Raw genomic sequence first — 55,676 nt, forward strand, 5'->3', positions numbered from 1 at the left:
GTTCGACGTGGAGCACGCAACTCATGCCCGCGGGTTGTATAAATTCCGCCAGGAACGAAATTGCTGATGTCCAGGTATGGGGCCGGACAAACCCGGTTCGCTACCATTCAAAGGAACGACTTTAATATCGGTTTACCTGAATCTGCTAGCAGCAATGACGCCGGTTTTTCGTCGGTCAAGCAAAGGGTTCCACCTTGCCGCAGCAATTCAGCACTCCGTTCGGTCATCGGGGCGATCGCAACTGGCCGAGGTTGCACGGCTTCATGGGCGTCGAGTTGGAACTCGCGTCCGATGTTCTCGTGCCTCGTGTCGCCTTGGCCCGGAAGCTCGGTGGACGGGAAATTGGTGGCGGGAGCCGGGCTTGAGCGTCATTCGCGCCTTGCAAGGCGCCGACCTCCCGGCAGTTGCGAACATGTTTCAGCGCGTGCTGTTGAAGGAGAGGACCGAAGCGCCGGCCTCTCTCGTGGAATACATGAAACGGTTTTATCTGGATGCGCCCGGTTGCGGAGACAACCTCCGGTCGCTTGTCCATGTCAACGACGCCGGTCGCGTCTCCGGATTTGTCGGCGTCCACGTCCTGCCGATGACGTTCAACGGCCGACGACTACGCGCGGCAATCTGTAGCTCGCTCATGGTCGAGGACCATGAGCATGACCCGCTGGCCGGCGCCCGCTTGCTGAAAGCTTACCTGGATGGTCCGCAGGACATCTCCTTCAGCGAGACGGCCAACGATATTTCCGTGAAATTGTGGACCCGGCTGCGCGGTGTGGTCCTGCCGCAATACAGCCTTGACTGGGTCCGCGTGATGCGCCCCGCGGCCTTCATGCTTAGCCTTTCCGCCAATCGCTTGGCGCTTGCGCGAATGCTCAATCCGTTGGCGCGTACAGTCGACCGATTTTATTGCAGGAGGATGACGTCCAGCGAGCGACGTTGGTCGGGTGTGGCGGTGGACGGGGCAGGCCACGGAGCATTTCGTACATCCGAAATCGACAGCCACACATTTGCCAGGCTCATCGAACCGTTTACCGCTCAATTCGCCCTGCGCCCAGATTGGACGAAAGGCCAACTCGACCACATCCTGACCGATGCGGCACAAAAGCCGGATCTGGGCGAGCTTGTCTACGTTTGTGTGACGTCGCCAGTCGGCACCAATGTCGGCGCTTTCGCCTATTACGCACGGAAGTATGAAATTGGTCGCGTGCTGCAGATCTTCGCCCTTCCCGGCCAGGCGGGCCCGGTGATTGACTGCCTGATCGATCACGCCGCCGCGCGCGGCGTTAGCGGCCTGCGCGGACGTATTCAACCTGCACTTCTGGAGGCGATGCTTGGACGACGCATTGCTTTCCTGACCGTTGCCTCAACGGTGGTACATTCACGTGATCCAGAGCTTTTGGACGCCATGAAGAACTCGCAAGTCTTCCTGAACGGGCTTGCGGGCGAGCAGTGGAGTCGGCTGATCGGCAGCCGTTTCAGCTAAGGCCGGACGCATTCAAATCGAACCGAACGCACCGCTCTACCTGTTTGTCAGGTACCGATTTCTTCTACGTCATCAACGAGTTGCGGACGCTGATGCAGATAACGGGTCGCCTTGCGTTTGGCGATGATATCGGCCCAGACGCGTTCCACTTGTGTCGCGGCCAACCCCGCCGCCTGCCCCACTACCTCAGCCGCCACGCCGTTGTTGAGACCGTAAAGACAAAGATCCATACGGTCATAAGGAAGCGAGAAGTAGAACTCCTCCTGGGTCTGCGCCAGCGAGTAGGTATCGGTGGTCGGAGGCCGGTTCAGGATTTCCTCCGGAACACCGAGATGAGCCGCCAGCGCATAGACCTGCGTTTTATAGAGGTGGGCGATCGGCTTGACGTCCGCTGCGCCGTCACCGTTCTTCACGAAGAAACCCTGATCGTATTCCAGCCGGTTCGGCGTTCCAAGGACGGCGAAGTTCAAGCGATCGGCATGATAGTATTCAATCTGCTTGCGGGTGCGCTGTTTCATATTGGTAGCGGCGACGACGCCGAGATAGACAGGCAGCGGCATTCTCAGTTTCGTCTGCCTGCCTTCCGGATCCTGCACCACCAGGGACGAGATGTTGTAACCCCCGCCCTCGAGGGCGTTCGCGATCACGATCTTCGAGGCCCAGCCTTCGCCGTATTCCGGGACCAATTCGCGGATGAAGGCGTCGCGACGCTTGTAGCACCCCATTGTGCGCAGGATCGGCCCGATATCCTCCGTCACTGCCTCGACACCGAAAGTTTCGGCGACGAGGCGGCCGAGCCGCAGACTTTCAGGATCGGAATCGCTTTCCGGCATGAACAGGCAAAGCACATTCTTGGGGCCGACGGCTCGTGCCGCCAACGCGACCGACACGCTCGAATCGATCCCTCCCGAAAGACCGAGCACAAGGCCCCGCTTGCGAAGCCCGCGCAACTGCTGGCGTAAGGCCGTTACGATACGGTCCGTTTCGGTAGCCAGGTCGATCGCCAGAGCCTGCGCCAGAAAGGTCCGCGCGTCCTCGGTCGGGCGAACATTCATTGCGCGGCCTCCATGGTTTCTGCCGCAAGCCGACGGCTGACCTTGCCGGTATCGGTCTTCGGCAGATCGCTGCGGAACTCGATGACCTTGGGGACCATGAAGTCCTCAAGGTGGCGTGCACAGTGGCGTATGATATCCTTTTCGCTAAGCGCCGGGTCGGACCGTATGATAACTGCGCCGATCGCATGCCCGAGCACGGGATCCGGCACACCGACAACCACCGCTTCCGCGATGCCCGGATGAGCGTGAAGCACGGCTTCCACTTCCTTGGGCGCCACCTTCTCTCCTCGCGACTTTATGATGTCGTCCTTGCGGCCGACGAAATAGAGAAAGCCTTCCTCATCGGCCCTGAACAGATCGCCGGTGTAGAGAACCTTCTCCCAAGGGTTCGGACCCGGGCGCAGGGCTCGTGCCGTCGCAGCTTCGTTTCGCCAATAACCCTGCATGACGTGCGGCCCGCGAATAACCAGCTCACCTGCTACGCCCGGCGGCACCCGTTGCCCCTCGTCGTCGACGACAAAGGCTTCGGTGTTCGGAATGGCTATTCCGACCGAGCCCGGCCGGCGGTCGAGTTCCTCGGGCGGCAGATAGGTGCAGCGCTTGCATTCTGTAAGGCCATACATCGAATAGAGCCTGACACCGGGGAAAAGGAACCGAAGGCGTTCTATGTGAGGCGGCGGCAAGGCAGCCGCCGTGTTGGAAATATAGCGAAGGCTGGGCAGGAAGCCCGGTGCCAGATCCCTCATCTGCAGGATCATCGCTGCCATCGTGGGCACGAGCGGAAGCCCGGTGACGCCTTCCTGGCGGATGCGCTCAAAGACCGCCTGGGGAAAAGCGAAGGACTTCTCGAGCACGAGCGTGGCGCCGAGCCTGACTGCCATCAGCAATTGGTAGAGGCCGTAGTCGAAAGCGAGGGGCAGAACATTCAAGATGATGTCGTCGGGCGAGTTGCGCAGGTAGGTGGTGATGGAGTCGGCCGCCGCGTCGCAATTGCGGTGCGTCATCATCACGCCCTTGGGGCGGCCGGTCGAGCCCGAGGTGTAGATCAACATCGCAAGATCGACGTCAACGCCGCGATGGTCGATCTCCCTGGCTTGGAACGTCAAGCAATCCGCCAGCGATGTGGCTCCTGCCGGGCATTGGTTATCGGCGGCAACGGTGGAAGCCACGAAGATGCCGGTCTTGCCGGAGGACGTTTTGCCGGAGGATCCGGACGCCTCGGCGACCACGGGCATCAGTTTTGCCTGCGTGAGGATCGCAGCGGCATCGCAATCGGCGATGATGTAGGCCAGCTTTTCGGCCTTGGTGGATGCGTTGATCGGACTGAAAGTCGCGCCTGCTTTAAGAACCGCGAAAATCGAAACCGCAGCCTCCCAGCAATTGTCCATGAAGATCAGCACCCGGTCGTCGCGCCTGACGCCATTCATGAAAAGGGCGGCGGCCAGGCGGCTCGATAGATCGTCCAGCTCTTCGTAGCACAGCCTTTTGTGCTCGGTGATCAATGCCGTTTTGGTTGGATGGGCAGCGGCCTTCGCCGTCAGAAAATGTTCGATCCGCACGGACGCTCCTCGCCGATGGCGCCTAAGCTGCCAGCGCTTCTGCTTTTGCCTTGATGAAGGCTGAGATGCGGTCAATCGAATCCAGATTGGCCGGTACGATGTCGGCATCGACCATCGCTATGCCGAAATCATCCTCTATGAATGCCACTAGCTCCAACACGGCCGTCGAGTCGATGATGCCGTTCTCGATCAGTGATGCCGAGTCTGCAAGCTCGTAGGACGTGTCCCCGAACAGGAAGTTGTCGACGATAAAGGTTTTGACCTTGTCCTTGATTGCTACCATGATTTCTTCATTCCCTCGATTTCTCAGGCCGCTCGTGCTGCACCGACCTTTTCGCCGGTGAAAATCTTCTGCCACAGTTGCGTCGACAAAATGCCGACGAAAGCCGCATTGTCGCGGAATCCGGACGCTGGCTGCAAGCGGCATTTCTCGTGCAGGTTCGCCACCGCCTTGGCGTTGAATAGTCCTCCGGCGGCGATACTCGCTTCGTTCAGCGAGTCGCGTACGTAGTCCAGTTCTCCCGCTCCAACGAAGGAGCGGGCTTCCGGCGCCCGGTAAGGCTGTTTGGTGCGCTCGCGGATGGCCGTCGGAAGCAGGTGCTTGGCAGCTTTGCGCAATATATGTTTTTCCACCAGTCCCTTCAGCTTCATCTCCGGCGGAAGTCTTGCCGCAAACTCTACCATGCGATGGTCAAGGAAGGGGAACCGCCCCTCGATACCGTGCGCCATGGCCATGCGATCGCCCTGGCTGGAGAGGATGTAGCCCGGCAGGAGAAAGCGGGTTTCGAGATATTGCGCCTGGTGCAGCGGATGCCACCGGGAAAACGCCTCAGGCAACCGGCTGGCCAGGTCCTCGGCTGCATCATAGCCCTTCAATGTTGCGCGCAGGTCACCGGAAAAGAACATCTTCGCCGCTGATGTGGTCTTGAAACGCGGCCGATGCGAGAACAGCGGATCGTCCAGGGCGGCGCTGCCGGTGCCGAAGAACGCAGCCAGGTACTCCACGGACTGCTGTTGCAGGCCCGGCAGATAGGGATAAAGCTTGCGGAACAGCTGTGGCCTTATGCGCGATGCCGGCTGTCGTGCGCAGAAACGGCGAACGCGCGCTTCCTTGAAGACATCATAACCGGCAAAGACCTCGTCGGCGCCTTCGCCTGTCAGCACCACTTTCAAACCGGCCTGGCGAACGAGGCCGGACAGTTGATATAGGGGGGCCGGGGCGGTGCGGATGATCGGCCGCTCGGTAAAGCGGATGACTTCGGGAAACACACCGGCGATATCGCCGGCACGGCAGGCTATGGTTCGATGGCGCGTGCCAAGTGCTGACGCCATTTCGGTCTGGAAGGCGCTTTCGTCATGCTCAGCGCTGTCGAACGTCACGGAAAATGTCTGCAGCTTAAGAGGAGTCATACCGGCCGCGAGTGCCGAAACGAGGGATGAATCGAGCCCGCCCGAAAGGTAAGAACCGACCGGCACGTCGGCGCGCATGCGAAGCCTCACTGCGTCGGTCAAAAGGACCTGCAGTTCCTCGGCCGCGTCGTCCTCATTGGTGATCTTCGATGGCGTATCCGGATACGGGTAGTCCAGGTGCCAATATGGTTTGACCGTGACTTGCCCCTGTGTCGCGATCATCACGCTTGCCGGCTCCAGCTCGTGGATGTTGCGGAAAGCCGTGCGTGGAGCGATCGGCGCCCACAGGGTAAAGATCTGGTCGAGTGCAATCGGATCGATTTCGGCCGAGACGCCAGGTACCTTCAGCAGGGCCTTTATCTCCGACGCAAAGTAGAGCACCCCGTCCTTGCTGGTGTAGAACAGCGGCCGAACACCCATGCGGTCTCTTGCAAGCACCATCCGCCGCCGCCGATTGTCCCAAATCGCGAAGGCGAAATCACCGTTCAGGAGCGACAGGCAGTCTTCGCCGATCTCGTCATACAGCTGCAAGAGAACTTCGGTATCGCTCGACGTGCGGAAGCGTCGGCCCTTGGCCAGCAGCCCTTCCCGCAATTCCACGTAGTTGAAGATCTCGCCGTTGAAGGCAATCGTCAAATTGCCGGTTTCGTCGGACATCGGCTGCTGGCCATCACCAATCCCGATCACCGACAGCCGCGCATGCCCAAGTCCAGCCTCGGGCGCTACGAATTTCCCTTGTTCATCCGGCCCGCGATGGGCGATCGCAGACGTCATGCGCGCAAGCAAAGCTTCCGCATCCCGGACTGAACCGAAATAGCCCCCGAATCCGCACATCCACACAGCTCATACTGAACAGCAAGCCACGAAACATAGCGGTCATAAGCGCCTCAAAGGTTAATCGGATATGTTTCAGCAAGCATGTGGTTAACAGGATGTTAGGATAAAATGATGCTTTTGCGGACCGACTTGCGCGCCACTCCAGGTGTCACGCATGAAGGCGTCACGGCGAGCGGTGCAAATCACTGCTTCGAGTACGGCCGGTACCAGTCGACAAACTTCTTCAGCCCGTCCTCTATCGAAACGCTAGGCCTGAAGCCGAAATCCCGCTCCAGCGCGGTCATGTCGGCGTAAGTCTTCTCGACGTCGCTCGCCTGCATCGGCTCGTTGTGGCGGATTGCCTTGACCTCGAGCAGCCTTTCCAGAATGTCGATGAAGTCGCCCAGCCGCACCGGCCGGTTGTTGCCGACATTGTAGAGCCTGTTCGGCGGAACGTCAGCCGACGGCGGCTTGTCGAGCACGGCGACAACCGCCTTCACAACATCGTCTATGTAGGTGAAATCGCGCCACATTTCGCCATTGTTGAAGACCCGGATCGGCTTGCCCTCGAGCATCGCCTGGGTGAACATCCAATAGGCCATGTCGGGACGGCCCCAGGGACCGTAGACCGTGAAAAACCGCAGGCCGGTCTGCGGTATACCGAACAGATGGGCGTAGGTGTGGCTCATCAACTCATCGGTTTTCTTGGTGGCAGCGTAAAGCGAAACGGGCTTGTCGACCTGATCGGCTTCGCTGAACGGCACGCTGCGGTTGCCGCCATACACCGAGCTCGACGAGGCATAGACCAGATGCTCGAATGCCGGTTCGGCGCGACAGAATTCGAGCACTTCGAGGTGGCCCATGACATTGGAGCGGATATAGAGCCGCGGATTGTCGAGTGAGTGGCGCACGCCCGCCTGCGCGGCGAGATGGACGATCCTGACGATGCCTTGCCCGGCCAAAGCGGCCGCAAGCGCACCCTGTTCGGCAATATCGATCTGGTGGAACGAAAAATCCTTATGGGGCAGAAGCGCGGCAAGCCGCCCCTTTTTGAGCGCCAGGTCGTAATAGTCGTTCATGTTGTCGACGCCGACGACCGCTTCGCCCCGGTCGAGCAGATGGTGGCAAACGTGACTGCCAATGAACCCCGCGGCTCCGGTGACAAGTATAGGCAACAAGCTTCTCCACGCGCATAGCCGGGCCGGTATCTGGAGCGGCAGATCCGGACCATTTCGTCGTGCTATAGTCGAAAGCCGAGGTGGAGACCACCATTAAGCTGATGCGTCAGCTTGCCTCGCGCATGGCTTCGGCCGCCTGCAGGTCGACCGACACCAGCTGGCTGACGCCTTGCTCGGCCATGGTCACCCCGAACAGCCGGTCCATGCGCGCCATGGTGATCGGGTTGTGTGTGATGATGACGAAGCGTGTCTCGGTGGTTGCGGCCATTTCGTCCATCAGATTGCAGAAACGCTCGACATTGTGGTCGTCGAGCGGCGCGTCGACTTCGTCGAGCACGCAGATCGGTGCCGGGTTGGTCAGGAACACGGCGAAGATCAGTGACATCGCCGTCAATGCCTGCTCGCCGCCGGACAGCAGCGTCATCGTCTGCGGCTTCTTGCCGGGCGGTCGCGCCAGGATCTCGAGCCCCGCTTCGAGCGGATCGTCGGACTCGATCAGTTGCAGCTCGGCGGTGCCGCCGCCGAACAGGTGCGAAAACAGCCGTTGAAAATGGCCGTTGACCACCTCGAAGGCAGCGAGCAGCCGCTCGCGGCCTTCACGGTTCAGGCTGTGGATCGCCTGCCGCAGCTTGCGGATCGCCTCGATGATGTCGTCGCGCTCGGAAACGATGGCCTCCAGCCGGTCCGACAATTCCTTCTGCTCTTCCTCGGCGCGCAAATTGACGGCGCCCAACCGTTCGCGTTCGACCTTCAGTCGGTCGAGCTGACGCTCGACCTCGGCCATTTCGGGCATCGGGCTGTCGGGTTCGAGGCCGGTGTGGCGGATCACCAGGTGCGGCGGCGTGTTCAGCGTTTCCTGGATGCGCGCCTCGACTTCCAGCCGACGCTCGTCGGCGGCGGTCAGCCGCTCTTCGGCGCGAACACGCGTTTCCCGCGCTTCGGCCAGCGACTGGATGGCGGCGGTCGCAGCCTTGTCCAGCTCGGACTGCCGGTTCTCTGCTTCCTGCAAGCGGTCGCCCGCTGCCTTGCGCAGGCTTTCGGCCTCGGCGAGCTGCGATAGTAAGGCGCGCCGCTTGGCGTCGATCTCGTCGGGGGCGTCGGCCAGTTGCTCGCGCTCGGCCTCGGCCTCGGCCTTGCGTTCGCCGAGCGCCGCGATCTGTGTCGAGGCGTTTTCGGCGCGCGCCACCCAGTTGCGCCGTTCAGAGCCGATGGCATCGAGCCGGCGCGCACGTGCCTCGGCTTCCCGCCTCAGGCCCTCGTGAACGGCACGCGCATCGGCAAGGGCGGCGCGGTCGCCGGCGACGTTGGCCGCCGACTGCTCGAGCTGCAGTTGCAGATCGCCGAGATCGGGCGCGTCTTGCAGCAGCATTTCCGCCTCGACGAATGCCGCCGCCGTTTCCTCATGGCTGTCGACTATGCGTGCGCGCGCCTCGTCAAGGGCGGCACGCCGGCTCGACAGCTCGCCGCCGGCTTTTTCGGCCTCGGCCAGCGTATTGCGGGCAGCGTCCAGCCCGTGCCGGGCGTCGCGCCCGGCCTGCCGGGTGTTGCGTTCAGCCTCGCTCGCCTGGGCAAGCGCCTGTTCGGCCTGGGCAAGGGCTTGTTCAGCTTCGCGCAGGATGCGCGTGGCATGGACTGCTTCGGCATCGAGCTCGGCCAGCCGGTTTTTCTGCGCCAGCCGCTGTGCGGCGGCGGTCGGGGCATCGGCGCTGGCGGTGAAGCCGTCCCAACGCCACAACGCGCCTTCGCGGCTGACCAATCGTTGACCGGGAGCAAGCAGCGTCTGCAGCCGTCTTCCGTCGGCGGCTTCGACGATGCCGATCTGGGCCAGCCTGCGGGCCAGCTGTGCCGGCGCGCGCACAACGCTGGCGAGGCTCCTTATGCCTTCGGGCAATGCGGCGTCGGCGGACTGGATTTCGCTCTGGCCCCAATGCACCGGCGCACTGCGGTCGAGCGGCACGTCGAGATCTTCGCCAAGCGCGGCACCCAGCGCCGTCTCGTAGCCGCGCTCGACGCTGATCTGCTCCAGCACCGAGGGAAATAGATCGCCGCTGGCGGCGTTGAGTATCTTGGCCAGCGTGCGGGCCTCGGTTTCGATCCGCGCCAGCTCGGCCTTTGCGTCCTGAACCGGTGGGCGGGCAGCACCTTCGCCTGCACGCGCCTCGGCAACCGTCTGTTCAGCGGCAATGGCGGCTGCCTCGGCCTCTTCGAGCAGCGCCAGCGCCTGATCGACCAGCAGCCGCTTCTCGGCGGGATCGGGCAGGCCGGCGACCCTGGAGACGATCTCCGACAGTTCGCGGTCGACATCGGCAAGCTGGCGGGCAAAGCGGTCGCGGCGCTCAGCGGTGTCGCGCAGCGTCCGTTCGATCTGGTTGCGCGAGGCGGCAGCCTCCGCCCGTTCGGCGGTCAGCGCGGCGAGCCTGGCCTCGCTCGAGGCAAGCGTCGATGCCGCCTGCTCGAAAGCCGCGCGGGTGCTGGCCTCGCGCTCGGCGGCGCCGGCGTTTTCGGCGTTGAGCGCGGCTTCTTCGGCGGCGAGACGTTCGAGGATATCCGCATTGTCGCGGACCATGCGCTCCTCGCGGGCTAGGTCACCATCAAGCTGTTGCAGTCGGCGGTCGAGCTCTCCCTGGCGGGCGCGGATGCGGCCTGCCTCTTCCTCGATCTGCGCCTTGGCGATCGAAAGACGCTGGAAGGCGGCGGCGGCAGCGGCTTCCGCATCGCGCAGGTCCGGCAGCCGGTGGGCGTTGATGCCTTGTTCCCTGGCGGCAGCCATCTGGGCGGCGGCGCGGTCGCCGACCAGCGCGGTGGCAATCGCCAGCGCCGAACGCGCTTCGCCTTCCTGCGTCTTGGCCAGCGTCCAGCGCAGATGCAGCAGCGTCGCTTCGGCTTTGCGGATGTCGGCCGACAGGTTCTTGAAGCGCGAGGCCTGGCGGGCCTGGCGTTTCAGGCTTTCGATCTGGCTTTCCAGCTCGCCGACGACGTCGTCCAGCCTTTCGAGGTTCTGTTCCGCCGCCTTCAGCCGCAGCTCGGCTTCGTGGCGGCGCGTATGCAGGCCGGAAATGCCGGCCGCCTCCTCCAGCAGTGCGCGGCGCGCCTGCGGCTTTGCCTGGATCAGCTCGCCGATGCGGCCCTGGCCGACCATCGAGGGCGAGCGGGCGCCGGTCGACTGGTCGGCGAACAGCAGCTGCACATCCTTGGCGCGAGCCTCCTTGCCGTTGATGCGGTAGAGCGAGCCCGCCTCACGCTCGATGCGGCGCGAGACCTGCAACTCATCGGCGTCGTTGAAGGCGGACGGCGCAGTGCGGTCGCTATTGTCAAGGAAGAGCGTGACTTCGGCGGTGTTGCGGGCCGGACGCGTTCCCGAGCCGGAAAAGATGACGTCGTCCATGCCGGACGCGCGCATGTTCTTGTAGGAGCTTTCGCCCATGACCCAGCGCAGCGCCTCGACCAGGTTCGACTTGCCGCAGCCGTTCGGCCCGACGATGCCGGTCAGGCCGCGTTCGATGACGAACTCGCCGGGTTCGACGAAGGATTTGAAGCCGAGCAGGCGAAGGCGCGAGAACTTCATTCGCGCCGGCCCATAGCCAAGTTTCGCAAAACTGTGCCGCGATTTTGCAACGAGAACCCGCGGCAACACAAAGAAGTGCGCACGCCGAAGCTACGCCGCTTCGGCGCTGCCGAAACGTCAGAGCAGAGGGTCGATGATGGCCGACATTTCCGCAATCGACATCGCCCCTTTGTAGGTCTTTCCGTTGATGAAAAAGGTCGGTGTGGAATCGACCTTGAATTCGTCGGCGCCGCGCTTCTGGACGGATCTCACATCGTCCAGAAGTTTCTGGTCCGTCAAGCAGGCCTCGAAGGACTCCTGTGTAAAACCGGCAAGCTTGGCGATTTGCAGCAGTGCGTCCTTGGTATTGTTCACACCAACCCAGTTCGCCTGCTGCCTGAACAGTACGTCGACCATCGGGAAATAGTTGTCCTTGGAGCAGCGCGCCAGCATGAAACCGGCCTCGGCGCTGGGATCGAACGGAAACTCGCGCAGTATGTAACGGGCCTTGCCGGTGTCGATATATTTCGTCTTCAGCTCCGGAAAAGTGGTCTCGGCGAAATGCGCGCAATGCGGGCAGGTCATTGATGCATATTCGACGATGGTGACCTTTGCATCGTCCTTGCCGAGCTGCATGTCGGGCAGCGCACCGGGCTTCAACAAGGCTGCCATATCCACCGTGCCCTGAGCTTCAGGCGCTGTGGCAGCGGCCGGAGCGGCCGGCTTCGCAGGATCCGCGGGAGCCGCAGGCTTCACATCCTGCGCCTCGGCTTTCTCGCCCGAGTCGCTGCAGGCGGCAAGCAGCGCCGCCGCTGGTATTGCGGCCAGCGAAGTCAAAAGGTGTCTGCGGGACAAGGAACGGATCATACGAATCACCTGGCAATAGTTGGATTTTGCAATGCAAAGGCTACAAAAAGCGAGAGTTGGCGCGAATTAAGGCATTACCGCGCCTATTCCAATCGCCAAATCCGGGCATACCATCACGATAGCGCGAGATCACGGCTTCTTTTGCCCGAGAATGGTGGCGCCAAGCCGCTCCAGCGAGGCACGCAGCCCGCCGTCCTCGATCAAACCGACGGTGCCGGACAGCTTCGCTTTCTCGGCCGCAGTCAATGGCCGCAAACTGGGTTTCGGCTTTTCCTTGCCCGCCATTACCGGCTTCTGCACGATCCTGATCCGGCCGATCGCATTGAAACCGAGGAAGGCATTGACCCGGTTGATGATCTCGCCGGTCTCGTGCTGCAGGTGCAGTGCCGCTACACCCTCGCAGGCAATCACCAGCACGGCCGGCTCGAACGGATCGTCCTCGTGCATGCGGCGCGGCCACTGGATCTTTTCCGGGCGCGAGCGGCCGGCAAGCCGCGGCCCGGCAATTTCTTCCCATGACTGGACCAACCCGATCGACATGCCGGCCCGCTTGCGCAGCACCGGGTCGAGTATCTCGGTTGCGAGATCGCTCACCGGAACGGGATTGCCGAAGGGCCTTTTCCCTGCCATGTGCGTTCTCCAGCTTCAGCACCAATGGATTAGGGCCGACCCTCGATCAATGGCACTGCACGACCAGACCCGCAAGGCCGTATCCGGAGACAATGGCGAGATCGCATCCCGGCTGCTTGGCTGGTACGACGCGCATCACCGCGACCTGCCCTGGCGCGTTTCGCCGCGCGCGCTGGCGGGCGGGGCGCGGCCCGATCCCTATCTGGTCTGGCTTTCCGAGGTGATGCTGCAGCAAACCACGGTCGAGGCGGTAAAATCCTATTTCCGGGCGTTCGTGCAGAAATGGCCAACTGTCCAGGCGCTGGCGGCGGCACCGACCGAAGACGTCATGAAGGCCTGGGCCGGGCTCGGCTATTATTCCCGCGCCCGTAATCTCAAAGCCTGTGCCGATCTCGTCGCGCGGCAAGGCGGCCGCTTCCCGGACGGCGAGTCCGGCTTGAAGGAACTGCCCGGCATCGGCGCGTATACGGCGGCGGCGATCGCGGCGATCGCCTTCGACCGACCAGCCGCGGTCGTCGACGGCAATGTCGAACGAGTCGTCTCACGGCTGTTTTCGATCGCCACGCCGCTGGGCGAAGCCAAGGGCGAGATACGCGGCCAGGTCGAACGCATGGTTCCCTCGACAAGGCCCGGCGACTTCGCGCAGGCGATGATGGACCTGGGCGCGACGATCTGCACGCCGCGCCGGCCCCGCTGCATGCTCTGCCCCGTTCGCGAGGCCTGCGGCGCCACAATCTCGGGCGATCCCGAACGCTTTCCGGTCCGCCTGCCCAAGGCCGAAAGGCCCTTACGCCGCGGTGCCGCCTTCGTTGCCGTCAGGGGCGACGGCGCCGTGCTTTTGCGCAAGCGCGTCGAAAAGGGCCTCCTCGGCGGCATGACTGAGGTGCCGACGACCGGCTGGACGGCGCGCATCGACGGCGCCACCACGGAAGCGGCAGCCCCCTTCCCCGGCAACTGGCGGCAGGCCGGACGCATCGGCCATGTCTTCACCCATTTTGCGCTTGAACTCGACGTGTTCAAGGCGGACACCGACAGTGCCGCCCCGGCCGGGCATTTCTGGTCGCTGGCCCATGAAATTTCCGGGGAAGCGCTGCCGAGCGTCATGAAAAAGGTAATCGAAGCGGCGATACCGGGCGCGACGAAAAAGCAGCGGCCGCGTTGAAAGAGAGAAGAATGACTGAAATCCGCCACATCGTTTTCGACATCGGCAAAGTGCTGATCCACTATGATCCGAACCTGCCCTTCAGTCGCTTGATCCCCGATCCCGACGAACGGAAATGGTTCTTCGACAATGTCTGCACGCATGATTGGAACATCGAGCAGGACCGCGGCCGCAGTTGGGAAGAGGCTGAGACGCTCCTGATCGCCGAGCATCCGGATCACGAACAGAACATCCGCAATTTCCGCCGCCATTGGCACGAAATGGCACCGCATGCCTATGATGACAGCGTTGCCCTCATGGAGCGCCTGATCGACACGGGCCACGACGTGACGCTGCTGACCAACTGGGCTGACGATACGTTCCGCGAAGCGCGCGGCCGCTTTCCATTCCTAGAGCGCCCGCGCGGCATCACGGTGTCAGCCGAGATCGGGCTAATCAAGCCGGATCGCGCCATCTACGATCACCACATCGCCGCGTTCGGCCTCGAACCGTCAGCCACGCTGTTCATCGACGACAGCCAGAAGAACGTCGACGGCGCCAAGGCGGCCGGCTGGCAATCGGTGCTGTTCACCGACGCCCAGACGCTTAAGGCAGATCTTGAGCGGCTTGGGATCAAGGTGTGATTTGAATCACTTCGGAAGACTGATTGAGGCGTCGCTTTAACGCGATTTGCTGAAACTTGAGGAGCTTCAGGCCCCTGCCCGATCCATGCCCAGGCGAACAATGCGGCGAAGCTCGTCGATCGGGGTCAGGCCGCCGCTGCGCTCATAATGCCAGAAGGTCCATCCGTTGCAGGCGTCCAGCCCCTGCACTTGTGCGCCGATCTTGTGGATCGACCCGGCACTGTCGCCGATGGCCAGCGTGCCGTCGGCGCGCACTTTTGCCGCCCAGCGCTTCTTGGCGTCGTAGAGCGTGGCGCCCGGCGCCACTAGGCCATTGTCGAGAAGGGTGACGAAGGCGACGCGCGGCTCGGCGCGCTTGCCGGTCAGTACCGTCAAATTGGCGCCTTCCAGCGGCCGGACCGCATCGATACGTTCCATGGCGGCATCGATATAGGTTTGTTCGCGCTCGATGCCGACGAAGTGGCGGCCAAGCCGCTTGGCCACAGCCCCGGTGGTGCCTGAACCGAAGAACGGGTCGAGCACGATGTCGCCCGGCCTGGTCGATGCCGTCATGACGCGGGCAAGCAACGCTTCCGGCTTCTGGGTCGGATGCAATTTGTCACCATTGTCGTTCTTCAGGCGCTCGCCGCCGGTGCAGATCGGAAACAGCCAGTCGGAGCGCATCTGAATGTCGTCATTCGATGCCTTCAGCGCCTCGTAGTTGAAAGTGTAGCCCTTGCCCTTCTGGTCGCGAGAGGCCCAGATCATCGTCTCGTGGGCATTCTGGAAACGGCGGCCACGGAAATTCGGCATTGGATTGGTCTTGCGCCAGACGACGTCGTTGAGGATCCAGAAGCCCAGGTCCTGCATCTTGGCGCCGACCCTGAAAATATTGTGGTAGGAGCCGATGACCCAGATCGTGCCGTTCGGCTTCAACACGCGGCGCGCCGCCAGCAGCCAGGCGCGGGTGAAGGCGTCGTAGACCTCAAAACTGTCGAACTGGTCCCAATGGTCGTCGACGGCATCGACCTTGGATTGGTCGGGCCGGTGCAGATCGCCATCGAGCTGCAGATTGTAGGGCGGATCGGCGAAGATCACGTCGATCGACTTTTCCGGCAGCCGTTCGAGCGCGGCGACGCAGTCGCCCTTCAGGATCGTATCCAGCCACTCGGATTGCTGGGGAGCATCGGAAAGCTCGTCGAGAAGACGCACGGCAGACATTGTGACACCCAAAGCACGCGTTACTGTTTACTGTCCGTTATGGTTACCGATCAGCGTAAATATTCAGTGAAGCAGACCGCCGAATTTGCGAAGCCCGGCCTGTTGGTGTATGCCGCGCCGCCTGAGCCGTTTCGACCAAAGGCCTCTCGGCATTCCCCTCATCCCGCTTTCCGGATCACCATGCCCCAGCCAGACCTTGTCATCTTCGATTGCGACGGCGTGCTCGTCGATTCCGAAATCATCGCCGCGCGGATCGATGCCGAGCTGTTGACCTCGGCCGGCTACGAGATATCGGCCGAGGAGATTTCCGAGGTCTATGCCGGGCTGACTTTCAAGGACATCATGATGCGGGTCGAGGAAAAGTCCCGGATCCCGTTCCAGGCCTCGCTGATCGACAAGGAGGAACAGCTGGTCGATCGCCGGCTGCGCAGCGACGTGCGTGCCATCGACGGGGCGCACGAGGCTGTCGCCGCGGTAGCAGTGCCGCGCTGCGTCTGTTCGAATTCGCGTTCGGAGCGGATCGAATTCATGCTGGAGAAGGTGCAGCTTTTGCCATTCTTTGCCGGCCGTATCTTTTCCTCGTTGGAAACCCCGACCGGGAAAACCAAGCCGGCGCCGGACGTGTTTCGGTTCGCCGCGGAAAAGCTCAAGGCCGATCCTGCGAACACCTTTGTCATCGAGGATTCTGTGCACGGCGTCACCGGCGCCAAGACGGCGGGAATGCGCGTCATCGGCTTCACCGGCGCGGCGCACAGCTATCCCGGCCACGCCGATGCGCTGACCGAGGCCGGCGCGGAAACGGTCATCCGCCGCTGGGCGGAACTGAAAAGCGTGATCGCCGCGCTGTCGGAATGGTCGGCGGACGCCTGAGAGGCCGCCTTCAACCGCCGTGGCGCGAATGCAGCGGCTCAGTTGGTCGCGGCGGCTTTCTTCTTCTTCGGCTTGTCTGTCGCTACTTTCGGAGCGCCCTCATCATACCCGGCATATGCCTGGTAGTCCTTCGCCGTCGGCTCCGGAACGACGATGTTGGAATCGGTGAAGACGAACTGCGTGGCACTCGAAGGATCGGTAACCTGGACCTGATAAGAGTGAAGCTGCGAATAGAGAACTTCGGTGCCGTGCATCACCGCGATGCGGATCGGCATGGTGATGGTGCCGGGGGTGAACATCGGGCCAGGCACGACCTTGCCGGCGACGGCTATCTTCATCGACAAGGAGCCGTTGGCGCGGCTGCAGTCGCGGGTCACATCGGTGATCGAAGCCTGATAGATGATCTTGGCGGAATCGTCCGGCTGATCGACGCCTGCCGCGTCGGCTGCCGGCTGGACGGCTTCCTCGGCGGCAACATCGGTTTTTTTCTTCGGCTTCGGACCGCTCTTGGCGTAGGTATTGAAGAAGGCGGTGCCGTCACGCAACGTCACTTTCGGACAATAGGCCTGCAACTGGCTGGAAAGCACCTTGGGGTCGGGTGGCGGTGGCGGTGTCGTATCCTTCTTGCCGAAGCCGAGAATACCATTGTCGCTCGATTGGCAGCCTGCGGCGGCAAGCATAAAGCCGGCGAGCGCCAGACCCGCGACAAAACGACCGTTGAATGAATGAAACGCCATGAACTGCACTTCCCTCTCGCAAAGCCGGTGACGTATATCAACCGCGCGGCAAAAATGCGACTGAGCCTGCGCAGAAATCCACCACCTCGCGGCGGGCGAAAATTCCCGGCAGCAATGGAAACGTGACGATGCAATATGTGAGTACCCGCGGGGAAGCGCCCGCGCTTGGATTTTCCGACGCGGTGCTGGCCGGACTGGCGCGCGACGGAGGGCTCTACCTGCCGAGCGCTTGGCCGCATTTTTCCGCAGCCGAGATCCGCGCCATGCGCGGCCTTGCCTATCCCGATCTTGCCATCCGTGTGCTGTCGCCTTTCCTCGGCGGCGAGATCGCGGCGCCGGTATTCGAACGGCTGGTACGCGAAGCCTATGCGACGTTCCGCCATGAGGCCGTCTGCCCGCTGGTGCAGACTGGGCCGAACAGCTTCGTGCTCGAGCTCTTCCACGGCCCAACGCTCGCGTTCAAGGATGTGGCGATGCAGCTTCTTGCGCGGCTGATGGACCATGTGCTGGCCGAGCGCGACCAGCGCGCCACCATTGTCGGCGCCACCTCTGGCGACACCGGAGGGGCGGCCATCGACGCCTTTGCCGGGCGCAACCGCACCGACATCTTCGTGCTTTTCCCGCACGGCCGCGTCTCGCCGGTGCAGCAGCGGCAGATGACGACCTCGACCGCCGCAAATGTCCACGCCTTGGCGATCGAAGGCAATTTCGACGACTGCCAGGGCCTGGTGAAGGACATGTTCAACGACCACGGTTTTCGCGACCGGGTATCGCTGTCCGGCGTCAATTCGATCAACTGGGCCCGCATCATGGCCCAGATCGTCTATTATTTCTCTTCCGCGCTGTCGCTCGGCGCGCCCGACAGGTCGGTTTCCTTCACCGTGCCGACCGGCAATTTCGGCGACATCTTCGCCGGCTATGCCGCCAAGAAGATGGGGCTGCCGATCGAACGGCTGATCATCGCCACCAATGACAACGATATTCTGGCGCGCACGCTGGCGACCGGCGAATACCGCATGAAGGGGGTCTTTTCGACCACGTCGCCCTCGATGGACATCCAGGTGTCTTCGAACTTCGAACGCTTGCTGTTCGAGGCGGCCGGCCGCGATGCCTCGACCGTGCGGCGCTACATGGACGGGCTCAAGCAGTCCGGCGCCTTCACCATCGAGGCCGGCGAAATCGCCAAGATCCGCTCCGAATTCGACGCCGGCCGCGCCACCATGGACGAGGTCGCCGCCACCATCCTCACCACACTTGCGGCGAGCGGCTATCTGCTCGACCCGCATACGGCCGCAGCCGCGCATGTGGCCGCCGGCAAGGCTGCAGGTGAGGTGCCGATGGTGGTGCTGGGCACTGCGCACCCGGCAAAGTTTCCCGCCGCCGTTGAAGCCGCCAGTGGCGTGTCGCCTGCCCTGCCTGCATGGCTGGGCGGGTTGATGAGCGCCGAGGAAAAATACACGGTACTTCCATCCGACCTGAAAATGGTGGAAGATTATCTCGGCCGCCACACGCGGGCGGCGCGTTAGGGAGTAATTGCCATATGGGTGTTGAGGTAAGCCGTCTGTCGAACGGCCTGACAGTCGCCACCGAAACCCTTCCAAGCCTCGAATCTGTTGCCCTTGGCGCCTGGGTCAAGTCGGGCGCACGCAACGAGCGTGACGAAGAGCACGGAATGGCGCACTTGCTCGAGCACATGGCTTTCAAGGGCACCAGGCGGCGAAGCGCCTTCGAGATCGCCTCGGAGATCGAGGACGTCGGCGGCGAGATCAATGCCGCCACCAGCGTCGAGACGACCTCCTATTATGCAAGGGTTCTGAGCGACGACGTGCCGCTGGCCGTCGATATCCTTTCCGACATCCTGCAGGAATCCGAATTCGATCCGCAGGAGCTGGAGCGCGAGCAGCATGTGATTCTGCAGGAGATAGGCGCCGCGCACGATACACCCGACGATGTCGTTTTCGATCACTTTACCGAGACCGCCTTTCGCCACCAGACTATCGGCCGCTCGATTCTCGGCACGCCGGAAACCGTCAAATCCTTCACTTCGAAGCAGCTGCACGACTTCATCGAACGACAGTACGGCGCCGAGAACATGGTGATGGTGGCGGCCGGCGATATCAAGCACGACGATTTCGTGCGCGAGGTCGAAAAGCGTCTCGGCAGCTTCCGCGGCAAGGCCGATGGCACCATCCCGCAATATGCGCAGTATGTCGGCGGCGATTTTCGCGAGGACCGCGACCTGATGGACGCCCAGATCGTGCTGGGTTTCGAGGGCCGCGCCTATCACGTCCGCGATTTCTATGCCTCTCAGGTCCTGTCGATGATTCTCGGTGGCGGCATGTCGTCGCGGCTTTTCCAGGAAGTCCGTGAAAAACGCGGCCTGTGCTATTCGGTCTATGCCTTCCATTGGGGTTTTTCCGACACCGGCGTCTTCGGGGTCCATGCGGCAACCGGACAAAGCGATATTGCCGAGCTGGTGCCTGTGATCATCGACGAGCTGCAAAAGGCCGGTGAAAACATCCTGCAGGAGGAGCTCGACCGGGCGCGTGCCCAATACCGCGCCGGGCTGATCATGTCAGCCGAGAGTCCGGCCAGCCGCGCCTCGCAGATCGCCAGGCAGTTGCTTTTGTTCGGCAGGCCGATCGCCAAGGAAGAGCTGATGGAGCGGCTGGCCGCGTTGACTGTCGAGCGGCTGACGGATCTGTCTTCCCGCCTTTTTTCGACCAAGCCGACGCTTACAGCCGTCGGGCCGGTGGGTACGCTCGCGCCCTATGAGGCGATCCTCGATTCGCTTTCGGGCACGCAGACCACTGCTCGTAAGCTTGCCGTCTAAGCCTATTCGAGCGTCGTGTTCGCGCTCCCTTTCTTTCGCCGCGACCTGCCGGCACTGAAGGGCGAGCTTGTCACGCTGCGCGTACCGCTGACCAACGACTATCGCGAGTGGTCGGTGCTGCGCAGCGAAAGCCGCGCTTTTCTTGAGCCGTGGGAGCCGCGATGGACCTCTGACGAACTCGACCGCACGGCGTGGCGGCATCGTATCGGCCGCTACCGCGAGGACTACGCGCAGGGGACGGCAATCGCCTTCTTCATCTTCGAGAAAAGCAGCGGCAAGCTGGCCGGCGGTATCACCCTCGGCAATATCCGCCACGGGGTCGCCCAAAGCGGCCATATCGGCTACTGGATCGGTGAGCGCTTCAGCGGACGCGGCCTGATGACCGATGCCGTCAAGGTGGTGACGCGTTTCGCCTTCGAAACGCTGCGATTGCACCGGATCGAAGCTGCCTGTATCCCCGATAACGCCCGGTCGATCCGCGTGCTTGAAAAAGCCGGATTCCGGCGCGAAGGACTGCTACGATCCTATCTCAGGATCAACGGCATCTGGCAGGACCATTACCTATACGCCCGAATCGCGGACGATCCGCCGGGCGTTGGAACAAAGGGCTGATTTTGACGAATTTTCTGCGCAACGGGTCGCTGCTTGCCTTTATGCTGGCGGCAATCGTCACGCTCTGCGCGGCATCCTCGGCGTTTGCCGTCGAACCGATCAAGATCGCCCGCGACGACGTGGCGCTCGACCTTTCGGGCGCCGTCGAAATCTACCGCAACCAGGGCGAGAATTTCCAGGTCTCGACGGCACCCGGCCCGGACGGGATCGTGCGGCGCATCGAGGTCGAGGCCAATGACGCTCGCTCGACCGGCGACTGGGCGGTGTTCGCGCTCGCTAATACCACCGACCAGCAGCTCGACAGGCTGATTGTCGCACCGCATTTCCGGCTGGTGAATTCCGGCCTGTTCTGGCCGGATCTCGGCTCGACCCGTATCGCCGCGATCACGCCCAGCGAAGGCTTTGCGCTCGACCGCCAGACCAGCCCCGACGCCGACGTGTTCCGGGTCACGCTGAACCCCGGAACGGTGATTACCTTCATCGCCGAGCTCGCCTCGCCCAAGCTGCCGCAGGTCTATCTGTGGGACCCTGAATCCTACAAGGACTCGGTCAATTCCTACACGCTGTTTCGTGGCATCGTCATCGGCATCGCCGGCCTGCTGGCGCTGTTCCTGACCATTCTTTTCGTCGTCAAAGGGACCTCGATGTTCCCGGCAACGGCGGCCCTGGCCTGGGCGGTGCTTGCCTATATCTGCGTCGATTTCGGCTTTCTCAACAAGATCATAGAGATATCACCGGGCAATGAGCAGATGTGGCGCGCCGGAACGGAGGTGGCGCTCGCGGCGACCTTCGTGGTGTTTCTGTTTGCCTATCTCAACCTCAACCGGTGGCATGGCCATTTCAGCTACGGCGCGCTGGTCTGGATTCTCGGGCTGGTGCTGATCGCCGGTGTCGCCATCATCGATCCGGCGGTTGCCGCCGGCATTGCCAGGCTGTCCTTCGCCGCAACCGCGCTTACCGGGCTCGGCCTGATCATCTTCCTCGGTATCCGCGGTTACGACCGCGCCATCATGCTGGTGCCCAGTTGGGTGATGGTTCTGCTGTGGCTATGCGGATCGTGGATGGCGATCACCGGCATGCTGGACAACGATATCGCCCAGCCGGCGCTGGGCGGCGGGCTGATCCTCATCATCCTGCTGATCGGCTTCACCGTGATGCAGCACGCTTTTGCCGGCGGCGCCCTGCATCAGGGCCTGTTCTCCGATCTTGAGCGGCAGGCGCTGGCGGTTGCCGGATCGGGCGATACTGTGTGGGACTGGGACGTGCTGCGCGACCGCGTCGTCACTCGTCCCGACGTCAGCATCCAGCTCGGTCTTGCGCCCAACAGCCTCGGCGGGCCCGCCCGCAACTGGCTGCCGGTGCTGCATGCCGACGACCGCGACACGTTTCGCACGACGCTCGACGTGGTGCTCGAGCACCGGCGCGGCCGGGTGTCGCAAAACTTCCGCCTGCGCGGCGCCGACGGACACTATCACTGGTTTGCGCTGCGCGCCCGGCCGGTGATCGGCTCGGACGGCGAGGTCATCCGCTGCGTCGGCACCATGGTCGATGTGACGGAGCAGAAGAAGTCCGAGGAACGGCTGCTGCATGACGCCGTACATGACAATCTGACCGGCCTGCCTAACCGCGAGCTGTTCATGAACCGGCTGGAGGCGATCATTTCGATCGCCCGCACCGAAGAGAAGGTGCGCCCGACCGTCTTCGTCATCGACATCGACCGCTTCAAGCAGGTCAATGACGGGCTCGGCATCTCGGCCGGCGACACCATCCTTTTGACCATCGCGCGGCGGCTGCACCGGCTGCTCAAGCCGAAGGATTCGCTGTCGCGCTTTGCCGGCGACCAGTTCGCGCTGATGCTTTTGTCGGAGCAGGATCCGGCTCGCATCGCGGCCATTGCCGATGCCATCAAGCACGCCATCAACAACCCGATCACCTTCGCCAAGCGCGAGATCGTGCTGACCGCCTCGATCGGGCTGATCACCTGGACCTCCACGCAGACCTCGGCCGAGGACATGGTCAAGGATGCCGAGCTTGCCATGCATCAGGCCAAGCGCTTCGGCGGCGACAGGATCGAGCCGTTCCGGCCCGCCTTCCGCACGGTCGGCACCGACCGGCTGCAGTTCGAGTCCGACCTGCGCCGCGCCATCGAGCGACGCGAATTCACGCTTGCCTATCAGCCGATCGTGCGGCTGGAGGACGGCAGCGTTGCCGGCTTCGAAGCGTTGCTGCGCTGGGACCATCCCCGGCGCGGCATGATCCCGCCGGCGGATTTCATTCCGGTTGCCGAAAACTGCGGCCTGATCGTGCAGCTTGGGCTGTTTGCCATGCAACAGGCTGCCGAAGACCTGGCGGGATGGCAAAAGCAGATCGGCGATGCACCGCTGTCGGTCTCGGTCAATCTGTCCAGCCGCCAGCTCATCCGCCGCGACCTGGTCAGCGACGTCCGCTCGGTGATCGCGCGGGCCAATCTGAAACCGCGCTGCTTCCGGCTCGAACTCACCGAATCGCTGGTGATGGACAATCCCGAGCAGACCGCTCATGTGCTGACCAAGCTAAAACAACTTGGCATCGGCCTGTCGCTGGACGATTTCGGCACCGGCTATTCATCGCTGGCCTATCTGACGCGCTTTCCGTTCGACACCATCAAGATCGACAAGAGCTTCGTCGACGACGCGACGCCGAAACGCGCGGTGCTGCTCAAATCCATGGTCAACATGGCGCATGAGCTCGGCCTGTCGGTCGTTGCCGAAGGTATTTCGGACGAAAGCGATGCGCTGGAGCTGCGGCAGATGGGCTGCGAATACGTGCAAAGCTTTATGTTCGGCGCGCCGATGCCCGGCGACCAGGTGCTGAAGACGCTGAAGGAACAGTATCCGCTCACTCAAGCGTAACAAATTTCGGGCGTGATGAGGCTCAGGCGTGACCGGCAGCCAGGCTGAGATGCGCGAGATCGATGCCGATCGAGGCAAGGATCCGGTCGTATTTGCGGTCGATGTCGGCGTCGAACAGAAGCTCGGCACTTGCCGGGCAAGTCAGCCAGCCATTCTCGGCGATCTCGTTTTCAAGCTGGCCCGCACCCCAGCCGGCATAACCGAGCGCCATCAGCGCCCGCCGGGGTCCGCGGCCGGAGGAGATGGCGCGCAATATGTCGACGGTCGCGGTCAGGCAGACGTCGTCGGACACGGCGAGCGAGGATTCCACCCGGTAGTCGCCCGAATGCAGGACGAAGCCGCGGCTGCGATCCACCGGTCCGCCATTGCGCACGACGAAGTCGCGCGCTGGCGGCGGCAGTCGAATCGCCTCCATCTCATTCATGATGCCTAGCTGCACGAGCAGGTCCGGAAACAGCATCTGCTGGGTCTGGTTGATGATCAGCCCCATCGCGCCTTCGTCGCTGTGCGCGCAGATGTAGATGACAGAGCGCGTGAAGCGGTCGTCCTTCATGCCGGGCATGGCGATCAGGAACTGGTCGTCGAGAAAGCCAGGTCCTGCGGCCGTCCTTTTATGGCGCAACAAATCCATGGCCACAGCGTAACGCGTTTCCGGGGCGTCGAAAAGATGGGCGGCGCCCGATTTGATCAGGCTCGTAAATCGACGGTCACGCAAATATGATGCCGGCCGCGTCATGAAATCATTGTGCGGCCATCAACGGACGATCAAATCACCGTCATGCAAAGCTTGAAAATCCTGCTGCTTGGTGTGGCCATTGGATCGGCGACCGGCTTCCCCGCCTCAGCCTCCTCGTCGGCCTGGTACAACAGCGAAGGCGGCAGGGTGCGGCTGGTAACGAGCGGCAAAGCCGACGAGGCCGGACGTCTCCAGGGCGTCCTCGACATTGCGCTGAAGCCCGGCTGGAAAACCTATTGGCGTGACCCGGGCGATGCGGGCGTGCCGCCACAGATCGACGTCTCGGCCAGCACCAACATTGCCGACGCGACGCTTTCGTTTCCGCCGCCGCAGCGCCATGACGACGGCTATGGCAAATGGGCCGGCTACGACCACCCGGTTTCGTTGCCGGTGACGTTCACGCTTGCCGCGCCCGGCCAGCCGGCCGTCATCGATGCGGACATTTTCCTCGGCATCTGCGAAACCATCTGCATCCCGGTGCAGGCAAGGCTGACCGTCGATCCCGGCGCCGATCCGGACAACGCCGAGGATGCGGCGCTGGTCAAGGCAGGCCTTGCAACCCTGCCCGCTGCCGCGACTCCTGGTTTCGGCATAAACGTACTGCCAGGGGACCACGAGACGCTGATTGTCGAGGCGAGCTTTCCGGGCAGTCCCGAGGCCGCCGACTTCTTCGTTGCCGGCGAACGCGACTACATGTTCGGTGCCCCCGCGCGCAGTGAAAAGGATGGCAAGCTGATCTTCACAGTGCCGATCCTCGACAGGCCGTCGACGACGCCAACCGATGGCGGCCTGCACTACACACTGATAAGTGCCGCTGGCGCGGTCGAAGGCCTGCTGCCTTTTCCGTGATGCCAGCGTCTGGACGGTTGCCGGGCGCGCCTTAGTTCGCTATCGCAAGGACACTCCCTTTCCATTCTCAAGCGAGGACCATCATGACGATCTCCGTTGGCGACAAACTGCCCGATGCGACCTTCAAGACAATGACCGCCGACGGTGCAAAGCCGATCACGACGGGCGAGATATTCTCGGGAAAGACGGTCGTGCTGTTTGGCGTTCCAGGCGCTTTCACGCCGACCTGCAGCAACAATCATCTGCCCGGCTACCTGGATAATTACGACGCCATCCTGGCGCGCGGCGTCGACACTATCGCCGTTGTCTCGGTCAACGATGTTCACGTCATGGGGGCTTGGGCCCGCTTCAGCGGCGGTGAAGGCAAAATCCTTTATCTTGCCGATGGCAATGGCGATTTCGCCAAATCGGTCGGCCTCGACGCCGACCTCTCCAGCGGCGGCATGGGGCTGCGCTCGAAGCGTTTTTCGATGATCGTCGACGACGGCAAGGTCACCGCGCTCAATGTCGAGACAAAGCCCGGCGTCGACGAATCCGGTGCGGCTCACATTCTCGGACAGCTTTCCGTCTTGGCGACAGCCTAGGCCAGGGACGGCAAAGGGCGCCTTCGAGCGCTCAGCGTCCAAAGGACGCTGACTTTTGCATCCGCGCATGATCCTTCCGAAAGCCGACCCGGTTTTCGGGGCCATGCGTCGGCGCTTCGGAACTGCTTGCTTTTGGGGACCTCGATTATGACTGACATCGTCTGGCGCAGCGTCGCGATCGGTATCGGCGCAACCGCGCTTATGGATGTCTGGGCGATTTTCCTGAACAAGGCGTTTGCTCAACCGCGGCCGAACTGGGGGCTGGTCGGCCGCTGGGTCTGGCATCTCAGGGAAGGCAAGGTCTTCCATGACGACATTGGCGAGGCCTCGCCCTACGCGCATGAATCAGTACTTGGCTGGGCCTTTCATTATGCTGTCGGCATCGTCTACGGCATCATACTGGTCGTGCTGGCCGGAACGGCCTGGCTCACCGCGCCGACCTTTCTGCCAGCCTTTATCCTCGGCATCGTCACCGTCGGCGCCGGGTGGTTTTTGCTGGCGCCCGGCATGGGTGCGGGCTGGGCTGCTTCGAAGCGCCCCAATCCGATGCAGGTCCGCGCCCTCAATCTCGTGTCGCATACGGTGTTTGCAATCGGACTGTTCGGCACCGCCCTTCTGATCCGCTGACACGCCAGCTCAACCGGATCAATAACTCTGGGTCGAGCGCCGAACCTTCTTGGCCGCCGATTGCTTGGACTGGGTGCCTTGCTTCGGCGGCACGGAGGCGAGCACGGGTTTCGCCGACTTCGTCTTGAATGGCGCCATGCCGAGCCGGGCCAATTCATCGGCGCGCTCGTTCTCGGGATGGCCGGCATGGCCCTTGACCCAATGCCAGGTGACCTGGTGGCGGTTGCGCGCCGCGTCGAGCTGCTGCCACAGCTCGGCATTCTTCACCGGCTGCCGGGCGGCGGTCTTCCAGCCGTTGCGCTTCCAGCCATCGATCCAGCCGAAAATGCCGTCCTTGACGTAGTTGCTGTCGGTATAGAGGTCGACGACGCAAGGCTCCTTGAGCGCATTGAGCGCCGAGATGGCAGCCAACAACTCCATGCGGTTGTTGGTGGTCAGAGCCTCGCCACCATGGAGCTCCTTGATGGCGCCGTTGAAGCGCAGGATTGCGCCCCAGCCGCCAGGCCCGGGATTGCCCGAACAGGCACCATCGGTGAAGATTTCGACGCGCTTGGTCATGTCAGTCCATATTCGGAAGGAGAGTTGATCGCCCGGTGGAAGCGCATCCGGCGGATATACTCGGTCGGGTCGCGTTTCATCACCAGCCCGCCGTCCGGGACCGTCAGCCAATCGTAGAGCCGGGTCAGCATGAAACGCAGCGCCGAGCCGCGCGCCAGCATCGGCAGCGCGGCTTTCTCGTCACTGCTCAACGGCCGCACGCTCTGGTAGCCGGCAAGCAGCGCCGTGCCCTTGGTCAGATTGAAGGAAAAATCCTTCTCGAAGCACCAGGCGTTGAGGCACGCGGCAACGTCATAGGCGTAGAGGTCGTTGCAGGCGAAATAGAAGTCGATCAGCCCGGACAGTTTCTCGCCGAGGAAGAACACATTGTCCGGGAAAAGATCAGCATGGATGATGCCTTGCGGCAGACCGTTCGGCCAGTTCCGCTCGAAATCAGCGAAGTCGGCATCGACCTCGGCCGCCAGTCCAGGCTCGACCTCATCGGCGCGGGCGCGGGCGGCATTCCACAGCTTGCGCCAGCCATCGATGGCAAGGGCGTTGGGGCGGGTCATCGGAAAATCCGCGCCGGCGAGATGCAGTGCCGCCAGTGCCTTGCCGACCTCGCCGCAATGCGCAGCCGTCGGCCGCCGCAGCGACAGGCCTTCGAGAAAGGTGATGACGACCGCCGGCCGGCCGGCAAGTGTTCCGATCACACCGCCATCATGTGCGGTGACCGGGAGCGGGCACGAAATGCCCTTTCTGGCCAGGTGGGCCATGAGGCCGAGAAAGAACGGCAGGTCAGCCTTGTCGACGCGCTTCTCGTAAAGCGTCAGGATGTAGGATCCGCTGCTGGTGTGCAGTAGAAAATTCGAGTTTTCGGTGCCTTCGGCGATGCCCTTGTAGGACAAGAGATCGCCGACCGGATAGTTGCTGAGGAACGCGCCGAGTTCGCCCTCATTGACGTCGGTGTAGACCGCCATCGTTGCTACGCAGCCCCGTTGACGAAGGCCATGTCGGCTGCCGTCAGTTCGACATCGCGCAACACCCGCATCACCGGAAAGTCCTCCGTCTCCGTCGCCGTCACGGCCAGCTCGATGGTCACGTCGAAGCGCTGTCTGAAAGCATCGACGATCTCGTCGACGATGATCTCTGGCGCCGAGGCGCCCGCCGACAGGCCGAGCGTCGAAATGCCGGCAATGTCATCCCACGGAATTTCGGAGGCGCGCTGCACGAGAAGCGACATCGAAGCGCCGGCGCGCTCGGCCACTTCGACCAGGCGTCGCGAGTTGGAGGAGTTAGGTGCGCCGACAACCAGGAAGAGATCGGCGCCGGCCGCTGTTTCCTTGACCGCTTCCTGGCGATTGGTGGTGGCATAGCAGATCGATTCCGCCGCCGGCGCATGCAGCTCGGGAAAACGCTGCTGCAGGGCGCGAATGATACCGGCGGTGTCCTCGACCGACAGCGTCGTCTGGGTGACGAAGCCGAGCGCTTGCGGGTCTGCAGGCACGAAGCTTGCGGCGTCGGCTTCGGTCTCGATCAGGGTGACCGCGCCGTCCGGCAACTGGCCCATTGTGCCGATCACCTCCGGGTGCCCGGCATGGCCGATCAAGAGCACGTGGCGGCCAAGCCGCTGATGGCGCATTGCCTGCTTGTGGACTTTCGAGACCAGCGGGCAAGTCGCGTCGAGATAGAACAGGTTGCGGGACTGGGCGTCTGCCGGCACCGATTTCGGCACGCCATGCGCCGAAAAGACGACCGGGCTCTGGCGATGCTCGGGCGGGATCTCGGAGAGCTCCTCGATGAACACTGCGCCGAGGCTTTGCAGCCCTTCGACGACGTAGCGGTTGTGCACGATCTCGTGGCGGACATAGACCGGCGCGCCGTATTTCTTCAGCGCTAGCACGACGATCTGGATGGCACGATCGACGCCCGCACAGAAACCGCGCGGCTGGCAGAGCCGGATGGTCAGCGGTGGCTTTGTGTGAAGCATGATTGCATCTTACGCTGATTGTAGGCCGGTTGATCCGGCTATGACTTCTGAGCTCAAGGCGCGAAATGAGGTGTGCGGCCCTGCCCTGTCAAGGGTTGTGGCGGCGATCATTGGTCTTTCGCCGGGCGGCGGAGCCAGGAGATAAGGACACCGGCAAGGGCGGCGGCAAGGCCGTACCAGGTTATCGCATATTGCAGATGGCTGTTCGGCAGGTCGATGACGGTGACACCGCCAACCGGCAGCCCGCCGGGGTTGGCCGCGGCGTTCGCATCGATGAAGATCGGCACCAGCGCCGCACCTGCCGGCAGGCCGGCGCTCGAGGCCATCGCGTCACGATCTTTCCAGTAGAAGATGTTCTTCTGCGGATCATTGTTGGGAAGCATCATCGAGGGCTTGGCCGACAGCGGGTTGCGGGCGAGCCCCATCACCGTCATTTTGCCCGTCACCTGCCCCTGCGGCCGCTTGGCTGGGTCCTTGAAATCGTAAGGCACGAAGCCGCGGTTGATCAGTACGAAACGGCCATCGTCGAGCTGCAGCGGCGTGAAGACATCGAAGCCGGACTGGCCTTCCCAGGTGGCGAGAAAATGCCGCTCGCCTTGATGCAGGAAAGTGCCGGTCAGCGTTACCGGCGTGTAGTCGACGTCGCCGGTGGCAGCAAACCGCTTTTCGACCTCGGCCAATGGCACAGGCGCCGAATGCGTGCGCTGGTCTATCGTCTGGAGAAGGCCCTCTTTCCAGTGCAGGCGCTGAACCTGCCAAGTGCCGAGCGCCAGCAGGATCAAAAACACGACGATACCCAGGCCGAGCGCCAATGCGCGCTTCGGCCGCGACCGGCCGGCCACCGAACCTGATGCCTCGCTCATTCGCCGCGGTCCAGCCGGCCCTCGGCCGCCTTGTGGCGGTATTGCAGCGTCAGCAGCACGCCCTTGATCAGCCTGAGCGCTGCCAGGCAGAGCACCAGCGTCAGCGGAATCCACAGCAGCAGATGCAGCCAGAGCGGCGGATTGAGCGTCACCTCCATCCACAGCGCCAGGCCGACGACGATGAAGCCGATGATCAGGATAACGAACACCGCCGGCCCGTCGCCGGCATCGGCGAAGGAATAATCGAGGCCGCAATTGGTGCAGCGATTGCCGACCGTGAGGAACCCGGAGAACAGCTTGCCCTCGCCACAGCGGGGGCAGCGGCCATGCAGGCCGGCCGAGATCGCATCGATTGGTGGCCAGATCGCCTTGTCGTCGCTCATGAGGTCATCCTAGGAGCATTTGCCGCAAAAGATAAGGCGGCCACGTCGCCGCAGCCGCCTTGTCGATTTCCTCAGCTCGATCTCAGTGCGGTTCGATCATCGCGCCGTTCGATGCCCAGACGTAGATCGAGGCAAACAGGAACAGCCACACCACGTCGACGAAGTGCCAGTACCAGGCGGCGGCCTCGAAGCCGAAATGCTGCTTGGGCGTGAAGTCGCCCTTCATGGCGCGGATCAGGCAGACCAGCAGGAAGATCGTTCCGATGATGACGTGGAAACCATGGAAGCCGGTCGCCATGAAGAAGGTGGCGCCGTAGATTGAATCCCTGAAGCCGAACGGCGCGTGCATGTACTCGTAGGCCTGCACCATGGTGAACAGCATGCCGAGGCCGACGGTCAGCACCAAGCCATTGATCAGGCCTTTGCGGTCGCCGTGGATGAGCGAGTGGTGCGCCCAGGTCACCGTGGTACCCGACAGAAGCAGGATGACGGTGTTGTAGAGCGGCAGATGGAAGGGGTCGAGAACTTCGAGGCCCTTGGGTGGCCAAACGCCGCCGGTGAAGGCGGTACGGGCGTATTGATGGACCTCGCCCGGAAACAGGCTGGCGTCGAAGAAGGCCCAGAACCAGGCGACGAAGAACATCACCTCGGAGGCGATGAACATGATCATGCCGTAGCGCAGGTGCAGCGACACGACACGGGTGTGGTGTCCCTCATGCGCTTCCTTGATCGTATCCGACCACCACGCGAACATCGTGTAGATGACGATCAACAGGCCGATGAAGAACAGCCATGGATTGGCGACATTGAAACCGAAGATCGGGAAATCGCCGCCCTTGAGGTATTGCATGTAACAGACGCCGCCGAACGCGGTCACCAGCGCCCCGACGGAGCCCAGGAAAGGCCACGGGCTCGGGTCGACGAGGTGGTAGTCATGTTGTGGTTTTGCGTGTGCGTCTGCCATATCAACCCCCGAGGCTTGCTTCGGTATCTGAAATCTTGTTGCGGCGGCCGTCGGCCGGCACCGATGATGCGACCGGCTTGGTCTTGTCGACCGGGAACATCGTGTAGGACAGGGTAATCGTCTTCAAATCCTTCAGTTCCGGCGCGTTGACGATGTCGGGATCGACATAGAACACGACCGGCATGTCCAGTGTCTCGCCGGGCTTCAGCGTCGTGTCGGTGAAGCAGAAACACTCGACCTTGTTGAAGTAAGGTCCGGCCAGTTCAGGCTGCACGTTGAAGGTGGCGCGTCCGGTGATGGGCCGGCTGAATTTGTTGGTCGCGCTGAAATGCGCCTCGGCGGTCTCGCCGATCTTGATGGTGATCGAGCGGGCGACCGGCTGGAATTGCCAGGGAACGCCGACGGTGTTGGCATCGAAGCGGATGGTGATGTCGCGGTCGAGCACCCGATCGGCATATTGCTGGGTCGCCCGTTTGACGGTGCCGCCGTAGCCTGTCGCCTGGCAGAACATCGCATAGAGCGGCACCGCGGCGTAGGCCATGCCGATCATGCCGCCGAAGAACGCGATGCAGACGCCAGCGACGACGCGGTTCGTATTTTTCTTCGTAGGATCGGTGACTGTTTGCCTGGTCATCGTCAGCTCACATCGAGCCGGGGAAACTGTGACCAAATTTCACGATGGTCGCGACGTAGAATATGACGACCAGCGCCGCCAGCGCGAAACCGATTGCGGCCGAGCGATTGCGGCGGGCCTTCTGCTGACGCTCGGTCAGCGTGACCAGTTCAAGCTTCTTTTCGGCCATGCTCATGCTCCACCGATGGTCAGCGCGCGCGCGACGACGCAATCGCCAAGGTAGGCGGCGAAGATGGCGAAGAGATAAAGCAGCGAATAGCCGAACAAGGCCTTGGCCGGCTTCATCGCCCTGTCGTCATCGGCCATTTGCAGCACCTTCCACGCATACCAGACGAAGCCGGCGCCGAGCAGCAATGCAACGATGCCATAGGCCGGCGTGGTGAAGCCGAGAACCCATGGCAGCACGCCAACCGGCGCGAGGACCAGCGCATAGGCAAAGATCTGGCGTCTGGTCGCGGGATGGCCGGCGACATTCGGCATCATCGGAATACCTGCCTTGGCGTAGTCCTCCGACTTGAACAGCGCGAGCGCCCAGAAATGCGGTGGCGTCCACAGGAAGATGATCAGGAACAGCACCAAGCTTTCGAGGCTGACCGATCCGGTTACCGCCGCCCAGCCGATGACCGGCGGAATGGCACCGGCGGCCCCGCCAATGACAATGTTCTGCGGCGTCCAGCGCTTCAGCCACATCGTATAGATGACGGCATAGAAAAAGATGGTGAAGGCCAGAAGCGACGCTGCCAACCAGTTGACCAGCACGCCGAGCGTCATCACCGACAGAACCGACAGCACCAATCCGAAGCTCAACGCCTCGCCTGGCCGGATGCGGCCGGCCGGCACGGGACGGCCGGCGGTGCGCGTCATCACCGCATCGATGTCTGCGTCGTACCACATGTTGAGCGCACCGGATGCGCCAGCACCAATGGCAATAGCCAGGATCGCGATCACCGCCAGCAGCGGATTGATGGTCACCGGGGCGGCGACCATGCCGACAAACGCGGTGAACACCACCAGCGACATGACGCGCGGCTTCAGCAGGGCGAAGAAATCGCCCGCCGTCGCTTCCGACATGCGGAAGCCCGGCTCGTCAATCAGTCTGTCTTCGGCAAGGGCCATGCGTACTTAAAGTCCATCATTCCGTTGGCCAAAACCGCCGGCCGGCCGGCGGTTCCGTATTAAAGGAGGCAACCGCCTACTTGATCTTCGGCAACTGTTCCCACTGGTGGAACGGCGGCGGCGAAGGCAGCTGCCATTCCAGCGTGGTCGCACCCTCGCCCCAAGGATTGGCGCCGGCGACGCGCTTCTTCTGGAACGCCTCGAAGACGCCGAACAGGAAGATGACGACGCCGACAGCCGAGATGTACGAGCCGTAGGACGACACCATATTCCAGCCGGCGAAGGCATCGGGATAGTCGATATAACGGCGCGGCATACCCGAAAGGCCGAGGAAGTGCTGCGGGAAAAAGACCAGGTTGACGCCGACGAAAGTGACCCAGAAGTGGGTGTTCGCGATCACCGGCGAATACATGTAGCCGGTCATCTTCGGGAACCAGTAGTACCAGCCTGCGAAGATGGCGAAGACCGCGCCCAGCGACAGCACGTAGTGGAAGTGCGCGACCACGAAATAGGTGTCGTGCAGCGGGCGGTCGAGGCCGGCATTGGCCAGCTGCACGCCGGTGACGCCGCCAACGGTGAACAGGAAGATGAAGCCGATCGCCCACAGCATCGGGGTCTTGAGCGAAATCGACCCGCCCCACATAGTGGCGATCCACGAGAAGATCTTCACACCCGTCGGCACCGCGATGACCATGGTGGCAAAGACGAAATAGCGCTGGGTGTCGAGCGACAGGCCCGTCGTGTACATGTGGTGGGCCCAGACGATGAAGCCCACCGCGCCGATGGCAACCATCGCATAGGCCATGCCGAGATAGCCGAACACCGGCTTCCTCGAAAAGGTCGAGATGATGTGGCTGATGATGCCGAAACCCGGCAGGATCAGAATGTAGACCTCCGGATGGCCGAAGAACCAGAACAGGTGCTGGAACAGGATCGGATCGCCGCCGCCGTCCGGGGCGAAGAAGGTGGTGCCGAAATTGCGGTCGGTCAAAAGCATGGTGATGCCGCCGGCCAGCACCGGCAACGACAGCAGCAGCAGGAAGGCCGTGATCAGCACCGACCAGGCGAACAGCGGCATCTTGTGCATGGTCATGCCGGGCGCGCGCATGTTGAAGATGGTGGTGATGAAGTTGATGGCACCAAGAATCGAGGAGGCGCCGGCGATGTGGATTGAAAGAATCGCCAGATCCATGGCCGGCCCAGGCTGGCCCGATGTCGACAGCGGCGGATAAAGCGTCCAGCCGCCGCCGACGCCATAGGCGCCGGGCGCACTCGGGACGAAGGCCGAGAAAATCAGCAGGATGAAAGCCGGCGGCAGCAGCCAGAACGACACGTTATTCATGCGCGGGAAGGCCATATCCGGCGCGCCGATCATGATCGGTACCATCCAGTTGGCAAAGCCGCCGATCAGCGCCGGCATCACCATGAAGAAGATCATGATCAGCGCATGCGCGGTGGTGAAAGCATTGTACATACTCTTGCCGCCGTCGATGGCGGCGTCGCCGTTCATGCCGTAGACCATCTGCGCCAGGCCAGTGAATATCTGGATGCCCGGCTCCTGCAATTCCATGCGCATGACGACCGACAAGGCGCCACCGATGCAGCCCGCCATGATTGCGAAGATCAGATAAAGCGTACCGATGTCCTTGTGGTTGGTCGAATACACCCACCGGACCCAGCCATGATATGGCTTGTGGTCGTGGTCGTCGTGAGCTGCAGCGTCTGCCATGGTCGGCTCCGTTCCCTGAATCTTTTCTGGTCGCGGCATCAGTTGCCGGCGGCCGCTACCTTGTTCGTGCCATCGACCTCGGCCATCAGCGCCTTGTTGGCGCCGGGAAGGTCGGTCTTGGCTGCCGCCAGCCAGGTCTTGTATTGCGCATCGGAGACGACGCGAATGGCGATCGGCATGAAGGCGTGGTCCTTGCCGCAGAGTTCCGAGCACTGGCCGTAATAGAGGCCTTCCTTGTCGGCCTTGAACCACACCTCGTTGATGCGACCCGGCACCGCATCGGTCTTGATGCCGAAGGACGGCATGGCAAAGGCGTGAATGACATCGGTCGCCGTCACCAGCACGCGGGTCATGGTGTTGACCGGCACCACCATCTCATTGTCGACGGCGAGCAGGCGCGGATACGCGGCGCGATCTTCCTTGCCGGCAGCAGCCCTGTCGGCATCCTGAAGGATCGCGGAATTGAAGGAAAGCGTGTTGTCGACCTGGTATTCGTAGTCCCAGTTCCACTGATTGCCGGTCGCCTTGACGGTCAGCTTGGCTTCTTCCGGCGGCGTGTACTGCGCGGTCAGCAGCTGGAACGAGGGAATGGCGAGACAGAGCAGGATGACGACGGGACCGACAGTCCAGATGACCTCGATCAGCGTGTTGTGGCTGGTGCGCGACGGGGTCGGGTTGACGCTCGCCCGGAACCGCAAAATGCAGTAGGCGATCAGAAAAAGCACCAAGGCGGTGATCACAATAATGAACGCGAACGAGTAGTTCCCGAACCATTCGATCTGCCGCATGATGTCGGTTGCCGGAGGCTGAAAACTGGTTTCCCAAGGTTGGGGCTGGGCTGCATGAGCGGATGCAGCGGCAAACAACGTGGCAGCGGCACTAGCTACGATTTTGGCGGTTGCCAGGAATTTTCTCATCGCCCTCGTCATCTCCCAGTTCCTCGCGATCGAACCGCAAGAATGTCGAACAATGCCGGGACGGGAATCCCGGACAATTCAAGGCTGGTTCAAACCATACTCTATTTGCCTCCGCAAGAAAGGAGCGCCGGAACCCGTGCGGCATTTTTGCGCGCAAGCGCGGCGCTGGCTTCGTGCGGTGACAGCTCGCCGCGAATCACCAGAGCGGCATCCGGGTAGAATGAGCCGCGCGGCGCGCGGAACCGTCGCAATTAGGGCGAAATTGGCACAGAAAAGCGCATTGTCGCCTGTGTCGGGGCAGATCGCCGGGGTCTCGTCCTTTACTTGGGTTTAGTGCGGCTTAAAGTGCCGTGATTCGCAATGGAGCCGTCATGAACCCTTGGCTTTCGAGAACCTTGGCGAAGGTCATCCTTGTTGCCGCCGCAATAGCCTTGCCCGGCGCCGGCCTGGCCAATGCCGCGCAGCCAAGCGGCACGGTGAAGTCGACGCATGGAGCGTGGTCGATCATCTGCGATACGCCGGCCGGTTCTACATCCGAACAATGCGTGATGATGCAGAACGTCGTCGCCGAGGACCGCCCGGAAATGGGGCTTTCCGTCGTCGTGCTGCGCACAGCCGACAACAAGGCCGAAATCCTGCGTGTGCTGGCGCCGCTCGGTGTGCTGTTGCCCAACGGCCTCGGCCTCAATGTCGACGGCAAGGATATCGGCCGCGCCTACTTCGTGCGCTGTTTCCAGGACGGCTGTTATGCCGAGGTCATCCTCGAAAAGCCGCTGCTCGACACGCTGAAGACCGGTACGTCCGCGACCTTCATCGTCTTCCAGACACCGGAAGAGGGCATCGGCATTCCCGTCGACCTCAAGGGTTTCGCCGACGGCTTCGCCGCCCTGCCCTGAACGCGGTGCTGTAGCACGATCCAGTGATGTTGACCGGCCGCGGTCACGGCAAGCCTCATTTCAGATTGTCTGCGCGGGCCTTCGCGCCTACATCGTGGGAAACAATCCTCCTGCGAACGGATACGCCATGAACAGCCTGATCGGCCAATTCGACATTTCCGACGATCGCATCAAGCAGATCGTCGCCGAGACTATCAACGGCGCCGATGACGGCGAACTGTTTCTCGAATACAGCGAAAGCGAAGCGCTGATGTTCGACAATGGCAAGCTGAAGACAGCGAATTTCAACACCGACCAGGGTTTCGGCCTGCGCGCCGTCGCCGGCGAAGCCAGCGGCTACGCCCATTCCAGCGATCTCTCCGAAGCCTCGCTGCTGCGCGCCGCCGATGCCGTTTCGACGGTGAAGAGCGGCTATTCCGGCACGCTTGCCGCAGCGCCCGCCCGCACCAACCGCCATCTCTACGGCGACGTAAACCCTATCCCCTCGCCTTCCTTCGAGGCCAAGGCCAAGCTGCTTCAGGAAATCGACGCGTGGCTGCGGTCCGAGGATCCGCGCGTCAGGCAGGTGACGGCGTCGCTCGCCGCCTCGTGGCAGCATGTCGAGATCGTGCGCGCCGACGGCCAGATGGTGCGCGACATCCGTCCGCTGGTCAGGATCAACGTGTCGGTGGTGGTCGGCGACGGCGACCGCCAGGAGAGCGGCTCCTACGGCATGGGAGGCCGCAAGGATTTTGGCGAATTCCTGGTCGAGGACAGCTGGCGGCACGCTGCCAAGGAGGCATTGCGGCAAGCGCTCGTCAATCTCGAAGCGGTTCCAGCACCTGCCGGCACTTTCGACATCGTGCTGTCGAGCGGCTGGCCGGGCGTCATGTTGCACGAAGCCGTCGGCCACGGGCTGGAAGGCGATTTCAACCGCAAGAAGACGTCGGCCTTCGCCGGCCTGCTTGGCCAGCAGGTGGCGGCGAAAGGCGTCACCGTCGTTGATGACGGCACCATGCCCGAGCGGCGAGGTTCGCTGACCGTCGACGACGAAGGCACGCCTTCGGCCCATAACGTGCTGATCGACGATGGCAAGCTGGTCGGCTACATGCAGGACCGCCAGAATGCCCGGCTGATGGGCATGAAAGCCACCGGCAACGGGCGGCGCCAAGGATACGCGCACGAGCCGATGCCACGCATGACCAACACCTACATGACAGCAGGCGGCATGGAGCCGGAGGAAATCATCGCCTCGGTCAAGAACGGCATCTATGCCGTGTCGTTCGGCGGCGGCCAGGTCGACATCACTTCAGGCAAGTTCGTGTTCGGCTGCACCGAGGCCTACATGATTGAGAACGGCAAGGTGACGCAACCGATCAAGGGCGCCATGCTGATCGGCAATGGGCCGGATGCCATGCATCGGGTTACGATGATCGGCAACGACATGAAGCTCGACACCGGCATCGGCATGTGCGGCAAGGCCGGACAGGGTGTGCCGGTCGGCGTCGGCCAGCCGCATCTCAGGATGAACCAGATGACGGTGGGTGGGACAAGAGTGTGAATCCTACTCATGTCGTTATACGCTTTGGCAGTTCATTCGTCGCTTGGGTTCAAGAAGGAAGATTATTTCTTCCGATATAAAGGGCGTGAATTTCGATACATTCCCAGATGGAAAGAAAATGAGACTGACAAGGTCGCTACGATTTTGCGTCGCGGCAACCACGTTGAAGCCAACGAAGCCTACCGGCTTCTAGCTGAATTGTTAAGTGTAATATCCTTTGAAAGAGATTGTAGGATCATTCTTTCATCGGGAGTGATCGCACATGGACATGGCTTCGACTTAGAGAAATTTTCGGGTGGCTACACGGAACGCAGATCCATTCCTGTAAGCGAGTTGAGTGACGAAATTTACTTCATACCTCCCGTTCGCAATGAAGCGCAGTCCGATGTTGTCCGCTTATATAGGGAAGCACGGTCATCCAATAGCATATACTTAGAAATTCTATTTTACTGGCACATTTTGAGCTATCCGGAAACTGATAACCAAAAGGCGATCCAATACGTAGATAGCTATCTGAACCACCAACACTATGTGGGAGGCGAGCTAGCTCGGATTGCTAGCGACCCAATGATGCTAAAGGACAAGAAAGACTTTATGTCTTTTGGATTTTATGTTGATAAAGCCATACAAAATTCGATAGCGCATTTTATTAGAAATCCGACGCGCAATGAAAAGGGAATTGACCTAGATAATTTCAATCAAATCAAACATTTCAATGATGTCTGCCGCGTATTGAAAATGGCGTCCAGATATAGAATAGAAAAAGAATTTGGGTTAGACGAACCTCACGATATAAGCGTGTTCATCTATACGAGACATTCCGACGCTCGCAATAGAACTTCATAGTATTTTTGACGCTGGTAACCATAAAGCGGGCCTCACCTTCACCGGAAGGTGGCAGATTCGCCCAGCGCGGCACGAAGGCACGCCACAGGGGCAGCCTGGCTTCAGGCATAGATGCCGGAGCGGACTCCCTCCAGATAGGCAAGCACCTTGTCCGTCTTGCCTTCGCGAACCAGATCGTAGGCGGTCTTTCCGGCCCAACCGGGGATCGGCTGATGCTTGAACCAGATCGCTGCACGTTGTTCATCACCGGCCATCTCGCCGGCCATCGCCAGGATACGGACAATGGGACTCAACGCGGTGTCGACCCTGCGCGCACCGGACTTGGCGGCAAGCGTGTTGCGGGCGATGCCGGTCAGGCCCGCCAGTTCGGTCATAGTGATCCCGAGCAGTTCAGCGACCCGCTTCGGCGAGAGAAACGGCGTCCGCTCCTCGCCGAAGCGCGATGCCGAAATCTCAAAGGCTTTGGTGCTCATTACAATTCCTAGCACATTTTGAACAACGCACGTTCAAATGCGCGTTGTTGGTGCGCATTTCGACGCCCCATAAATGCTGCTAGCGCCTTCGTCTCGGCTTCTCCAACAGCGCGACGGCCTCGACATGTGGCGACCACAGGAACTGGTCGATCGGGGTTACGCTCTTCAAGGCGTAACCGCCATCGAGGAGGATGCGAAGATCCCGCGCCAGCGTTACCGGATTGCAGGACACCGCGGCGACGAGCGGCACGTCGGAGCGCGCGATCTGCTTCGACTGGTCCTCGGCGCCGGCGCGAGGCGGGTCGAAAACTAGGCCGTCAAAGGCATTCAACTCCTTGAATGTGAGCGGCCTCCGGAACAGGTCGCGACGTTCGCCGGTCACCCGCTTCAGGCCGCTGCCGAAACGGAATGCCCGGTCGAGCGCCGCGAGTGCTGCCGCATCGCCTTCCACCGCATGAACCTCCGATCTTGCGGCCAGGCGCAGCGCGAAGCTGCCGCAGCCGGCGAAGAGATCGGCGACCTTTTTGGCACGCGCGAGATGCTGGCCGACAATGTTGGCCATCGCTTGTTCGGCAGCCTCGGTCGCCTGCAGGAAAGCGCCCGGAGGCACTGCGACGGCGACGCCACCAAACAGGACGACCGGTTTCTTTGGTTCGATAATGATCTCGCCGTCGACCGACAGCCTGGCCAGCCCCTCCGCGATGACGAAGTTGGAGGCGACGCGGCGCTGGTTCTCGCCGAGCTTGCCGGAATCGTGAACCGCGACATCGAGGCCGGAACCGGTCACCGTCACCGCCATGTGGAACGATTTGGTCGTGGTGCAGATCAGTCCGGCAAGCATCCTCAAACGGTCGAGCTCAGCGACTATCTGCGGCGCCGAGATCGGGCATTCCTCGATCGAGATGATCTCGGATGATAGCGCGCGGACGAAGCCGAACTGCATTCCCGCCTCGCTCCGCCGGGCGGTGAAGACGACGCGGCGGCGCGTGTGCGGCGCGCACGGCACCAGCGCGCCGACTTCGCAAACGATGCCCTTGCTTTTCAGCGCATGCACGACCTTTTCGCGCTTCCACTGGTGATAGGCTTCAGTCTCGAGATGCTGGACGGCGCAGCCGCCGCACGCGCCGAAATGCCGGCACGGCGGATCGACCCGCAGCGACGAAGCCTCAAGCACCGACATCAAGGTAGCGCGATCTTTCTCCCGCGCGGCGGTGACGACCTCTCCCGGCAGCGCGAACGGAATGAAAACCTCGCCGGTTTCCGTCTCGGCGATGCCGTCGCCCTGCGAGCCCAATTTTGCGATCGTGAAACGGGTGCTCATCGCTTCTGGGTCTCGACGTCCTTGATGCCGCCGAGCAGGAACTCGCGGTTGCCGTCGCCGCCCTCTATCGGCGACAGATGCAGCCCCAGTGAGCGCCAGCCGGGAATGGTGTCGAGCCAGTCCTGCATCAGGCCGGCAATGCGCGCCGCATCATAGGGGTCCTTCAGCAGGCCGCCCTTGCTGATCGCCTCGCGGCCGGCCTCGAATTGCGGCTTGACCAGAAACACGGCTTTTGCGCCGTTCCTGGCCAAGGCAAGCGCCGGCGGCAGCGCCAGTTTCAGCGAGATGAAGCTGACATCCGAGACGATGAAATCCGGCACACGGCCGCCGAGATCGGCGGTAGTCAGTTCGCGCGCATTCAGGCCTTCAATTACCGTCACGCGCGGATCGCCGGCAATGTCGGAGTGCATCTGGCCGTGCCCGACATCGATCGCCATGACATGCGCCGCGCCGCGTTCGAGCAGCACCTGCGTGAAGCCGCCGGTCGAGGCGCCGACATCGAGCGCTTCGCAGCCAGTTGGGTCGAGCGCGAAATGGTCGAGACCAGCCTTCAGCTTCAGCGCGGCGCGCGACACGTAACCTTGCGCCGGATCGTCAACGACGATGTTGCACTCAGGCAGAACGGCCTGGCCCGGCTTGATGGCGACGATGCCGTCGACCGTCACGGTGCCGCGCTCGACCGCGTCGCGGGCACGCGAGCGGCTGGCAAACAGGCCGCGCTGGACGAGCAATTCGTCGAGCCGCTGGCGTATGCTGGCTGGCGGAAGGGAAGTCATCGGCCTTCATGGCGAAAGCCAACGATGATGGCAAGGATATTGGCGATGAGAGAAGGCATAGTTGGAAAAGCGAGTGAACTCATCAGCCGCTGTGCTGTTTGTCAAATCTCGCACGAGACCCGACGCAATGCTAAGAAAGAGATGCCGTTTAGCCGTCGAAACGTGGAGGAGGAACATGCTGACGGGAACCTGCCACTGCGGCGCAGCCCACTGGACCCTGGAGGGCGACCCCGGTTCGATCACTGCCTGCAATTGCACACTTTGCCGTCGTTACGGCACGCTCTGGGCTTACGACTATGTCGACGAACGAATCCGCCTTGCCGGGCCCGTAAGCGCCTATCGGCGCGTCGGAAAGGCTCATCCTTCGCTTGAGATTCTCTTCTGTCCAACGTGCGCTTGCGTCCTGGCATGGCGCGGTGTGCATCCCGATGCGGCTGGGCGCTACCGCATCGCCGTCAATGTGAGGCTTGCGCCGCCCGAGGCTGTCGCCGATCTCCCGATCGACCATTTCGATGGTCTCGATACATTCGAGGATTTGCCGAGAGATGGTCGCTGTGTGCGGGATATGTGGTTCTAGTTTCTAGAGTCTCTTCGGGATCATGCTTTAGAATATGGTCCGCGAAACCCGCCGTTCGACGGCCGGCGTCAGACCGTCGCCGCTGTCGCCGGACACCTGTGTGCGCGGCCGGTCAATGGAACTGGACGCCTTCGGCAAGGTATCGGGCACGACGACCAATTGCGGCGCCTGCTTGTAGGAGAAGCCGCCACGGATTTCGCCGATCTTGCCGGCGACGATCCCCATCACCGCCTCTTCGAGTTTGCGGTCGTAGCGCGTTTCGGCCGCGGCCGACGCGGCGAAGGTGGCCGTTAGCGCGATGCCGCCCAAAAGCGATCTCATTGGTCTTCTTTCCCCTGCCGGTCGCTTTCTAGCAGGGCAGCGTTGAAGAACGGCCAAAGTACACGGTAAGCAAATCGCCAAACGGCTGCGTAAACAGCATCTTACGGCAGTTCGCCGGCGATTTGATTCAAGCAGTTGAGATTTTGATTCAGACTAGCATCTTGCAGCAAAGTCGATCGCTTCGGCGTCGCTGGAATGCGTCCAAGTTAGGCGCGCTGGGCCTGCGCTGTATGCCCCAGCGCCACGAACACGGTGCGCACGATGCCGGCGCTGTCCAGCCCGGCGTCGGCATACATCTTTTCCGGCTTGGCATGGTCGACGAAAGCATCGGGCAGCACGAGTGGGCGCACCTTCAGGCCGCTCTCCAGCAGCCCTTCATGGGCCAGGAACTGCAGCACATGGCTGGCGAAGCCGCCGACCGCGCCCTCTTCCACCGTCACCAGTATCTCGTGCGAACGGGCCAGCCGCCGGATCAGGTCCTCGTCGAGCGGCTTGGCAAAACGGGCATCGGCCACCGTGGTCGAAAGGCCGGCCGCGCCGAGCTCCTCGGCCGCGGCCAGGCAATCCTGCAGCCTGGTGCCGAAGGAAAGCAGCGCAACCTTGGTGCCTTCCCTGACGATCCGGCCCTTGCCGATCTCCAATACCGAGCCGCGTTGCGGCATCTCGACACCAACGCCGTTACCGCGCGGGTAGCGGAAGGCGATCGGGCCGTCATCGTAGCTTGCAGCGGTGCGTACCATGTGGCGCAGTTCGGCCTCATCGGCCGCGGCCATGACGACGAAGCCGGGCAGCGTCGCCAGGAAGGTCGTGTCGAAGGCGCCGCAATGGGTGGCACCATCGGCGCCGACGAAGCCGGCGCGATCGATCGGAAAGCGCACCGGCAATTTCTGGATCGCCACGTCGTGAACGACCTGGTCGTAGGCGCGCTGGAGGAAGGTCGAGTAGATCGCCGCGAAAGGCTTGAAGCCTTCTGTGGCTAGGCCGGCGGCGAAGGTCACCGCATGCTGCTCGGCGATGCCGACATCGAAGGTCCTCGCCGGAAACACTTCGCCGAAGAGGTCAAGCCCGGTGCCGGTCGGCATGGCGGCGGTGATGGCGACGATGCGGTCGTCCTCTCGGGCCTCCTGGATCAGGCTTTCGGCAAACACCTTGGTATAGCTCGGCGCATTGGCGGGCGCTTTGGCCTGGGCGCCGGTGATGACGTCGAATTTGTTGACGCCATGATATTTGTCGGCCGCCGCCTCGGCCGGGGCGTAGCCCTTGCCCTTCTGGGTCACGACATGGATCAGCACCGGGCCGTCGGCATTGTCGCGGACGTTCTTCAGCACCGGGATCAAGTGCTCGAGGTTGTGGCCGTCGATCGGGCCGATGTGGTAGAAACCCATTTCCTCGAACAGCGTGCCGCCAGTGACGTAGCCGCGCGCGTGCTCGACCGCTCGCTTGATGGCGCGATCGGCGCGCTCGCCGAGATAGGACGTCAGCTTCTTGCCGAAATCGCGCAACCCAAGATAGGTCTTGCCTGAGGCGAGCCGCGCCAGATAGGCGCTCATTGCGCCGGTCGGCGGAGCGATCGACATGTCGTTGTCGTTCAAGATGACGATCAGCCGGGCATCGAGTGCGCCGGCATTGTTCATCGCCTCATAGGCCATGCCGGCCGACATGGCGCCGTCGCCGATGACGGCAATGACATTGTTGCGGCCATCGGACAGATCGCGCGCCATCGCCATGCCGAGGCCGGCTGAAATCGAGGTCGAGGAGTGGGCTGCGCCGAAAGGATCGTATTCGCTCTCGACGCGACGCGTGAAGCCGGACAGGCCGCCCTCCTGCCGCAGCGTGCGGATGCGGTCGCGGCGGCCGGTCAGAATCTTGTGCGGATAGGCCTGGTGGCCGACGTCCCAGATCAGCCGGTCGTCCGGCGTGTTAAAGACGTAGTGCAGCGCGACGGTCAGTTCAACGACGCCAAGGCCGGCGCCGAGATGCCCGCCGGTGTGCGAGACGACGTCGATCAGTTCGGCGCGAAGCTCTGACGCCAGCTGCGGCAGGTCGCCTTCAGCAAGCGTGCGCAAATCGGCTGGGACGCGGACCTTGTCGAGAAGCGGCGTATCGGGCTTTGCGTTCACTGTTTGCGAGCCTGGTCAGATTTTCTGTTCATCGTGAAATATGCCGCTGGCCGGCGAATGTAAATGTGGCGGTAACGCGCATCAGCTTTCGGGCAGCGGGATGAACTCTTGCTCGTCTCCAGGAACGATATCGAAGCGGCCTGTCTTCCATTCTTCTTTCGCCTGCTCGATGCGTTCTTTTGAGGACGATACGAAATTCCACCAGATATAACGTTTCGAACCGAGTGAAGCGCCGCCAAACAGCATGAGATGGGCGCCGCCCTCCGATGAAACAACGATCTCATCGCCGGGCCGGAAAACCAGCAGCCGCTCGGCTGGGAAGCGGTCACCGGATATCGAAACCTCGCCTTCCAGCGTATAGATGGCGCGCTCCTCGGCATCTGCCGGGATCTTCACGCTGGCACCCGGCGCCAGCCTGAGATCGGCATAAAGCGTGTCCGAAGCGGTGGCGACCGGGGAGCGCAGTCCGGAAAACGCACCGATGACGATACGGCCGCTGACCCCCTCGGCATCGATTTCGGGCAGGCGCAGAGCCGCGGTGTTTTCGAAGACCGGCGCGACCTCCTCCTTGCCATCCGGCAGCGCCAGCCATGTCTGCAGGCCGGAAACCGACATCGGCGCGCCGCGCAGTTCTTCCGGCGTGCGCTCCGAATGGACGATGCCACGGCCGGCGGTCATCAAATTCACATCGCCGGGCTGGATCACCATCTCGGTGCCGAGCGAATCGCGGTGCCTGATCTTGCCGTCGAACAGGTAAGTCACCGTCGACAGGCCGATATGTGGATGCGGGCGCACGTCGAGCGCCTGGCCGGCCCGCAGAACGGCTGGACCCATGCGGTCGAAGAAGATGAAGGGTCCGACCAGCCGGCGCCTGGCCGTCGGCAAGGCGCGGCGAACCTGGAATCCGCCGATGTCCTTGGCGTTCGGAATGACCATCAGTTCGATCTGATCGCTAGCGAAGGCATCGCCCATCTGCGGATCGTTTCCGGGAAAGAAGCTCACGCGGTCCCCTCAGGCGAAGCGAAGTGCAGATTTGGCCTTCGCCTTGGCCGCCACTTCTTCGCGATTGCGCGGATGCTGCGTCGTCTCGAGGCTGTCGAGCAATTCGCGCGCCGAGGCGGCAATGGCCTCGACGGCATGGTCGAACGCATGCTGGTTCTGTTTCGACGGCCGCGTCGTTCCGCTCAGCTTGCGGACAAACTGAAGTGCGGCATCGCGGACCTCGTCATTGGTTGCCGGCGGATCGAAATTGAACAGGGTTTTGATGTTTCTGCACATCGTTCGCAATCTCCTCTCGTCCTGGAGCCGTTTCAAACGGGATGAGTTTTATCCTCAATCATTATGTCCAAAGCCGGTAAGCACAATGTCGTTCGAGGCCGCGCCTCAATCCGCATCCAGCGGCTCCGTCCCCACCGGCTTGCCGTCGCGTGACAGCCTGATTTTCTCGACCTTGTCCTCGGCCGCTTTCAGCAGCCGATCGCAATGCGCCTTCAGCGCCTCGCCGCGCTCATAAATGCGGATCGACTGGTCGAGCGGCACGTCGCCGCGCTCCAGATCGTCGACGATCCTCTCCAGCGCCTCGAGCGCCTGCTCGAAGCTCATCGCCTTGACGTCCTCGTTGGTCTCACCAGCCATCGTCTATCCCTTCATCAGCCGCCCGACATGCGCGGCGACTGAAAATGCCAATCCCTGCAGATCGTAGCCGCCCTCGAGCAGGCTGACGAGCCGGTTGCCGCTATGGCGTCCGGCGCGTTCGAGCAACTGGCCGGTCGCCCAGTCGAAATCATCCTCGGTCAGGTTGATCTCGGCCAGCGGATCGCGGTGGTGGGCGTCGAAACCGGCTGAGATGATGATGAGGTCGGGCGCAAAATTGTCGAGCGCCGGCAGGACGCGTGACAGAAAGGCGTCGCGGAAGCTGTCGCTGCCGCTCTGCGGCGCCAGCGGCGCGTTGACGATGTTGCCAGCGCCGGTTTCGCTCACGGCCCCGGTTCCCGGGTAAAGCGGCATCTGGTGTGTCGAGCAATAGAGCACCGACGGATCGTCCCAGAAAATGTCCTGCGTGCCGTTGCCGTGGTGCACATCCCAGTCGACGACGGCGACGCGGTCGGCGCCATGCTTCTTCTGCGCGTAGCGTGCCGCGATCGCCGCGGTGTTGAACAGGCAAAAACCCATCGAGGTGGTCTTTTCGGCATGATGGCCGGGCGGCCGCGCGGCGACGAAGACGTTGTCGGCACGGCCGGTGAAGACGTCGTCGACAGCGGCGTTGGCAGCCCCGATCGCGGTCACGGCCGCCTGCCAGCTCTTCGGGCTGGCGGTGGTGTCGGCGTCGATACGAGCGATGCCGGTGTCCGGTATCGCTGCGCGGACACGTTCGACGAATTCGGGCGGATGCGCGTAGAGGACGGTTGCCTCGTCGCCTTCAGGCGCCTGGACGCGATCGAACGCCGTGAAGGCCTCGTCGTCAAGCACACGCTCTATGGCGCGCAGACGGTCCGGCCGCTCAGGATGACCGGGCGGGGTTATGTGCTCGAGGAAAATCGGATGGGTGTAAAGTCTCGTGACCATGCCCCCGATATAGGCGCGCCTTACCGCTTTGGCCATGTTTTCGCGTCTCGCTGGTGCGATGTTCAACAGGGTTTACGCGGCCGGCCTCGGCTGGATCGAGCTGTCTGACATTGGCGAAAAGATGACCTCAGGCCGGTGATCGGTCAACCTCGGGCTGCATCGCCAACGGTCGATCAGGTTGATGCAGCCTGGCGGTGCGATTGAGCAGCCCTTCCAGAAGAACCTTGAACGCCTTCACTGCCTTCTTCGATGTCGCTTCGGGATCGTTCGAATTTGCGATCCACTGCGCCGCATGCAGCGAGGCGCCGCTGACCAGCCTTGCCGCGGCTTCGGGATCGACGGCGAGAATTGTCCCCTCGTCGCTCAGTCTTTGCAGGCTCTCTGTCATCGAACGGATGCATGTGCTCTGGCTTGGCCATTGCGATGGATCGCCGAGCACTGCCGGCCCATCACGAAGCACGATACGCTGGATCTCGGGCTCCAGCGCCATCTCGATATAGGCGGTGCATTCGTCGACAAAGCCCTGCCAGAGATCGTCCGGCTTGGCCGAAACGACCTTCAGCCGGGCCGACATTTCGGCGTCGATCTCGGCGATGACCGCCTGGAGAAGGCCCTTCTTGTCGCCGAAATGGTGATAGAGCGCACCGCGCGTCAGCCCGGCCGATGCCGTGAAGTCATCCATCGAGGCTTCGGCATAGCCGAGCGTGCCGAAGGCCTGGCGCGCCGCGGCAATCAGTTTGGCGCGGGTCTCGGCAATCATCTCCTTGCGCGGTCTGTGCATGCTCTGGCCCTATTAACATACGCTTCGTATGCCAATTGACATACGCAGCGTATGATCTATTTAAACTCATACGCTACGTATGTAATCGCCGAACCGGCCGTTGTCGAGGAGCCAGACCATGCAAAATCCCTATTCGCAGATCTTTCGCGCGTCCGGCGCCAAGGGCTTTGCCGCCGCCGGCTTCGTTGCCCGGCTGCCGATCGCCATGGCTCCGATCGGGATCGTCGCGATGCTGTCGCAGACCGATGGCGAATACTGGCTGGCCGGCGCCGTTTCCGCGACATATGCGCTGGCCAACGCTTTCGTCGCCCCGCAGGTATCGCGACTGGTGGACCGCCTCGGCCAGACGCGGATCGTGGTGCCGACCACCGTGATTTCCACGCTCGCTTTCGCGATCCTGATTGCGGCGGCCAATCAGCATTGGCCGATATGGACGCTATTCGTCTCGGCGCTGCTCGCCGCGGTCATGCCCAGTATCCCGGCAATGGTACGCGCGCGCTGGACCGAGATTTTTCGCAACCGCCCCGAGCTGAACACGGCGTTCGCCTTCGAGTCGGCGGCGGACGAGCTGGTCTACATCGCCGGCGCATCGCTGTCGGTAGGGCTGAGCGTCGCGCTTTTCCCGGAAGCGGGAGTGCTCGCGAGCACATTGTTCCTCGCCTTCGGTTCGACGGCCTTCATCCTGCAGCGCTCGACCGAACCGCGAGCCCGACCGGTGGAACATGGTTCAGGCGGCTCGGCAATCCGCCTGCGGCCGGTCCAGGTCATCACCTTGGCCCTGATCTTCATAGGCGCGACCTTCGCCACCACGGAGGTGAGCACGGTGGCGATCACCAAGGAGCTTGGCCAGCCGGGCGCCGCCAGCTTCGTCATTGGCGTCTACGCGCTCGGATCGTTCGTCGTCGGCATCATCATCGGCGCCCTGAACCTGAAAGTGCCGCTGCAAATTCAGCTTGCCATCGCAATCGCCATCATTGCGCTTACCACGCTGCCGCTGCTCGTAGCCGACACCGTGCCGCTGCTGGCACTGGCCGTCTTCGTCAGCGGCGTGGCGATCTCGCCGACCTTCATCACGGCATTCGGCCTGATCGAGCGGCGCGTGCCCGAGGCGGTGCTGACTGAGGGCGTGACCTGGGTGATGACCGGCATCGGCATTGGCATGGCGCTCGGCTCCTTCGCCGCCGGCTGGGTGGTGGACGCTTTCGGCGCGCAGAACGGGTTCTGGGTATCGGTGGCATCAGGCACAATCGCGCTGGTCATCGTGCTCGCCGGCCAGCGCAGCCTTGCCGCGCCGGATTGCGACATGGCTGCATGCGACGCAGCCGCGGTCGCTGCGGAATAGTTTCCGGTGCGTCCGGTCCCGAGGCGGGGCCGGACGCATACCAGCAGCGTGAGAATGGCCTAAAGAATCTCGGTCTTGGCGATGTGGATACCAAAACCTTCGAGGCCGACATAATGGCGCTCGCGCGAGGCGATCAGATTGATCGAGGAAATGCCGAGATCCTTGAGGATTTGCGCGCCGAGGCCGATCTCACGCCATTCGTTCTCGCGCCGGCGCGCCTCTTCATGATCCTCTCGGTCACCGGCAGCCGGCCGCTTGCGTTCCTGATGGGCGACGCCGACCGAGCCTTCGCGCAGATAGACGATGACGCCGCGCTTGCGCTCGCCCATCGCCTTCATGATGGCGTCCAGCCTGTGGCTGGTCCCGAAGACGTCGCTGACCACGTCTTCGGAATGAAGGCGCACCGGCACCTCGACGCCGTCACGGATGTCGCCGAAGACGACCGCCACGTGATGCATGGAATCCCAGGGCAGCGTATAGGTGAAGACCTGCGCCTTGCCGCCGGGCGTCTCGATGTCGGAACAGGCGACGCGTTCGACCAGCGTTTCCTTGCGTTGCCGGTAGGCGATGAGGTCGGCAACCGAGATCTGCTTCAACCCGTGCTTTTCGGCGAAGGCCTGCACCTGCGGCCCCCGCATGACGGTGCCGTCATCATTGACCAGCTCGGAAATGACGCCGACCGGCGGCAGGCCGGCGAGTTTGCAGAGATCGACCGCGGCTTCGGTATGGCCCGAACGCATGAGCACGCCGCCTTCGCGCGCGATCAGCGGAAAGATGTGGCCGGGGCGCACGAAATCGGACGCGCCGACATTGCCATTGGCGAGATTGCGCACTGTCAGCGTGCGATCGTCCGCCGAAATGCCGGTCGTGGTGCCGTGCTTGAAGTCGACGCTGACGGTAAAGGCGGTGGTGTGGGCAGAATCATTGTCCGCCACCATCGGCGACAGGTTGAGCCGCTTGGCTTCCTCGCGCGGCATCGGCGTGCAGACGATGCCTGACGTATTGCGGACGATGAACGCCATCTTTTCCGGCGTGCAATGGACGGCGGCGACGATCAGGTCGCCTTCGTTCTCGCGCCCGTCATCATCCATGACGACGACGATCTCGCCGCGCTCGAAGGCGCGCAGGGCTTCAACGATCTTCTTCTGGTCGTAAGGCATAAGCGCTCGTTTCACTCGCAGGGGAGTAGGGGAATAGGGCACTACGGCAGTAGGGGAAAGGAAAAAATTGGCTGCATGGCGTGCACCAAACATACTGCCCTACTGCCCTACTCCCCTACTCCCCTACCCGTCTGTCCCCGATGACGCAGATAATGATCGGCAATGGCGCAGGCAACCATCGCCTCGCCGATCGGCACGGCGCGGATGCCGACGCATGGATCGTGCCGGCCCTTGGTCATGATCTCGACGTCGTTACCGTCCTTGTCGATCGACTTTCGCGGCGTCAGGATCGACGAGGTCGGCTTGACGGCAAAGCGTGCGACGATCGCCTGGCCGGTCGAGATGCCGCCGAGGATGCCGCCGGCATTGTTGGACAGGAAGACCGGCTTGCCGTCATTGCCCATGCGCATCTCGTCGGCATTCTCCTCGCCGGTGATACGGGCGGCCTCGAAACCGTTGCCGATCTCGACACCCTTTACGGCGTTGATCGACATCAGGCCGGCCGCGATGTCCTGGTCGAGCTTGGCATAGATCGGCGCGCCAAGCCCCGCCGGCACGCCGTCGGCGACGATCTCGATGACCGCACCGACCGAGGAGCCGGCCTTGCGGATGCCGTCCAGATATTTGGTGAAGACGGCGACGGACGCCGGATCGGGCGTGAAGAACGGGTTTTCGGCGTCGCCGACGAAATTCCAGTTCCAATTGGCGCGATCGATCGATTTATCGCCCATCGACACCAGCGCGCCGCGCACCACCATGCCTGGCACGACCTTGCGGGCAAGCGCCCCGGCCGCCACCCGCGCCGCCGTCTCACGCGCCGAGGAGCGGCCGCCGCCGCGGTAATCGCGCAGGCCGTATTTGACCTCGTAAGTGTAATCGGCATGGCCCGGCCGGAACTGGCGGGCGATGTCGCCATAGTCCTTGGAGCGCTGGTCGACGTTCTCGATCAGCATCGACACCGGCGTGCCGGTGGTGATCATCGTCTGACCGTCCTCATCGAGAATGAAGCCGGACAGGACCTTGACCTCGTCAGGTTCGCGACGCTGCGTCACAAAACGTGACTGGCCGGGACGGCGCTTGTCGAGCTCAGCCTGGATCTCGTCGCGGCTGAAACGGATACCGGGCGGACAGCCGTCGACGACGCAACCCAGCGCCGGCCCGTGGCTTTCGCCCCAGGTGGTGACGCGGAAAAGATGGCCGAACGTGTTGTGCGACATGGAACCAGCCCTGCCGGCGTCGGAGCCGGCCTAGCGCATGACCCCGAGAATCGGAGCGATTTTCGGAAAGGATCATGCACAAAATCAAAAGTGCTACAGCGTCCTTTGCGCGTCCAGGAGTACGCGCGGCGCTGTCGCCTGCCTTCTATTGGCGTTTTCCACAGTGGTCAAACTGTGATCCCGCGGATTTAGTTTTGACACATTCGATTGGTTTCTGCTCAGTTCCGTTCCGTTGGACCGAGCCGCTGTACCGGCAATGATTAAAGAGGACGATGATGCGTATCCTGATTGGCGCTGTTGCCGCCACGCTGTTGATTTCCACCGCCGCCTTCGCCGGCCAGACCGAAGGCCTGATCAAGAAGGTCGACAAGGACGCGCTGACGCTGACGCTGGACGACGGCAAGTCCTACAAGCTGAACGCCGAAACCGATCTCGATGCGCTGAAGCCAGGCATGGACATCGTCCTCGCCTATGACGTGACCAATGGCGAGAACGTCGTCACCGACATGGAACTGCCGGACACCGGATCGACCGAGTAGAGTCTTTCCGGCCGATCCATCCCGAAGCCGGCGGGTGGAAACGAGCACATAGCGCTCTGAACGGCATAGGAATGCTTGTCACTGAACGGCTGAAATGAGCCGGGAGCGGACTGGCATCTTTCGAGCATCTAGTTGGCAAAGTAGCCATTCAGCTCATGACCGTATTTGCGAGGCGGCCACGCAAGTCCGCAGGTGAGACGCCAATAGTTCGGACGCGGGCTTGCTCGGGCTCTGCAACGGGCTCATTAAGTAGTAGGCGCCACCGGGGATGATGGACTGATTACGGAAGATCACCAACCGCTCTTCCCGGACAAGGTCACCGGTGTTCGCAATCCATCCGAGCATCACTCCCATCCCTGCTAGCGCAGCCTGAGTTGCCTGAACGTGATTGTCAAATGAGAGATCTCCTTCCCGGTCATGCGGTAGACCGACCGCGTCGAAATATTCCTCCCAGCCTGGCGAAAATTCCTCGTCGGCATTAACGTGGAGGAGGGTAGCTTGCCCGAAATTGCCAGAGCCGAGCCGTTCAACGGCCTTCGGGCTACAGACTGGGATCAAGCGCTCATCGAACAGCGGTTCGCATTTGCCATCAAGCCAGTCGCCCGCCCCATAGCGAATCACCAGGTCGGCTTCGGGCGTAAACTGCGGGCTGCCGGATGTTGGTACAACCCGGACAATAATGTCGGGGTGTCGAGCGTAGAACGTCGCCAAACGTGGCATTAGCCAATATGTGCCAGTACAGACGGTGCAAGCGATCGTAACGACGTTCTGCTCGCTTCGCTCTAGTGCTCTAATTTTTCCGATTGCGCTCTCGATCCGATCCATTCCGTCCGAAACTGCGTGAAGCAGAACCCGGCCTGCGTCTGTCAACGCAGAAGGACGCATTCGTCGATCGAGCAGCTTCGTGCCGATGTGGTCCTCGAGATTCCGAAGCGCTTGGCTGACGGCGGGCTGCGTGACATTCAACTCCGCCGCCGCGCTCTGGACACCGCCGGCACGAACCACGGTTTCAAAGGCTGTCAGAAGCCGGAGGGGAGGGAGATGTCGACGCAATATCATAATCCCTTGCTTATGTCAGATTAGACTTTCAGATCTTCCAAACCTAATCAAATAACGCAATTATCGCAACTAGCGAGGGCCGATCCACAGTTACAATATAAGCACACCTTAACCAGAGCGAGTTCATGAACGCCCATCCCCATCCCTCCGAACTGACTGCGGAAGAAACACAGTCGCTCCGGGTCGATCTTGCTGCAGCCTTTCGTCTGGCAGCTCAGTTCGATTGGCATGAATCGGTGGGAAATCATTTCAGTGCCGCACTTTCCGCTGACGGGAAGAAATTTCTCATGAACCCACGCTGGCGGCACTTCGGGGAGATTCGGGCGAGCGATCTCTTGGTTCTTAACGCTGGCGACAGCGAGGTGATGACTCGGCCTGACGCTCCAGATCCTTCCGCGTGGACGATCCACGGTTCCGTGCACGGCGCGCGCCCGGAAGTCAGGGTTATGCTGCATTGCCATCCGCCGTATACGACGGCACTAGCCAGCCTGAAAGATCCTGACATGAAGCCTGTCGACCAGAACACGGCCCGTTTCTTTGGCAAGCTCGGGTTTGATCTCGGCTTCGGCGGTATTGCTGACGATGCCGCCGAAGGGCAACGCTTGGCGGCTGCTTTCGGCAACAAGAGCGTCATCATCATGGGCAACCATGGTGTCACGGTCACGGGCCGAACAGTCGCCGAGGCTTTTGAAGACCTCTATTTCGTAGAGCGCGCGGCCAAGATCCTTGTGCTCGCATATTCAACTGGCCAGCCTCTGAATGTCATGTCCGACGACCTCGCCCAGAAGACAGCCGATGGCTGGCTTCCCTACAATGACCAGGCATTCGCGCACTTCGACTACTTGAAGCGGCAATTGGACAGAAACGACCCTTCATATCGCGGCTAGCCCTGGACTTCACGGCGTAAGGAGAAAACGTGCGTAATATTGAAGTTCTGTTCTTTGACGTCCTGGGGACGATGGTCGACTGGCGTGGCAGCATCACGGCCGAGGTCGGAGAGTTTCTGAAACGCCACAACCTTGGCCGCATAGACCCTGCTCGTTTTGCCGACGCGTGGGTAGGACGCTACGACGCTTCGGTCGACCCGATCCGGGCAGGTGAGCGATCATTCGTTTCCCTCGATCAGGTAAACAGAGAAAATCTCGTTGCCAGCCTCGAGGAATTCGGCTTGTCCTCCGCATCATTGCCACCGGAGGAACTTGAAGACCTCAATCTGTCTTGGCACCGCCTGAAGCCCTGGCCGGACCTGGGCGAAGGTCTTTCTCGCTTAAAGTCGCGTTTCATAATCGCTCCGCTGTCCGATGGACACGCCCGGCTTCTGGTGAACGTGTCGAAATTCAATAATCTGCCGTGGGATTTTATCGTTGGCGCCGATATGTCTCAGGCTTACAAGCCCATGCCGCAGGTCTACCTGCGGGCCTGCGAGTTGCTCGAGGTCCAGCCGGAGAATGCCATGCTGGTGGCGGCGCATGACTACGACCTGGAAGCGGCCCGTCGTTGCGGATTGAAGACCGCCTACATCGTTCGCACCAATGCTGAAGACCCATCCAAGATTGGTAACCAGAAGGCACAGGACGGATGGGACTACAAAGCGACGGACCTGCTCGAACTCGCCGACATACTCCAATAGCCACGCAGCATGCGTCCCTTCCAAGTTGACCGTCCAGCTCCAGCTCATCGATCGGTCGACGAGCTAGTCCTGTTGCCGCCGCAAGGGACACCGGATGCTGCCGACATCGATGTCGAGCTTAGACAAAGGCCAACTGACCTAAATGCCAGGGGAAACTGTGGCCAACTTAAACATCGTACCCCGAGATGTAGTTTTTTATCTGGTACCGGAGTTCGATATTCTGTCGTTCGGAGGCGCGCTTGAGGTGTTCCGCCTTACGAACCTGGTGTTGGGCCACCAGGCTTACAGCTGGAGGCTTCTCTCTGCAGACGGGAGTGACGTCAGGGCAAGCTGCGGTTTGGATATTCAAACGGTCAATTCGATTTATCGCGAGAGATCCTACCTGGTTGGCGGCAAGCGTCCAGACAAAGTGATTGTCTGCTCAGGTCCTAATGTTGACAGGTATCGCGATCGTGCAGTGGATGCGTGGCTGCGAGAATGCAGTCATCGCGGCGTTGTTCTCGCTGCGCTATCCTCCGGCGCTCAGGTGCTAGCAACGGCAGGCCTGCTTGAAGGCCGCAGATGCGTCATTCATTGGCGGAATTTTCCCGCGTTCGTTGAGCATAACACTTGGGTTAACGTCAGTCTGGGTATCTACGAGATCGATGGAGACATTTACACCTCGGCGGGAGGCGCCTCTTCGATAGACATGATGGCCTGCATCATCGGTCGAGACTTCGGGGAGGATGTGTTTGCGCGGGTATGTCAACATCTCGTCGCCGACCAGATTCGGGGGGCAACAGCTCGGCAGAGGTTGCCTCTGTCAAAGCGGCTAGGGCCATGTAACGAGGTGGTACTGCATGTTGTTCGGAGGATGGAAGAAAATCTCGCAGATCCGATTCCAATGGGCACTTTGGCTGCCGCTACTCGTCTCTCGCGTCGGCAGCTTGAGCGGTTGTTCCGAAATGAGTTCAGCTGTTCGCCGGCTAGGTACTACATGAATTTGAGACTTGAGCATGCCGATGGGCTCCTTATTCAGTAAGCGCGTAGCTGATGCCGTTCAGCGCTGGTAGTTCCAAGGCATGAGCGCCTCGATATCGCTGTTTGGCCAGCCATTGGCGATACGCTCGAGGGTCTGGGT

56 protein-coding genes are annotated in these 55,676 nt (G+C 62.0%); 20 read left to right on the plus strand and 36 right to left on the minus strand.

Features of this window, described 5'->3' with window-relative positions; genetic code table 11:
• Positions 1-361 precede the first annotated feature (361 nt).
• Positions 362-1,477, plus strand: a complete 1,116-nt coding sequence (locus tag NKI19_RS17460) for a hypothetical protein (RefSeq protein ID WP_352489637.1) — start codon at positions 362-364, stop codon at positions 1,475-1,477.
• A gap of 47 nt (positions 1,478-1,524) precedes the next feature.
• Here the strand turns inward: NKI19_RS17460 and nadE are convergent, their stop codons facing one another.
• The 8 genes from nadE to NKI19_RS17500 all read right to left on the minus strand — a co-directional run bounded on the left by nadE (position 1,525) and on the right by NKI19_RS17500 (position 12,536).
• On the minus strand, positions 1,525-2,532 hold the full coding sequence (gene nadE / locus NKI19_RS17465; protein ID WP_352489636.1) for an NAD(+) synthase: 1,008 nt from the start codon (positions 2,530-2,532) through the stop codon (positions 1,525-1,527).
• Entirely contained in the window at positions 2,529-4,091 is a 1,563-nt protein-coding gene (locus NKI19_RS17470) for a class I adenylate-forming enzyme family protein (protein WP_352489635.1), read from the minus strand. The genes nadE and NKI19_RS17470 overlap by 4 nt, the downstream gene beginning before the upstream one ends.
• A 22-nt stretch (positions 4,092-4,113) precedes the next feature.
• On the minus strand, positions 4,114-4,377 hold the full coding sequence (locus NKI19_RS17475) for an acyl carrier protein (RefSeq protein WP_254818658.1): 264 nt from the start codon (positions 4,375-4,377) through the stop codon (positions 4,114-4,116).
• A 20-nt stretch (positions 4,378-4,397) separates the two neighbouring features.
• Entirely contained in the window at positions 4,398-6,335 is a 1,938-nt protein-coding gene (gene asnB / locus NKI19_RS17480) for an asparagine synthase (glutamine-hydrolyzing) (RefSeq protein ID WP_352489634.1), read from the minus strand.
• Between the two features lie 185 nt (positions 6,336-6,520).
• Positions 6,521-7,492, minus strand: coding sequence for an NAD-dependent epimerase/dehydratase family protein (locus NKI19_RS17485; RefSeq protein WP_352489633.1), 972 nt, complete (start codon positions 7,490-7,492; stop codon positions 6,521-6,523).
• 109 nt (positions 7,493-7,601) lie between these two features.
• Positions 7,602-11,060, minus strand: a complete 3,459-nt coding sequence (gene smc, locus NKI19_RS17490; RefSeq protein ID WP_352566777.1) for a chromosome segregation protein SMC — start codon at positions 11,058-11,060, stop codon at positions 7,602-7,604.
• Positions 11,061-11,177: 117 nt separating this feature from the next.
• Complete coding sequence (locus tag NKI19_RS17495) at positions 11,178-11,906, minus strand: DsbA family protein (RefSeq protein ID WP_352489631.1); 729 nt, start codon at positions 11,904-11,906, stop codon at positions 11,178-11,180.
• A 129-nt stretch (positions 11,907-12,035) separates the two neighbouring features.
• Positions 12,036-12,536: a DUF721 domain-containing protein gene (locus tag NKI19_RS17500; protein ID WP_292657525.1), complete on the minus strand. Its 501-nt coding sequence runs from the start codon at positions 12,534-12,536 to the stop codon at positions 12,036-12,038.
• A 49-nt stretch (positions 12,537-12,585) separates the two neighbouring features.
• On the opposite strand from NKI19_RS17500, the gene mutY reads away from it, so the two are divergent.
• Entirely contained in the window at positions 12,586-13,698 is a 1,113-nt protein-coding gene (gene mutY, locus NKI19_RS17505) for an A/G-specific adenine glycosylase (protein WP_352489630.1), read from the plus strand.
• An 11-nt stretch (positions 13,699-13,709) separates the two neighbouring features.
• The gene (locus NKI19_RS17510) at positions 13,710-14,321 is read left to right on the plus strand and encodes an HAD family hydrolase (RefSeq protein WP_352489629.1); all 612 of its coding nucleotides are present in this window, start codon (positions 13,710-13,712) and stop codon (positions 14,319-14,321) included.
• A gap of 66 nt (positions 14,322-14,387) precedes the next feature.
• Here NKI19_RS17510 and NKI19_RS17515 read toward each other — a convergent pair whose 3' ends face one another.
• Positions 14,388-15,521, minus strand: coding sequence for a site-specific DNA-methyltransferase (locus NKI19_RS17515; RefSeq protein WP_352489628.1), 1,134 nt, complete (start codon positions 15,519-15,521; stop codon positions 14,388-14,390).
• 180 nt (positions 15,522-15,701) lie between these two features.
• Here NKI19_RS17515 and NKI19_RS17520 point away from each other — a divergent pair, with 180 nt between their 5' ends.
• Positions 15,702-16,391 carry an HAD family hydrolase gene (locus NKI19_RS17520; protein ID WP_254818468.1) on the plus strand — a complete coding sequence of 230 codons (690 nt, stop codon included), beginning with the start codon at positions 15,702-15,704 and terminating at the stop codon, positions 16,389-16,391.
• Between the two features lie 38 nt (positions 16,392-16,429).
• On the opposite strand, the gene NKI19_RS17525 is transcribed toward NKI19_RS17520, so the two are convergent.
• A complete protein-coding gene (locus NKI19_RS17525) occupies positions 16,430-17,128 on the minus strand; it encodes a hypothetical protein (protein WP_352489627.1) in 699 nt (232 codons plus the stop codon).
• A 128-nt stretch (positions 17,129-17,256) separates the two neighbouring features.
• Between NKI19_RS17525 and thrC the strand changes: the two genes are divergently transcribed.
• Genes thrC through NKI19_RS17545 form a run of 4 tightly spaced genes read left to right on the plus strand, consistent with a single transcriptional unit; the run spans position 17,257 to position 23,464 of the window.
• Positions 17,257-18,654 carry a threonine synthase gene (thrC, locus tag NKI19_RS17530; RefSeq protein WP_352489626.1) on the plus strand — a complete coding sequence of 466 codons (1,398 nt, stop codon included), beginning with the start codon at positions 17,257-17,259 and terminating at the stop codon, positions 18,652-18,654.
• Between the two features lie 14 nt (positions 18,655-18,668).
• Entirely contained in the window at positions 18,669-19,961 is a 1,293-nt protein-coding gene (locus NKI19_RS17535) for a M16 family metallopeptidase (protein ID WP_023674150.1), read from the plus strand.
• A 15-nt stretch (positions 19,962-19,976) separates the two neighbouring features.
• On the plus strand, positions 19,977-20,573 hold the full coding sequence (locus tag NKI19_RS17540; protein ID WP_352489625.1) for a GNAT family N-acetyltransferase: 597 nt from the start codon (positions 19,977-19,979) through the stop codon (positions 20,571-20,573).
• Positions 20,574-20,575: 2 nt separating this feature from the next.
• Positions 20,576-23,464, plus strand: a complete 2,889-nt coding sequence (locus tag NKI19_RS17545; RefSeq protein ID WP_292657502.1) for an EAL domain-containing protein — start codon at positions 20,576-20,578, stop codon at positions 23,462-23,464.
• A gap of 22 nt (positions 23,465-23,486) precedes the next feature.
• Here NKI19_RS17545 and NKI19_RS17550 read toward each other — a convergent pair whose 3' ends face one another.
• The gene (locus tag NKI19_RS17550) at positions 23,487-24,095 is read right to left on the minus strand and encodes a YqgE/AlgH family protein (protein WP_352489755.1); all 609 of its coding nucleotides are present in this window, start codon (positions 24,093-24,095) and stop codon (positions 23,487-23,489) included.
• 147 nt (positions 24,096-24,242) lie between these two features.
• On the opposite strand from NKI19_RS17550, the gene NKI19_RS17555 reads away from it, so the two are divergent.
• From NKI19_RS17555 to NKI19_RS17565, 3 genes are all read left to right on the plus strand, one after another.
• Positions 24,243-25,049: a protein-disulfide reductase DsbD domain-containing protein gene (locus NKI19_RS17555; RefSeq protein WP_352489624.1), complete on the plus strand. Its 807-nt coding sequence runs from the start codon at positions 24,243-24,245 to the stop codon at positions 25,047-25,049.
• 83 nt (positions 25,050-25,132) lie between these two features.
• The gene (locus tag NKI19_RS17560; RefSeq protein WP_292657494.1) at positions 25,133-25,633 is read left to right on the plus strand and encodes a peroxiredoxin; all 501 of its coding nucleotides are present in this window, start codon (positions 25,133-25,135) and stop codon (positions 25,631-25,633) included.
• A gap of 147 nt (positions 25,634-25,780) precedes the next feature.
• Positions 25,781-26,260 carry a DUF2938 domain-containing protein gene (locus tag NKI19_RS17565; RefSeq protein ID WP_352489623.1) on the plus strand — a complete coding sequence of 160 codons (480 nt, stop codon included), beginning with the start codon at positions 25,781-25,783 and terminating at the stop codon, positions 26,258-26,260.
• A gap of 18 nt (positions 26,261-26,278) precedes the next feature.
• Here the strand turns inward: NKI19_RS17565 and rnhA are convergent, their stop codons facing one another.
• From rnhA to coxB, 11 genes are all read right to left on the minus strand, one after another.
• Complete coding sequence (rnhA, locus tag NKI19_RS17570; RefSeq protein ID WP_352489622.1) at positions 26,279-26,818, minus strand: ribonuclease HI; 540 nt, start codon at positions 26,816-26,818, stop codon at positions 26,279-26,281.
• Entirely contained in the window at positions 26,815-27,777 is a 963-nt protein-coding gene (locus NKI19_RS17575; protein WP_352489620.1) for a homoserine kinase, read from the minus strand. Before NKI19_RS17575 ends, rnhA begins: the two co-directional genes overlap by 4 nt.
• A 5-nt stretch (positions 27,778-27,782) precedes the next feature.
• Positions 27,783-28,787, minus strand: coding sequence for a 4-hydroxy-3-methylbut-2-enyl diphosphate reductase (gene ispH, locus NKI19_RS17580; RefSeq protein ID WP_352489619.1), 1,005 nt, complete (start codon positions 28,785-28,787; stop codon positions 27,783-27,785).
• A gap of 107 nt (positions 28,788-28,894) precedes the next feature.
• On the minus strand, positions 28,895-29,650 hold the full coding sequence (locus tag NKI19_RS17585; protein WP_352489618.1) for an SURF1 family protein: 756 nt from the start codon (positions 29,648-29,650) through the stop codon (positions 28,895-28,897).
• A complete protein-coding gene (locus tag NKI19_RS17590; RefSeq protein ID WP_352489617.1) occupies positions 29,647-30,033 on the minus strand; it encodes a DUF983 domain-containing protein in 387 nt (128 codons plus the stop codon). The genes NKI19_RS17585 and NKI19_RS17590 overlap by 4 nt, the downstream gene beginning before the upstream one ends.
• Before the next feature lie 82 nt (positions 30,034-30,115).
• Complete coding sequence (locus NKI19_RS17595) at positions 30,116-30,997, minus strand: cytochrome c oxidase subunit 3 (protein ID WP_023674137.1); 882 nt, start codon at positions 30,995-30,997, stop codon at positions 30,116-30,118.
• A 1-nt stretch (position 30,998) separates the two neighbouring features.
• Positions 30,999-31,631, minus strand: coding sequence for a cytochrome c oxidase assembly protein (locus NKI19_RS17600; protein ID WP_352489616.1), 633 nt, complete (start codon positions 31,629-31,631; stop codon positions 30,999-31,001).
• A 7-nt stretch (positions 31,632-31,638) separates the two neighbouring features.
• Entirely contained in the window at positions 31,639-31,806 is a 168-nt protein-coding gene (locus NKI19_RS17605) for a cytochrome c oxidase system small membrane protein (protein WP_023674135.1), read from the minus strand.
• Positions 31,803-32,747 (minus strand): heme o synthase, encoded by a 945-nt coding sequence (locus tag NKI19_RS17610; RefSeq protein ID WP_292657469.1) that lies wholly within the window; start codon positions 32,745-32,747, stop codon positions 31,803-31,805. Before NKI19_RS17610 ends, NKI19_RS17605 begins: the two co-directional genes overlap by 4 nt.
• Positions 32,748-32,823: 76 nt before the next feature.
• A complete protein-coding gene (gene ctaD, locus NKI19_RS17615; RefSeq protein ID WP_292657466.1) occupies positions 32,824-34,476 on the minus strand; it encodes a cytochrome c oxidase subunit I in 1,653 nt (550 codons plus the stop codon).
• 38 nt (positions 34,477-34,514) lie between these two features.
• A complete protein-coding gene (coxB, locus tag NKI19_RS17620; RefSeq protein ID WP_352489615.1) occupies positions 34,515-35,393 on the minus strand; it encodes a cytochrome c oxidase subunit II in 879 nt (292 codons plus the stop codon).
• Positions 35,394-35,764: 371 nt separating this feature from the next.
• Between coxB and NKI19_RS17625 the strand changes: the two genes are divergently transcribed.
• From NKI19_RS17625 to mauJ, 3 genes are all read left to right on the plus strand, one after another.
• Entirely contained in the window at positions 35,765-36,289 is a 525-nt protein-coding gene (locus NKI19_RS17625) for an invasion associated locus B family protein (protein WP_352489614.1), read from the plus strand.
• 127 nt (positions 36,290-36,416) lie between these two features.
• The gene (gene tldD / locus NKI19_RS17630; RefSeq protein ID WP_352489613.1) at positions 36,417-37,829 is read left to right on the plus strand and encodes a metalloprotease TldD; all 1,413 of its coding nucleotides are present in this window, start codon (positions 36,417-36,419) and stop codon (positions 37,827-37,829) included.
• A gap of 9 nt (positions 37,830-37,838) precedes the next feature.
• Positions 37,839-38,675 (plus strand): methylamine utilization protein MauJ, encoded by an 837-nt coding sequence (gene mauJ, locus NKI19_RS17635; protein ID WP_352489612.1) that lies wholly within the window; start codon positions 37,839-37,841, stop codon positions 38,673-38,675.
• Positions 38,676-38,776: 101 nt separating this feature from the next.
• Here mauJ and NKI19_RS17640 read toward each other — a convergent pair whose 3' ends face one another.
• The 3 genes from NKI19_RS17640 to NKI19_RS17650 form a co-directional block, all read right to left on the minus strand.
• Complete coding sequence (locus tag NKI19_RS17640) at positions 38,777-39,148, minus strand: antitoxin Xre/MbcA/ParS toxin-binding domain-containing protein (protein WP_352489611.1); 372 nt, start codon at positions 39,146-39,148, stop codon at positions 38,777-38,779.
• Positions 39,149-39,227: 79 nt separating this feature from the next.
• Positions 39,228-40,469, minus strand: a complete 1,242-nt coding sequence (locus tag NKI19_RS17645; RefSeq protein ID WP_352489610.1) for a class I SAM-dependent RNA methyltransferase — start codon at positions 40,467-40,469, stop codon at positions 39,228-39,230.
• The gene (locus NKI19_RS17650; protein ID WP_352489609.1) at positions 40,466-41,245 is read right to left on the minus strand and encodes a TlyA family RNA methyltransferase; all 780 of its coding nucleotides are present in this window, start codon (positions 41,243-41,245) and stop codon (positions 40,466-40,468) included. The genes NKI19_RS17645 and NKI19_RS17650 overlap by 4 nt, the downstream gene beginning before the upstream one ends.
• 175 nt (positions 41,246-41,420) lie before the next feature.
• Here NKI19_RS17650 and NKI19_RS17655 point away from each other — a divergent pair, with 175 nt between their 5' ends.
• Positions 41,421-41,822 carry a GFA family protein gene (locus NKI19_RS17655; RefSeq protein WP_352489608.1) on the plus strand — a complete coding sequence of 134 codons (402 nt, stop codon included), beginning with the start codon at positions 41,421-41,423 and terminating at the stop codon, positions 41,820-41,822.
• Positions 41,823-41,849: 27 nt separating this feature from the next.
• On the opposite strand, the gene NKI19_RS17660 is transcribed toward NKI19_RS17655, so the two are convergent.
• The 7 genes from NKI19_RS17660 to NKI19_RS17690 all read right to left on the minus strand — a co-directional run bounded on the left by NKI19_RS17660 (position 41,850) and on the right by NKI19_RS17690 (position 47,609).
• Positions 41,850-42,143: a hypothetical protein gene (locus NKI19_RS17660; RefSeq protein WP_352489607.1), complete on the minus strand. Its 294-nt coding sequence runs from the start codon at positions 42,141-42,143 to the stop codon at positions 41,850-41,852.
• 206 nt (positions 42,144-42,349) lie between these two features.
• On the minus strand, positions 42,350-44,263 hold the full coding sequence (gene dxs, locus NKI19_RS17665; RefSeq protein ID WP_352489606.1) for a 1-deoxy-D-xylulose-5-phosphate synthase: 1,914 nt from the start codon (positions 44,261-44,263) through the stop codon (positions 42,350-42,352).
• A gap of 81 nt (positions 44,264-44,344) precedes the next feature.
• A complete protein-coding gene (locus tag NKI19_RS17670) occupies positions 44,345-45,265 on the minus strand; it encodes a pirin family protein (RefSeq protein WP_352489605.1) in 921 nt (306 codons plus the stop codon).
• A gap of 9 nt (positions 45,266-45,274) precedes the next feature.
• Positions 45,275-45,541, minus strand: coding sequence for a DUF2277 domain-containing protein (locus tag NKI19_RS17675; protein ID WP_023716908.1), 267 nt, complete (start codon positions 45,539-45,541; stop codon positions 45,275-45,277).
• 105 nt (positions 45,542-45,646) lie between these two features.
• Entirely contained in the window at positions 45,647-45,898 is a 252-nt protein-coding gene (locus tag NKI19_RS17680; protein ID WP_031211056.1) for an exodeoxyribonuclease VII small subunit, read from the minus strand.
• A 3-nt stretch (positions 45,899-45,901) separates the two neighbouring features.
• Positions 45,902-46,828 (minus strand): histone deacetylase family protein, encoded by a 927-nt coding sequence (locus NKI19_RS17685; protein WP_352566783.1) that lies wholly within the window; start codon positions 46,826-46,828, stop codon positions 45,902-45,904.
• A 127-nt stretch (positions 46,829-46,955) separates the two neighbouring features.
• Complete coding sequence (locus NKI19_RS17690) at positions 46,956-47,609, minus strand: TetR/AcrR family transcriptional regulator (protein ID WP_352489604.1); 654 nt, start codon at positions 47,607-47,609, stop codon at positions 46,956-46,958.
• 118 nt (positions 47,610-47,727) lie between these two features.
• Here NKI19_RS17690 and NKI19_RS17695 point away from each other — a divergent pair, with 118 nt between their 5' ends.
• A complete protein-coding gene (locus NKI19_RS17695) occupies positions 47,728-48,951 on the plus strand; it encodes an MFS transporter (RefSeq protein WP_352489603.1) in 1,224 nt (407 codons plus the stop codon).
• 59 nt (positions 48,952-49,010) lie between these two features.
• On the opposite strand, the gene ribB is transcribed toward NKI19_RS17695, so the two are convergent.
• Positions 49,011-50,111, minus strand: coding sequence for a 3,4-dihydroxy-2-butanone-4-phosphate synthase (gene ribB, locus NKI19_RS17700; RefSeq protein WP_023716904.1), 1,101 nt, complete (start codon positions 50,109-50,111; stop codon positions 49,011-49,013).
• 107 nt (positions 50,112-50,218) lie between these two features.
• On the minus strand, positions 50,219-51,328 hold the full coding sequence (aroC, locus tag NKI19_RS17705) for a chorismate synthase (protein ID WP_352489602.1): 1,110 nt from the start codon (positions 51,326-51,328) through the stop codon (positions 50,219-50,221).
• 275 nt (positions 51,329-51,603) lie between these two features.
• Between aroC and NKI19_RS17710 the strand changes: the two genes are divergently transcribed.
• Positions 51,604-51,867 (plus strand): DUF1344 domain-containing protein, encoded by a 264-nt coding sequence (locus NKI19_RS17710; protein ID WP_023716902.1) that lies wholly within the window; start codon positions 51,604-51,606, stop codon positions 51,865-51,867.
• A 153-nt stretch (positions 51,868-52,020) separates the two neighbouring features.
• On the opposite strand, the gene NKI19_RS17715 is transcribed toward NKI19_RS17710, so the two are convergent.
• Positions 52,021-52,926 carry a LysR substrate-binding domain-containing protein gene (locus tag NKI19_RS17715; protein ID WP_352566779.1) on the minus strand — a complete coding sequence of 302 codons (906 nt, stop codon included), beginning with the start codon at positions 52,924-52,926 and terminating at the stop codon, positions 52,021-52,023.
• A 125-nt stretch (positions 52,927-53,051) separates the two neighbouring features.
• On the opposite strand from NKI19_RS17715, the gene NKI19_RS17720 reads away from it, so the two are divergent.
• The 3 genes from NKI19_RS17720 (at position 53,052) to NKI19_RS17730 (ending at position 55,577) form a co-directional block, all read left to right on the plus strand.
• On the plus strand, positions 53,052-53,813 hold the full coding sequence (locus tag NKI19_RS17720; protein WP_352489600.1) for a class II aldolase/adducin family protein: 762 nt from the start codon (positions 53,052-53,054) through the stop codon (positions 53,811-53,813).
• A gap of 29 nt (positions 53,814-53,842) precedes the next feature.
• A complete protein-coding gene (locus NKI19_RS17725) occupies positions 53,843-54,556 on the plus strand; it encodes a haloacid dehalogenase type II (protein WP_352489599.1) in 714 nt (237 codons plus the stop codon).
• Positions 54,557-54,698: 142 nt separating this feature from the next.
• The gene (locus NKI19_RS17730) at positions 54,699-55,577 is read left to right on the plus strand and encodes a GlxA family transcriptional regulator (RefSeq protein ID WP_352566781.1); all 879 of its coding nucleotides are present in this window, start codon (positions 54,699-54,701) and stop codon (positions 55,575-55,577) included.
• Between the two features lie 18 nt (positions 55,578-55,595).
• Here NKI19_RS17730 and NKI19_RS17735 read toward each other — a convergent pair.
• Positions 55,596-55,676, minus strand: an 81-nt coding sequence (locus NKI19_RS17735) for a transposase domain-containing protein (RefSeq protein WP_352951190.1), incomplete at its 5' end; no start/stop codon positions are given.

This window comes from Mesorhizobium sp. M0751 (genome assembly GCF_040320265.1).
Taxonomy (GTDB): domain Bacteria; phylum Pseudomonadota; class Alphaproteobacteria; order Rhizobiales; family Rhizobiaceae; genus Mesorhizobium.

Coding starts and splice junctions, on each gene's coding strand:
- NKI19_RS17510 (WP_352489629.1), top strand. CDS start 13,710: ATGACTGAAATCCGCCACATCGTTTTCGACATCGGCAAAGTGCTGATC.
- aroC (WP_352489602.1), bottom strand. CDS start 51,328: ATGTCGCACAACACGTTCGGCCATCTTTTCCGCGTCACCACCTGGGGC.
- asnB (WP_352489634.1), bottom strand. CDS start 6,335: ATGTGCGGATTCGGGGGCTATTTCGGTTCAGTCCGGGATGCGGAAGCT.
- NKI19_RS17605 (WP_023674135.1), bottom strand. CDS start 31,806: ATGAGCATGGCCGAAAAGAAGCTTGAACTGGTCACGCTGACCGAGCGT.
- NKI19_RS17645 (WP_352489610.1), bottom strand. CDS start 40,469: ATGAGCACCCGTTTCACGATCGCAAAATTGGGCTCGCAGGGCGACGGC.
- NKI19_RS17575 (WP_352489620.1), bottom strand. CDS start 27,777: ATGGCGGTCTACACCGACGTCAATGAGGGCGAACTCGGCGCGTTCCTC.
- nadE (WP_352489636.1), bottom strand. CDS start 2,532: ATGAATGTTCGCCCGACCGAGGACGCGCGGACCTTTCTGGCGCAGGCT.
- coxB (WP_352489615.1), bottom strand. CDS start 35,393: ATGAGAAAATTCCTGGCAACCGCCAAAATCGTAGCTAGTGCCGCTGCC.
- NKI19_RS17690 (WP_352489604.1), bottom strand. CDS start 47,609: ATGCACAGACCGCGCAAGGAGATGATTGCCGAGACCCGCGCCAAACTG.
- NKI19_RS17680 (WP_031211056.1), bottom strand. CDS start 45,898: ATGGCTGGTGAGACCAACGAGGACGTCAAGGCGATGAGCTTCGAGCAG.
- NKI19_RS17695 (WP_352489603.1), top strand. CDS start 47,728: ATGCAAAATCCCTATTCGCAGATCTTTCGCGCGTCCGGCGCCAAGGGC.
- NKI19_RS17715 (WP_352566779.1), bottom strand. CDS start 52,926: ATGATATTGCGTCGACATCTCCCTCCCCTCCGGCTTCTGACAGCCTTT.
- NKI19_RS17590 (WP_352489617.1), bottom strand. CDS start 30,033: ATGAGCGACGACAAGGCGATCTGGCCACCAATCGATGCGATCTCGGCC.
- mutY (WP_352489630.1), top strand. CDS start 12,586: ATGGCACTGCACGACCAGACCCGCAAGGCCGTATCCGGAGACAATGGC.
- NKI19_RS17520 (WP_254818468.1), top strand. CDS start 15,702: ATGCCCCAGCCAGACCTTGTCATCTTCGATTGCGACGGCGTGCTCGTC.
- smc (WP_352566777.1), bottom strand. CDS start 11,060: ATGAAGTTCTCGCGCCTTCGCCTGCTCGGCTTCAAATCCTTCGTCGAA.
- NKI19_RS17495 (WP_352489631.1), bottom strand. CDS start 11,906: ATGATCCGTTCCTTGTCCCGCAGACACCTTTTGACTTCGCTGGCCGCA.
- NKI19_RS17650 (WP_352489609.1), bottom strand. CDS start 41,245: ATGACTTCCCTTCCGCCAGCCAGCATACGCCAGCGGCTCGACGAATTG.
- mauJ (WP_352489612.1), top strand. CDS start 37,839: ATGTCGTTATACGCTTTGGCAGTTCATTCGTCGCTTGGGTTCAAGAAG.
- ribB (WP_023716904.1), bottom strand. CDS start 50,111: ATGCCTTACGACCAGAAGAAGATCGTTGAAGCCCTGCGCGCCTTCGAG.
- tldD (WP_352489613.1), top strand. CDS start 36,417: ATGAACAGCCTGATCGGCCAATTCGACATTTCCGACGATCGCATCAAG.
- NKI19_RS17555 (WP_352489624.1), top strand. CDS start 24,243: ATGCAAAGCTTGAAAATCCTGCTGCTTGGTGTGGCCATTGGATCGGCG.
- NKI19_RS17585 (WP_352489618.1), bottom strand. CDS start 29,650: ATGAGCGAGGCATCAGGTTCGGTGGCCGGCCGGTCGCGGCCGAAGCGC.
- NKI19_RS17625 (WP_352489614.1), top strand. CDS start 35,765: ATGAACCCTTGGCTTTCGAGAACCTTGGCGAAGGTCATCCTTGTTGCC.
- NKI19_RS17720 (WP_352489600.1), top strand. CDS start 53,052: ATGAACGCCCATCCCCATCCCTCCGAACTGACTGCGGAAGAAACACAG.
- ispH (WP_352489619.1), bottom strand. CDS start 28,787: ATGCTTCACACAAAGCCACCGCTGACCATCCGGCTCTGCCAGCCGCGC.
- NKI19_RS17515 (WP_352489628.1), bottom strand. CDS start 15,521: ATGTCTGCCGTGCGTCTTCTCGACGAGCTTTCCGATGCTCCCCAGCAA.
- NKI19_RS17525 (WP_352489627.1), bottom strand. CDS start 17,128: ATGGCGTTTCATTCATTCAACGGTCGTTTTGTCGCGGGTCTGGCGCTC.
- rnhA (WP_352489622.1), bottom strand. CDS start 26,818: ATGACCAAGCGCGTCGAAATCTTCACCGATGGTGCCTGTTCGGGCAAT.
- NKI19_RS17565 (WP_352489623.1), top strand. CDS start 25,781: ATGACTGACATCGTCTGGCGCAGCGTCGCGATCGGTATCGGCGCAACC.
- NKI19_RS17660 (WP_352489607.1), bottom strand. CDS start 42,143: ATGAGATCGCTTTTGGGCGGCATCGCGCTAACGGCCACCTTCGCCGCG.
- NKI19_RS17730 (WP_352566781.1), top strand. CDS start 54,699: ATGCCAGGGGAAACTGTGGCCAACTTAAACATCGTACCCCGAGATGTA.
- NKI19_RS17560 (WP_292657494.1), top strand. CDS start 25,133: ATGACGATCTCCGTTGGCGACAAACTGCCCGATGCGACCTTCAAGACA.
- NKI19_RS17600 (WP_352489616.1), bottom strand. CDS start 31,631: ATGACCAGGCAAACAGTCACCGATCCTACGAAGAAAAATACGAACCGC.
- NKI19_RS17685 (WP_352566783.1), bottom strand. CDS start 46,828: ATGGTCACGAGACTTTACACCCATCCGATTTTCCTCGAGCACATAACC.
- NKI19_RS17550 (WP_352489755.1), bottom strand. CDS start 24,095: ATGGATTTGTTGCGCCATAAAAGGACGGCCGCAGGACCTGGCTTTCTC.
- NKI19_RS17640 (WP_352489611.1), bottom strand. CDS start 39,148: ATGAGCACCAAAGCCTTTGAGATTTCGGCATCGCGCTTCGGCGAGGAG.
- NKI19_RS17610 (WP_292657469.1), bottom strand. CDS start 32,747: ATGGCCCTTGCCGAAGACAGACTGATTGACGAGCCGGGCTTCCGCATG.
- thrC (WP_352489626.1), top strand. CDS start 17,257: ATGCAATATGTGAGTACCCGCGGGGAAGCGCCCGCGCTTGGATTTTCC.
- ctaD (WP_292657466.1), bottom strand. CDS start 34,476: ATGGCAGACGCTGCAGCTCACGACGACCACGACCACAAGCCATATCAT.
- NKI19_RS17710 (WP_023716902.1), top strand. CDS start 51,604: ATGCGTATCCTGATTGGCGCTGTTGCCGCCACGCTGTTGATTTCCACC.
- NKI19_RS17675 (WP_023716908.1), bottom strand. CDS start 45,541: ATGTGCAGAAACATCAAAACCCTGTTCAATTTCGATCCGCCGGCAACC.
- NKI19_RS17500 (WP_292657525.1), bottom strand. CDS start 12,536: ATGGCAGGGAAAAGGCCCTTCGGCAATCCCGTTCCGGTGAGCGATCTC.
- NKI19_RS17535 (WP_023674150.1), top strand. CDS start 18,669: ATGGGTGTTGAGGTAAGCCGTCTGTCGAACGGCCTGACAGTCGCCACC.
- NKI19_RS17655 (WP_352489608.1), top strand. CDS start 41,421: ATGCTGACGGGAACCTGCCACTGCGGCGCAGCCCACTGGACCCTGGAG.
- NKI19_RS17595 (WP_023674137.1), bottom strand. CDS start 30,997: ATGGCAGACGCACACGCAAAACCACAACATGACTACCACCTCGTCGAC.